The 55,951-nt window shown below is 59.3% G+C and carries 58 protein-coding genes and 1 pseudogene (1 of these 59 cut by a window edge); 28 read left to right on the forward strand and 31 right to left on the reverse strand.

Annotation, left to right across the window (positions count from 1 at the left end; translation table 11 throughout):
• Nucleotides 1-23 precede the first annotated feature (23 nt).
• A complete protein-coding gene (tuf, locus tag BSF79_RS13910; protein ID WP_090269075.1) occupies nucleotides 24-1,199 on the reverse strand; it encodes an elongation factor Tu in 1,176 nt (391 codons plus the stop codon).
• Nucleotides 1,200-1,301: 102 nt separating this feature from the next.
• The gene (locus BSF79_RS13915; RefSeq protein WP_175545331.1) at nucleotides 1,302-1,946 is read right to left on the reverse strand and encodes a hypothetical protein; all 645 of its coding nucleotides are present in this window, start codon (nucleotides 1,944-1,946) and stop codon (nucleotides 1,302-1,304) included.
• Nucleotides 1,947-2,073: 127 nt separating this feature from the next.
• Here BSF79_RS13915 and BSF79_RS13920 point away from each other — a divergent pair, with 127 nt between their 5' ends.
• Nucleotides 2,074-3,426, forward strand: a complete 1,353-nt coding sequence (locus tag BSF79_RS13920) for a cytochrome P450 (RefSeq protein ID WP_090270439.1) — start codon at nucleotides 2,074-2,076, stop codon at nucleotides 3,424-3,426.
• 2 nt (nucleotides 3,427-3,428) lie between these two features.
• On the opposite strand, the gene BSF79_RS13925 is transcribed toward BSF79_RS13920, so the two are convergent.
• Complete coding sequence (locus BSF79_RS13925; RefSeq protein WP_090270440.1) at nucleotides 3,429-5,738, reverse strand: DNA topoisomerase IV subunit A; 2,310 nt, start codon at nucleotides 5,736-5,738, stop codon at nucleotides 3,429-3,431.
• A 246-nt stretch (nucleotides 5,739-5,984) separates the two neighbouring features.
• Here BSF79_RS13925 and BSF79_RS13930 point away from each other — a divergent pair, with 246 nt between their 5' ends.
• From BSF79_RS13930 to BSF79_RS13955, 6 genes are all read left to right on the forward strand, one after another.
• Nucleotides 5,985-6,560: an SH3 domain-containing protein gene (locus tag BSF79_RS13930; protein ID WP_090270441.1), complete on the forward strand. Its 576-nt coding sequence runs from the start codon at nucleotides 5,985-5,987 to the stop codon at nucleotides 6,558-6,560.
• Between the two features lie 70 nt (nucleotides 6,561-6,630).
• Nucleotides 6,631-7,461 carry an SDR family NAD(P)-dependent oxidoreductase gene (locus tag BSF79_RS13935; protein WP_090270442.1) on the forward strand — a complete coding sequence of 277 codons (831 nt, stop codon included), beginning with the start codon at nucleotides 6,631-6,633 and terminating at the stop codon, nucleotides 7,459-7,461.
• A gap of 77 nt (nucleotides 7,462-7,538) precedes the next feature.
• Complete coding sequence (locus BSF79_RS13940; protein WP_090270443.1) at nucleotides 7,539-7,742, forward strand: twin transmembrane helix small protein; 204 nt, start codon at nucleotides 7,539-7,541, stop codon at nucleotides 7,740-7,742.
• 4 nt (nucleotides 7,743-7,746) lie between these two features.
• Nucleotides 7,747-8,319 (forward strand): cob(I)yrinic acid a,c-diamide adenosyltransferase, encoded by a 573-nt coding sequence (locus BSF79_RS13945; RefSeq protein WP_090270444.1) that lies wholly within the window; start codon nucleotides 7,747-7,749, stop codon nucleotides 8,317-8,319.
• Nucleotides 8,320-8,567: 248 nt separating this feature from the next.
• Nucleotides 8,568-9,326: an electron transfer flavoprotein subunit beta/FixA family protein gene (locus BSF79_RS13950; protein ID WP_090270445.1), complete on the forward strand. Its 759-nt coding sequence runs from the start codon at nucleotides 8,568-8,570 to the stop codon at nucleotides 9,324-9,326.
• The gene (locus BSF79_RS13955) at nucleotides 9,326-10,252 is read left to right on the forward strand and encodes an electron transfer flavoprotein subunit alpha/FixB family protein (RefSeq protein WP_090270446.1); all 927 of its coding nucleotides are present in this window, start codon (nucleotides 9,326-9,328) and stop codon (nucleotides 10,250-10,252) included. The genes BSF79_RS13950 and BSF79_RS13955 overlap by 1 nt, the downstream gene beginning before the upstream one ends.
• 107 nt (nucleotides 10,253-10,359) lie before the next feature.
• Here the strand turns inward: BSF79_RS13955 and BSF79_RS13960 are convergent, their stop codons facing one another.
• From BSF79_RS13960 to BSF79_RS13975, 4 genes are all read right to left on the reverse strand, one after another.
• Nucleotides 10,360-10,848, reverse strand: coding sequence for a GNAT family N-acetyltransferase (locus BSF79_RS13960; RefSeq protein ID WP_175545332.1), 489 nt, complete (start codon nucleotides 10,846-10,848; stop codon nucleotides 10,360-10,362).
• A 66-nt stretch (nucleotides 10,849-10,914) separates the two neighbouring features.
• A complete protein-coding gene (gene groL, locus BSF79_RS13965; protein WP_090270447.1) occupies nucleotides 10,915-12,564 on the reverse strand; it encodes a chaperonin GroEL in 1,650 nt (549 codons plus the stop codon).
• A 41-nt stretch (nucleotides 12,565-12,605) separates the two neighbouring features.
• The gene (locus BSF79_RS13970) at nucleotides 12,606-12,893 is read right to left on the reverse strand and encodes a co-chaperone GroES (RefSeq protein WP_090270448.1); all 288 of its coding nucleotides are present in this window, start codon (nucleotides 12,891-12,893) and stop codon (nucleotides 12,606-12,608) included.
• 146 nt (nucleotides 12,894-13,039) lie between these two features.
• Nucleotides 13,040-13,690, reverse strand: a complete 651-nt coding sequence (locus BSF79_RS13975; protein WP_090270449.1) for a DUF2161 domain-containing phosphodiesterase — start codon at nucleotides 13,688-13,690, stop codon at nucleotides 13,040-13,042.
• Nucleotides 13,691-13,835: 145 nt separating this feature from the next.
• Between BSF79_RS13975 and BSF79_RS13980 the strand changes: the two genes are divergently transcribed.
• A complete protein-coding gene (locus BSF79_RS13980; protein WP_090270450.1) occupies nucleotides 13,836-14,756 on the forward strand; it encodes a manganese-dependent inorganic pyrophosphatase in 921 nt (306 codons plus the stop codon).
• Between the two features lie 72 nt (nucleotides 14,757-14,828).
• Here BSF79_RS13980 and BSF79_RS13985 read toward each other — a convergent pair whose 3' ends face one another.
• Nucleotides 14,829-15,206 carry a hypothetical protein gene (locus tag BSF79_RS13985; protein ID WP_090270451.1) on the reverse strand — a complete coding sequence of 126 codons (378 nt, stop codon included), beginning with the start codon at nucleotides 15,204-15,206 and terminating at the stop codon, nucleotides 14,829-14,831.
• Between the two features lie 266 nt (nucleotides 15,207-15,472).
• Here BSF79_RS13985 and BSF79_RS13990 point away from each other — a divergent pair, with 266 nt between their 5' ends.
• The 5 genes from BSF79_RS13990 to BSF79_RS14010 all read left to right on the forward strand — a co-directional run bounded on the left by BSF79_RS13990 (nucleotide 15,473) and on the right by BSF79_RS14010 (nucleotide 19,400).
• Nucleotides 15,473-16,345: a TIGR01459 family HAD-type hydrolase gene (locus BSF79_RS13990; protein WP_090270452.1), complete on the forward strand. Its 873-nt coding sequence runs from the start codon at nucleotides 15,473-15,475 to the stop codon at nucleotides 16,343-16,345.
• A gap of 100 nt (nucleotides 16,346-16,445) precedes the next feature.
• A complete protein-coding gene (locus BSF79_RS13995) occupies nucleotides 16,446-16,889 on the forward strand; it encodes a MaoC family dehydratase (RefSeq protein ID WP_090270453.1) in 444 nt (147 codons plus the stop codon).
• Nucleotides 16,890-16,960: 71 nt separating this feature from the next.
• Nucleotides 16,961-17,899, forward strand: a complete 939-nt coding sequence (locus BSF79_RS14000; RefSeq protein WP_090270454.1) for a bifunctional riboflavin kinase/FAD synthetase — start codon at nucleotides 16,961-16,963, stop codon at nucleotides 17,897-17,899.
• Entirely contained in the window at nucleotides 17,896-18,354 is a 459-nt protein-coding gene (locus BSF79_RS14005; RefSeq protein WP_090270455.1) for a YcgN family cysteine cluster protein, read from the forward strand. The genes BSF79_RS14000 and BSF79_RS14005 overlap by 4 nt, the downstream gene beginning before the upstream one ends.
• Entirely contained in the window at nucleotides 18,354-19,400 is a 1,047-nt protein-coding gene (locus BSF79_RS14010) for a threonine aldolase family protein (RefSeq protein WP_090270456.1), read from the forward strand. The genes BSF79_RS14005 and BSF79_RS14010 overlap by 1 nt, the downstream gene beginning before the upstream one ends.
• Before the next feature lie 7 nt (nucleotides 19,401-19,407).
• Here BSF79_RS14010 and BSF79_RS14015 read toward each other — a convergent pair whose 3' ends face one another.
• Nucleotides 19,408-20,220 carry an alpha/beta fold hydrolase gene (locus tag BSF79_RS14015; RefSeq protein ID WP_090270457.1) on the reverse strand — a complete coding sequence of 271 codons (813 nt, stop codon included), beginning with the start codon at nucleotides 20,218-20,220 and terminating at the stop codon, nucleotides 19,408-19,410.
• 2 nt (nucleotides 20,221-20,222) lie between these two features.
• Complete coding sequence (locus BSF79_RS14020; RefSeq protein WP_090270458.1) at nucleotides 20,223-20,822, reverse strand: 2-hydroxychromene-2-carboxylate isomerase; 600 nt, start codon at nucleotides 20,820-20,822, stop codon at nucleotides 20,223-20,225.
• 105 nt (nucleotides 20,823-20,927) lie between these two features.
• Between BSF79_RS14020 and BSF79_RS14025 the strand changes: the two genes are divergently transcribed.
• A complete protein-coding gene (locus BSF79_RS14025; protein ID WP_090270459.1) occupies nucleotides 20,928-21,944 on the forward strand; it encodes a ribose-phosphate pyrophosphokinase in 1,017 nt (338 codons plus the stop codon).
• A gap of 33 nt (nucleotides 21,945-21,977) precedes the next feature.
• Here the strand turns inward: BSF79_RS14025 and BSF79_RS14030 are convergent, their stop codons facing one another.
• From BSF79_RS14030 to BSF79_RS14055, 6 genes are all read right to left on the reverse strand, one after another.
• Complete coding sequence (locus BSF79_RS14030) at nucleotides 21,978-22,328, reverse strand: H-type lectin domain-containing protein (RefSeq protein WP_090270460.1); 351 nt, start codon at nucleotides 22,326-22,328, stop codon at nucleotides 21,978-21,980.
• Between the two features lie 117 nt (nucleotides 22,329-22,445).
• The gene (locus BSF79_RS14035) at nucleotides 22,446-22,871 is read right to left on the reverse strand and encodes a F0F1 ATP synthase subunit epsilon (protein WP_090270461.1); all 426 of its coding nucleotides are present in this window, start codon (nucleotides 22,869-22,871) and stop codon (nucleotides 22,446-22,448) included.
• Nucleotides 22,872-22,883: 12 nt separating this feature from the next.
• The gene (gene atpD / locus BSF79_RS14040; RefSeq protein WP_090270462.1) at nucleotides 22,884-24,308 is read right to left on the reverse strand and encodes a F0F1 ATP synthase subunit beta; all 1,425 of its coding nucleotides are present in this window, start codon (nucleotides 24,306-24,308) and stop codon (nucleotides 22,884-22,886) included.
• A gap of 16 nt (nucleotides 24,309-24,324) precedes the next feature.
• On the reverse strand, nucleotides 24,325-25,203 hold the full coding sequence (locus tag BSF79_RS14045) for a F0F1 ATP synthase subunit gamma (RefSeq protein ID WP_090270463.1): 879 nt from the start codon (nucleotides 25,201-25,203) through the stop codon (nucleotides 24,325-24,327).
• A 12-nt stretch (nucleotides 25,204-25,215) separates the two neighbouring features.
• Complete coding sequence (gene atpA / locus BSF79_RS14050; protein WP_090270464.1) at nucleotides 25,216-26,754, reverse strand: F0F1 ATP synthase subunit alpha; 1,539 nt, start codon at nucleotides 26,752-26,754, stop codon at nucleotides 25,216-25,218.
• Nucleotides 26,755-27,315 (reverse strand): F0F1 ATP synthase subunit delta, encoded by a 561-nt coding sequence (locus BSF79_RS14055; RefSeq protein ID WP_090270543.1) that lies wholly within the window; start codon nucleotides 27,313-27,315, stop codon nucleotides 26,755-26,757.
• Nucleotides 27,316-27,464: 149 nt separating this feature from the next.
• Here BSF79_RS14055 and BSF79_RS19535 point away from each other — a divergent pair, with 149 nt between their 5' ends.
• On the forward strand, nucleotides 27,465-27,644 hold the full coding sequence (locus BSF79_RS19535; RefSeq protein ID WP_139246450.1) for a hypothetical protein: 180 nt from the start codon (nucleotides 27,465-27,467) through the stop codon (nucleotides 27,642-27,644).
• A 178-nt stretch (nucleotides 27,645-27,822) separates the two neighbouring features.
• Nucleotides 27,823-27,954: a hypothetical protein gene (locus BSF79_RS20245; RefSeq protein WP_281248646.1), complete on the forward strand. Its 132-nt coding sequence runs from the start codon at nucleotides 27,823-27,825 to the stop codon at nucleotides 27,952-27,954.
• Here BSF79_RS20245 and BSF79_RS14060 read toward each other — a convergent pair.
• A complete protein-coding gene (locus BSF79_RS14060) occupies nucleotides 27,951-28,697 on the reverse strand; it encodes a methyltransferase domain-containing protein (protein WP_090270465.1) in 747 nt (248 codons plus the stop codon). The two genes, BSF79_RS20245 and BSF79_RS14060, sit on opposite strands and share 4 nt — an antisense overlap.
• Nucleotides 28,698-28,758: 61 nt before the next feature.
• Here BSF79_RS14060 and gloB point away from each other — a divergent pair, with 61 nt between their 5' ends.
• The 3 genes from gloB (at nucleotide 28,759) to BSF79_RS14075 (ending at nucleotide 32,974) form a co-directional block, all read left to right on the forward strand.
• Nucleotides 28,759-29,526 (forward strand): hydroxyacylglutathione hydrolase, encoded by a 768-nt coding sequence (gene gloB, locus BSF79_RS14065; protein WP_090270466.1) that lies wholly within the window; start codon nucleotides 28,759-28,761, stop codon nucleotides 29,524-29,526.
• Between the two features lie 155 nt (nucleotides 29,527-29,681).
• Nucleotides 29,682-32,009: an ATP-dependent Clp protease ATP-binding subunit ClpA gene (clpA, locus tag BSF79_RS14070; protein ID WP_090270467.1), complete on the forward strand. Its 2,328-nt coding sequence runs from the start codon at nucleotides 29,682-29,684 to the stop codon at nucleotides 32,007-32,009.
• Nucleotides 32,009-32,974 (forward strand): M23 family metallopeptidase, encoded by a 966-nt coding sequence (locus BSF79_RS14075; RefSeq protein ID WP_175545333.1) that lies wholly within the window; start codon nucleotides 32,009-32,011, stop codon nucleotides 32,972-32,974. The genes clpA and BSF79_RS14075 overlap by 1 nt, the downstream gene beginning before the upstream one ends.
• A gap of 3 nt (nucleotides 32,975-32,977) precedes the next feature.
• Here BSF79_RS14075 and BSF79_RS14080 read toward each other — a convergent pair whose 3' ends face one another.
• From BSF79_RS14080 to BSF79_RS14090, 3 genes are all read right to left on the reverse strand, one after another.
• Complete coding sequence (locus BSF79_RS14080) at nucleotides 32,978-35,170, reverse strand: peptidoglycan -binding protein (protein ID WP_090270469.1); 2,193 nt, start codon at nucleotides 35,168-35,170, stop codon at nucleotides 32,978-32,980.
• Nucleotides 35,171-35,173: 3 nt separating this feature from the next.
• Entirely contained in the window at nucleotides 35,174-36,379 is a 1,206-nt protein-coding gene (locus tag BSF79_RS14085; RefSeq protein ID WP_090270470.1) for a biopolymer transporter ExbB, read from the reverse strand.
• Nucleotides 36,380-36,446: 67 nt separating this feature from the next.
• Complete coding sequence (locus tag BSF79_RS14090) at nucleotides 36,447-36,977, reverse strand: gamma-glutamylcyclotransferase (RefSeq protein WP_090270471.1); 531 nt, start codon at nucleotides 36,975-36,977, stop codon at nucleotides 36,447-36,449.
• A gap of 79 nt (nucleotides 36,978-37,056) precedes the next feature.
• Here BSF79_RS14090 and BSF79_RS14095 point away from each other — a divergent pair, with 79 nt between their 5' ends.
• Nucleotides 37,057-38,046 carry a DUF2125 domain-containing protein gene (locus BSF79_RS14095; RefSeq protein WP_245776414.1) on the forward strand — a complete coding sequence of 330 codons (990 nt, stop codon included), beginning with the start codon at nucleotides 37,057-37,059 and terminating at the stop codon, nucleotides 38,044-38,046.
• Between the two features lie 6 nt (nucleotides 38,047-38,052).
• Here BSF79_RS14095 and BSF79_RS14100 read toward each other — a convergent pair whose 3' ends face one another.
• The 6 genes from BSF79_RS14100 to BSF79_RS14125 form a co-directional block, all read right to left on the reverse strand.
• On the reverse strand, nucleotides 38,053-38,826 hold the full coding sequence (locus BSF79_RS14100) for an extensin-like domain-containing protein (protein ID WP_245776415.1): 774 nt from the start codon (nucleotides 38,824-38,826) through the stop codon (nucleotides 38,053-38,055).
• A gap of 5 nt (nucleotides 38,827-38,831) precedes the next feature.
• Nucleotides 38,832-39,752, reverse strand: a complete 921-nt coding sequence (locus tag BSF79_RS14105) for a prephenate/arogenate dehydrogenase family protein (protein WP_090270473.1) — start codon at nucleotides 39,750-39,752, stop codon at nucleotides 38,832-38,834.
• Nucleotides 39,749-40,837, reverse strand: a complete 1,089-nt coding sequence (gene hisC, locus BSF79_RS14110) for a histidinol-phosphate transaminase (protein ID WP_090270474.1) — start codon at nucleotides 40,835-40,837, stop codon at nucleotides 39,749-39,751. The genes BSF79_RS14105 and hisC overlap by 4 nt, the downstream gene beginning before the upstream one ends.
• Nucleotides 40,838-41,045: 208 nt before the next feature.
• Entirely contained in the window at nucleotides 41,046-41,666 is a 621-nt protein-coding gene (gene rpsD, locus BSF79_RS14115) for a 30S ribosomal protein S4 (RefSeq protein ID WP_090270475.1), read from the reverse strand.
• Nucleotides 41,667-41,816: 150 nt separating this feature from the next.
• A complete protein-coding gene (locus BSF79_RS14120) occupies nucleotides 41,817-42,881 on the reverse strand; it encodes a Hint domain-containing protein (RefSeq protein ID WP_090270476.1) in 1,065 nt (354 codons plus the stop codon).
• Nucleotides 42,882-43,033: 152 nt separating this feature from the next.
• Nucleotides 43,034-43,948, reverse strand: coding sequence for a lipid A-modifier LpxR family protein (locus BSF79_RS14125; RefSeq protein WP_090270477.1), 915 nt, complete (start codon nucleotides 43,946-43,948; stop codon nucleotides 43,034-43,036).
• Between the two features lie 269 nt (nucleotides 43,949-44,217).
• Here BSF79_RS14125 and BSF79_RS20285 point away from each other — a divergent pair.
• From BSF79_RS20285 to BSF79_RS14145, 5 genes and pseudogenes are all read left to right on the forward strand, one after another.
• Nucleotides 44,218-44,391, forward strand: a pseudogene (locus BSF79_RS20285) (ArsR/SmtB family transcription factor); the annotation flags it as partial.
• Nucleotides 44,392-44,550: 159 nt separating this feature from the next.
• Complete coding sequence (locus BSF79_RS20290; RefSeq protein WP_342741880.1) at nucleotides 44,551-45,057, forward strand: arsenate reductase ArsC; 507 nt, start codon at nucleotides 44,551-44,553, stop codon at nucleotides 45,055-45,057.
• Nucleotides 45,054-46,052 (forward strand): ArsJ-associated glyceraldehyde-3-phosphate dehydrogenase, encoded by a 999-nt coding sequence (locus BSF79_RS14135; RefSeq protein ID WP_090270479.1) that lies wholly within the window; start codon nucleotides 45,054-45,056, stop codon nucleotides 46,050-46,052. Before BSF79_RS20290 ends, BSF79_RS14135 begins: the two co-directional genes overlap by 4 nt.
• A 38-nt stretch (nucleotides 46,053-46,090) precedes the next feature.
• Nucleotides 46,091-47,317, forward strand: a complete 1,227-nt coding sequence (gene arsJ / locus BSF79_RS14140; RefSeq protein ID WP_090270545.1) for an organoarsenical effux MFS transporter ArsJ — start codon at nucleotides 46,091-46,093, stop codon at nucleotides 47,315-47,317.
• A 321-nt stretch (nucleotides 47,318-47,638) separates the two neighbouring features.
• Nucleotides 47,639-49,387, forward strand: coding sequence for a sugar phosphorylase (locus BSF79_RS14145; RefSeq protein WP_090270480.1), 1,749 nt, complete (start codon nucleotides 47,639-47,641; stop codon nucleotides 49,385-49,387).
• Nucleotides 49,388-49,390: 3 nt separating this feature from the next.
• On the opposite strand, the gene BSF79_RS14150 is transcribed toward BSF79_RS14145, so the two are convergent.
• The 3 genes from BSF79_RS14150 to BSF79_RS14160 form a co-directional block, all read right to left on the reverse strand.
• On the reverse strand, nucleotides 49,391-50,611 hold the full coding sequence (locus BSF79_RS14150; RefSeq protein WP_090270481.1) for a glycosyltransferase family protein: 1,221 nt from the start codon (nucleotides 50,609-50,611) through the stop codon (nucleotides 49,391-49,393).
• Entirely contained in the window at nucleotides 50,604-51,410 is an 807-nt protein-coding gene (locus BSF79_RS14155) for an HAD-IIB family hydrolase (protein ID WP_090270482.1), read from the reverse strand. The genes BSF79_RS14150 and BSF79_RS14155 overlap by 8 nt, the downstream gene beginning before the upstream one ends.
• A 150-nt stretch (nucleotides 51,411-51,560) precedes the next feature.
• Nucleotides 51,561-52,349, reverse strand: a complete 789-nt coding sequence (locus tag BSF79_RS14160; protein WP_090270483.1) for an SDR family NAD(P)-dependent oxidoreductase — start codon at nucleotides 52,347-52,349, stop codon at nucleotides 51,561-51,563.
• Nucleotides 52,350-52,493: 144 nt separating this feature from the next.
• Here BSF79_RS14160 and BSF79_RS14165 point away from each other — a divergent pair, with 144 nt between their 5' ends.
• The 3 genes from BSF79_RS14165 (at nucleotide 52,494) to BSF79_RS14175 (ending at nucleotide 54,800) form a co-directional block, all read left to right on the forward strand.
• A complete protein-coding gene (locus tag BSF79_RS14165; protein ID WP_090270484.1) occupies nucleotides 52,494-53,258 on the forward strand; it encodes an enoyl-CoA hydratase in 765 nt (254 codons plus the stop codon).
• Between the two features lie 160 nt (nucleotides 53,259-53,418).
• Entirely contained in the window at nucleotides 53,419-54,417 is a 999-nt protein-coding gene (locus BSF79_RS14170) for a response regulator (RefSeq protein ID WP_175545334.1), read from the forward strand.
• A 2-nt stretch (nucleotides 54,418-54,419) separates the two neighbouring features.
• Nucleotides 54,420-54,800 (forward strand): Hpt domain-containing protein, encoded by a 381-nt coding sequence (locus tag BSF79_RS14175; protein WP_090270486.1) that lies wholly within the window; start codon nucleotides 54,420-54,422, stop codon nucleotides 54,798-54,800.
• A gap of 29 nt (nucleotides 54,801-54,829) precedes the next feature.
• Here BSF79_RS14175 and BSF79_RS14180 read toward each other — a convergent pair whose 3' ends face one another.
• Nucleotides 54,830-55,213 carry a response regulator gene (locus BSF79_RS14180; protein ID WP_090270487.1) on the reverse strand — a complete coding sequence of 128 codons (384 nt, stop codon included), beginning with the start codon at nucleotides 55,211-55,213 and terminating at the stop codon, nucleotides 54,830-54,832.
• Between the two features lie 120 nt (nucleotides 55,214-55,333).
• On the reverse strand, nucleotides 55,334-55,951 hold the final stretch of the coding sequence (locus BSF79_RS14185; RefSeq protein WP_139246452.1) for a sensor histidine kinase. 756 nt of this gene lie beyond the right edge of the window; 618 of the gene's 1,374 nt are visible here — the last part of the coding sequence; its start codon lies beyond the right edge, outside the window — the gene reads right to left on this strand; it ends in the stop codon at nucleotides 55,334-55,336.

A 55,951-nucleotide genomic window follows, 5' to 3' on the forward strand; every position in this document is an offset into this window, starting at 1 on the left:
CCTCTTCGAACCCGAAGGTTTGATTACTTCAGAATTTTCGACACGACGCCGGCGCCGACGGTACGGCCGCCTTCGCGGATGGCGAAGCGCAGGCCGTCTTCCATGGCGATCGGCGCGATCAGTTCAACCGTGAACTTCAGGTTGTCACCGGGCATCACCATCTCGGTGCCCTCGGGCAGCGTAACGGTGCCGGTCACGTCCGTCGTACGGAAGTAGAACTGCGGGCGATAGTTGGCGAAGAACGGCGTGTGACGGCCACCCTCTTCCTTGGTCAGGATATACGCCTCGGCCTCGAACTGGGTGTGCGGGTTAACCGACTTCGGCTTACACAGCACCTGACCACGCTCAACGCCTTCGCGGTCGATGCCGCGCAGCAGGACGCCAACGTTGTCACCAGCTTCACCACGATCCAGCAGTTTGCGGAACATTTCCACACCGGTACAGGTGGTGGTTTTGGTGTCGCGGATGCCGACGATCTCGATGCTGTCGCCAACGTTGATCACGCCACGCTCAACACGACCGGTTACAACCGTACCACGACCCGAGATCGAGAAAACGTCTTCGATCGGCATCAGGAACGGCTGATCCACGGCACGCGCCGGGGTCGGGATGTATTCGTCAACAGCGGCCATCAGCTTCTTGATCGACTCTTCGCCGATTTCCGGATCACGGCCTTCCAGCGCGGCCAGAGCCGAGCCGGGAATGATCGGAATATCGTCGCCCGGGTAATCGTACGAGGACAGCAGTTCGCGGATTTCCATTTCCACGAGCTCCAGCAGCTCTTCGTCGTCAACCTGGTCAACCTTGTTCATGTAGACGACCATGTAGGGGATACCCACCTGGCGACCCAGCAGGATGTGCTCGCGCGTCTGCGGCATCGGGCCGTCAGCAGCGTTCACAACCAGAATCGCGCCGTCCATCTGCGCCGCACCGGTGATCATGTTCTTCACATAGTCAGCGTGGCCGGGGCAATCGACGTGCGCATAGTGACGTGCTTCGGTCTCATACTCGACGTGCGCCGTCGAGATCGTGATCCCGCGGGCTTTCTCTTCCGGCGCGCCATCAATCTGGTCGTAGGCCTTGAAGTCACCAAAGTACTTGGTGATCGCTGCGGTCAGCGTCGTCTTGCCGTGGTCAACGTGGCCAATCGTGCCAATGTTAACGTGCGGCTTATTACGCTCAAACTTTTCCTTTGCCATCCTAGAGGCGCCTCGCAGTTGGGGGGCCCACGGCCCGAGTTGTCGTCGCGGGCCATTTATGGGTTTCAGACAGGAAAATCAAGCGCCTGATGCAATTCCGGCTCAGCCAGAGACAGGACCTGCTGGGGTTTCCGGTGCGGTTGCCGTCCCCGCCGCGGTCGCGGCGGCAGGCTCGGATCCCAAGGACGTAGCCGCAGTTCCATCGCCCGCCGGACCAAACCACTGTTCCTGCGCCTGCATCTTGACCAGATAGTTTTGGATCATCTTGGCCGCATTCCGGCTAAGGTTCTGCATCTGTTGCTCTTTTGGCTGCGTCAGCCCTGACCCCACAATCGTATCCCCCGACAGCGACTCCATCACGGTGATCTGCTCGGGCTTGTCGTTCAGCTTCTTCCCCAGCGCGTCATCCCAGACGGTGATGTTGATGATCAGCACCGACTTGGGCGACAAAACCACCGGAATACCCGGCTGCGCCAGAACATAGCCCTCGACCGAGGTGCCAAAATGATACAGTTTTTCGCCCTCGTAGCGATCAAACCGCTCGGCGATGGCACCGGTCAGCGCGGCTTGCCACTCCTCGACGCTGGCCTCGCGCGATACCGGGCCTTTCACGACTTTCGGCGCCACAACCACATTGTGCCCCAGCGCAAAATTGCCCAACGCCACGGGCGCCTTGTTCAGGTCATTGGAATTGGTGCAGGCCGCGGCGAGAAACAGAACGGCGAAACAAGCAATACGGCGCAGCATGGTTGGCTCCTTGGTCAATCAGCCCACCTCCGATAGCCCACCAGCCCGCATCGCGCAATCAATTGCCGCATCGCCTCTTCCCCACAAGCGCCGCCACTATGCTATGTTGCAAGAAAGGAGGCCCCCGATGACCGACACTGAGTTCCCTGTCCATGTCCCGCTGGTGCGCGAGCCGTGGGGGATTCTCAAAAGCCTGAACGCCGCGCGCCAGAATGTCTTGTCGATCATCCCCGAAATCGCCACCCGCCAACCGATGGTCAGCGGCAAGACCGGCAAACGCTGGCATATGGTGATGGACCCGCAGGCGCTGCGCCATGTCCTGCTGGATGGGTTGGCCGACTATCCCAAGTCCGATGTCACCAAGAACCTGCTGCGCCCGGCGATCGGCGAATCGCTGTTTGTCGCCGAAGGCGCGCATTGGCGCTGGCAACGCCGCGCCGCCGCGCCAGTGTTCTCGCATCGCAACGTGATGAACCTCGCTCCGATCATGACTGCCGCCGCCGAACGCAGCGCCGCCCGCATCGCGGCCTCAGGCCCCGGTGCGATCGACATGGCCGATGAAATGGTCCGCGCCACCTTTGATGTCATCGGCGAGGTCACGTTTTCCGGTGGCGGTGGCTTTGACCGCGACGCCCTGCACCGCGCCATCGACCGCTATATCGCCGAGGCGGGCAAAGTCTCACTGCTGGATATTCTGGGGATGCCCGATTGGGTGCCCCGCCCCGGTCGGGTCTTCTCGGGGCAGGTGGTGAAGGAAATGAAATCAGTCGCCGACCGCGCCATTGATGACCGCCGCACAACCGGCGCCAAAGACATCCCCGACCTGCTCGACCTGCTGCTGGCGGGCGAAGACCCTGAAACCAAACGCCGGATGAACACGGCCGAGCTGCGCGACAACCTGCTGACCTTCATCGTCGCCGGGCATGAAACCACCGCGCTCACGCTGGGTTGGGCGCTTTACCTCTGTGCCTTTGATCCCGCCGTTCAGGCCCGCGCCCGCACCGAGGCCACCTCCGTGCTGGGCACCCGCGCCGCCACCGGCGCCGACGTCGCCAACCTGCCCTACATCCGCACGATCATCGACGAAGCACTGCGGCTTTATCCGCCCGCCGCGCTCGTCTCTCGCACCGCGCTCAAGCGCGACACGCTGGGCGGGCGCGAAATTCGCCCCGGCGATACCGTGATGATCCCGATCTATGCGCTGCACCGCAATCATCTGCTGTGGGACGCACCCGACAGCTTCAACCCCGCCCGCTTTGCCGATCGCAAGGCGATCGACCGCTATGCCTATCTGCCGTTCGGTGACGGCCCGCGCATCTGCATCGGCGCCAGCTTCGCGCTGCAAGAAGCGGTGATCATCCTCGCCACCCTGCTGGCCCGGTTCCGTTTCACCGCCATACCGGGGCGGGATCCGAAACCGGTGATGATCCTCACCCTGCGCCCCCAAGGCGGCGTCTGGCTGCAAGCCGACCCGCTTTAGGCTCAGTTGAACTTATTGTCCCTTGGGAAGCCACGCGGCGCCATCCGGCCCGATCCCGCACGCTTGCCCAGCCACTCCGACAGCTCGCTTTCGGTCCGGGTGCGCCCCGCCGGATCACGCCAGCTCAGCCCCTCGGCCAATACAAAGGTCGTGGCATCGCTCAGCCCGCCGTCCTTGTATTTCTGCAACCGAACACCCTTGCCGCGCCCCATCTCTGGCAATTCCTCCTGCGCGAAAACCAAAACCTTGCGGTTCTCGCCCACCACGGCCACGTGATCACCACTGACCGGCTTGCACACCAACGCGCGCGTGCCATCGCGCACGTTCAAAACCTGCTTGCCGCTGCGGGTCTGCGCCAGAACATCATCCTCGGGCACAATGAAGCCGTCACCCGCGTCCGAAGCCACCAACAACCGCCCACCGGGACGATGGATGAAGATCGCGATGATCTCGGCCTCGTTCGGCAGATCCACGATCAACCGCAAAGGCTCGCCCATCCCGCGCCCACCCGGCAGGGTCGAGGCCTGAATGGTGTAAAACCGCCCCGTCGAGGCAAAGACCAATATCCGGTCCGTTGTCTCGGCATGGAAAATGAAACGCGGCCCGTCGCCGTCCTTGAACTTCAACTCGCGGCCAAGATCGATATGCCCGGTCATCGCCCGGATCCACCCCATCTGCGAACACACAACCGTCAGCGGCTCGCGGTCGATCATCGCCTCCAGCGGCACCTCTTCAACCACGCCCGCTTCGGCAAACTGCGACCGCCGCGCGCCGCCGGGATAATCGCGGCCAAACGCCTTGCGCGTCTCTTTCAGCTCTTCGCCGACCCGCGCCCACTGCAGATCGCCACTGTCCAGCAGATCCTCCAGCGCCGCGCGCTCTTCCATCAACGCATCGCGTTCGCGCACCAGCTCGATTTCTTCCAGCCGCCGCAAACTGCGCAACCGCATGTTCAGAATCGCTTCGGCCTGAACCTCGCTCAGCTCGCCTTCACCCTTGGCAGGCAAGGGCGAGACATAGTCCGCCTCAGACATCGCCCGCACATGCGTACCGCCCCATTCTTCGCCCATCAGCGCCGCCTTGGGCTCGTCGTCGTAGCGGATAATGTCGATCACCCGGTCCAGATTCAGGAACGCAATGATAAAGCCTTCCAACACCTCCAGCCGATGGTCGATCTTCTCCAGCCGGAACTGCGACCGGCGCTGCAACACCTCGCGCCGGTGATCCAGAAATGCCCGCAGCACCTCTTTCAGGCTGCACACCTTCGGCGTCAGCCCGTCGATCAGCACGTTCATGTTCAGACTGAACCGCACTTCTAGATCCGAGTTGCGGAACATCATCCCCATCAAGACCGCAGGGTCGACATTCTTCGACCGCGGTTCAAGAATCAGCCGGATATCGTCGGCGCTCTCATCACGCACATCCGCCAGAATCGGCACCTTCTTGGTCTGGATCAGCTCGGCGATCTTCTCGATCAGCTTGGATTTCTGCACCTGATACGGGATTTCGGTGACCACGACCTGCCACTGACCGCGCCCCAAATCCTCAACCTCGTACCGACACCGCAGCCGGAACGACCCGCGCCCGGTCCGGTACGCCTCGGCGATATTCTCGCGCGGCTCGACGATCACGCCGCCGGTCGGAAAGTCCGGGCCGGGGATGTAATTCAACAGCGTTTCGTCGCGCGCATCCGGCACCTTGATCAGATGCAGACACGCCCCGATCAGCTCTTCGATATTATGCGGCGGAATATTCGTGGCCATGCCCACGGCAATCCCGCTCGACCCATTGGCCAAAAGGTTCGGAAAGGCCGCCGGCAGCACCACCGGCTCGGTCAGCGTGCCGTCGTAATTCTCGCGGAAATCAACAGCGTTCTCGTTCAACCCCTCCAGCAGCGCCTCGGCCGCCGCGGTCATCCGCGCCTCGGTATAGCGGCTGGCGGCGGGGTTATCGCCGTCGATATTGCCGAAATTCCCCTGCCCGTCGACCAGCGGATAGCGCACGTTGAAATCCTGCGCCAGACGCGCCATCGCGTCGTAAATCGCCATGTCGCCATGCGGGTGATAGTTCCCCATCACATCGCCGGAAATCTTCGCCGATTTTCGAAACCCCCCGTTCGAGGCCAGCCGCAATTCCCGCATCGCATACAGGATTCGCCGGTGTACCGGCTTCAACCCGTCGCGCGCATCCGGCAGCGCCCGGTGCATGATGGTCGACAAAGCATAGGTCAGATACCGCTCGCCAATGGCGCGGCGCAACGGCTCCGCAACCTCGGCGGGGTTCATGTTGGGGTCATCCAGTGTATCGGTCATAAATGCTGTGTATCCTCACCACAGCGCAGCGACAAGCCGCCCTATACACCGCTTGAGAAATTCCCCGATCAGACGGGATTTTCCGCACCAGATCGCCCCGCCTTTCAACACCCCGACTCGCCCGACCGGCCACGCTGACCCGTGACCGGGGGAAAAACATGTCGGTTTTTCCCCTAAGAAACAAAGGGGCTGCATGATACATTTTGGCCTCATCATCATGTGCCATTTACTAAAAGGGGGTGCGCAATGCGGCGCCTTATTCTTGTGACGTTCGGGTTTCTTGGCTTGGCGTTTTATATCCTCAGCGACGGGGCGAATTTCGTCCCGGCCTCCAGCCGTATCGAAGTCGCAGAACTCCCCGCTGCAACACCTGCGCGCGCCCCGGTTCAGGTGGCCAGCATTGAAGTGGCATCCGACGCCGTTGTCATCCCCGCCGGGTTCGATCCCGGCAGCGCCACCTTGCCGCTGCACCCTGCAAAGCCGACCACATCCGGCGACATCTCCACCCCCTCGGTCGGCGCCCCGCCCGTGATTATCGACGCCACCAAAATGTCGACCATTCAGGCCACCACGCAGCAATCCAATCCCACCCCCGAAGGGACGGCTGAAAAACCCGCCCCCGACCTGCGCAAAGTGACCGGCAACCGCGTCAACATGCGCATGGGACCGGGCACCAACTATAACGTGGTCACAAAGCTGTCCGCAGGCACGCAGGTTTTGGTACTGCAAATGCCGGGCGAAGGATGGGTAAAACTGCGCGTTGTCGAAACCGGGCGCGTTGGTTGGATGGCGGACTATCTTGTGAGCAAGGCCAGCGACTGACCCCCACGCCCGCATTGCATCGCCCTGCCGCTTCGCTTAGCCGTTGCACGGTATCTGCAAAGGGCGTGACATGACCGGCAAATCCATTCTAATCACCGGATGCTCCTCGGGCATCGGCTATGACGCGGCACACGGCCTGCGCGCACAGGGCTGGCGCGTCTTCGCCGCCTGCCGCCAATCGGCCGATGTCACCCGCCTGCAAACCGAAGGCTTCGAGGCCGTCCAGCTCGACTATGCCGACGAAGACAGCATCCGCACCGCGCTGGCCCAAATCCTGACCGCCACCGGCGGCACGCTCGACGCGCTGTTCAACAACGGCGCCTACGCCTGCCCCGGCGCCGCCGAAGACCTGCCCCGCGGCGCTCTGCGCGAGATATTCGAGGTTAACGTCTTTGGCTGGCACGACCTGACCCGACAGGTCATCCCGATCATGCGCGCGCAGGGACACGGCCGCATCATCAACTGCTCGTCCGTCCTGGGGCTTGTCGTCGCCCCTTGGCGCGCCGCCTACAGCGCCACCAAATACGCGGTCGAGGCCCTGACCGACACCCTGCGCGTCGAAATGCGCGACACCCCGATCCACGTCGTCCTGATCGAACCCGGACCGATCACCTCGGACATCCGCCGCAACTCGATTCCGCATTTCGAACGCTGGATCGACTGGGAAAACAGCCCCCGCGCGGAACAATACCGAACCTCCCTGCGCAAACGCCTGTACGAGGACCGCGGCCCCGACAAATTCGAACTTCCAGCCTCCGCCGTCACCACCAAACTGATCCGCGCGCTCGAATCCCCCAATCCCCGCCCGCGCTACTATGTGACGACGCCGACCTACCTGATGGGCACCCTGCGCCGCCTGCTGCCTACGCGCGCCTTGGACTGGCTGCTCGCCAAAGGCTGACCCGCGCTGAAAAAACGCATTCGCTTTTGCCGCGCGCACCTCTACATCTGGTGCACCATATAAAAGGACCTATCCCGATGAAGGACGACCCCCTGTTTTACGTTGTCGCTGCGGCCTGCCTCGCCGTGGTGACAATCCTTATGCTGGGCATCGGCGGCTTTGCCAAAGGCGGCGAGTTCAACAAAAAGAACGCCAACAAGATCATGCGCTGGCGCATCGGCGCGCAGTTCATCGCGATCCTGTTGATCCTGCTCTATGTCTGGCTGCGGCGCGGAGGCTGAAACCATGGTTGTCCTGAACAAAATCTACACCCGCACCGGCGACAAAGGCGATACCGCCCTTGGCAATGGCGCCCGTGTCGCCAAACATTCGCCCCGCGTCACGGCCTACGGCACCGTCGATGAAACCAACGCGACCCTCGGCCTCGCGCGCCTGCACGCCAGTGGCGACATGGATACCGCCCTGTCCCGGATCCAGAACGACCTGTTCGATCTGGGCGCCGACCTGTGCCGCCCCGATATGGCGCAGGACGCCACCGCCGAGTACCCGCCGCTGCGCATGACCGATGCACAGGTCACCCGACTGGAATCCGAAATCGACGCGATGAACACCGACCTCAGCCCCCTGCGCAGCTTCGTCCTACCCGGCGGCTCGGCGCTGGCCGCGCACCTGCACCTGTGCCGCACCGTCTCACGCCGGGCCGAACGGCTCGCGGTCGAGCTCTCTGAGACCGAACAGGTCAACCCCGCCGCCGTCAAATACCTCAACCGTCTGTCCGATTGGTTCTTCGTCGCCTCGCGCGTTGCCAACGACAACGGCGCGGCAGATGTTCTGTGGGTTCCGGGCGCAAACCGCTGAGGTCCGACCCCACCCGGTTTCTTTCTGATGCAAATACTCCTGCGCGACAGCGCATCAATTCGCCGACCCAAAGAATTTTACGCCTCCGGCGGGAGTATTTTAGTCAGAAAGAAACCAAACGCGGCGTCGGTTCGCGCTAACGTGGCTTTTTTGCTCTGTTTCCCCGGCGCGCAAGAATATATCAACATCCGGAGTGCATTTGGGGGGAGTCGTTTCATTTACCCCCGTTATTCAAGGGAGACCCACTAATGAAGGTGCTAGTGCCTGTCAAACGTGTGATCGACTATAACGTGAAAGTTCGTGTTAAATCGGACGGCAGCGGTGTTGATCTTGCTAACGTTAAGATGTCGATGAATCCGTTTGACGAGATTGCTGTTGAAGAGGCGATCCGCCTGAAAGAAGCGGGCAAGGCCGACGAAGTGATCGTCGTGTCGATCGGTGTCAAACAGGCGCAGGAAACCCTGCGCACGGCCTTGGCGATGGGCGCCGACCGCGCCATTCTGGTTATCGCCGCCGATGACGTCCATCAGGACATCGAACCGCTGGCCGTTGCCAAGATCCTCAAAGCTGTCGTCGAAGCCGAAGGTCCCGGCCTGGTCATCGCCGGCAAGCAGGCAATCGACAACGACATGAACGCCACCGGTCAGATGCTGTCGGCGCTCTTGGGTTGGTCGCAGGGCACCTTCGCCTCCGAGTTGGATGTGGACGGCGACACCGCAGTGATCACCCGCGAAGTCGATGGCGGCCTTCAGACCATCAAAATCAAGATGCCCGCGATCGTCACCGCGGATCTGCGTCTGAACGAACCGCGCTATGCCAGCCTTCCGAACATCATGAAGGCCAAGAAAAAGCCGCTGGACGAAAAGACCGCCGCCGATTTCGGCGTCGATGTCACGCCGCGCCTTGAGATCGTCAAAACCACCGAACCCGCCGCGCGCTCTGCCGGTATCAAGGTCGGCTCGGTGGACGAGCTTGTTGCGAAACTCAAAGAAGTGGGGGCTGTGTAATGGCTGTTCTTCTGATTGCCGAAGTGATCGGCGGCGTTCTGGCCGCAGATGCGACCGCAAAGGCGCTGACCGCAGCAAAGGCCATGGGCGATGTGACCGTTCTGGTTGCGTCCTCCTCGTGTTCCGGGGCGGCCGAAGCCGCAGCCAAGCTTGACGGCGTTGCGCGCGTTTTGTGCGCTGATGATGCCGCCTATGGCAACGGGCTGGCCGAACCGGTTGCCGACTTGATCGTCAGCCTTGCGGGCGATTATGAGCATATCGTTGCTCCGGCCACGGCCAGCGCGAAAAACATCCTGCCCCGCGTCGCGGCCCTGCTGGATGTGATGGTGCTGTCGGATGTGACCGGCGTGGTCGATGGCGCGACGTTCGAGCGCCCGATCTATGCGGGCAACGCGATCCAGACGGTGAAATCCTCGGACCCCAAAAAGGTCATGACGATCCGTACCGCCACCTTTGACGCCGCTGGCGAAGCAGGCGCGGCCCCGGTCGAAACCATCGCTGCCGCGGCCAACCCCGGCCTCAGCGACTGGGTCGAAGACAAGGTCGCCACCTCTGACCGCCCCGAGCTGACAAGCGCGGGCATTGTCGTGTCCGGTGGTCGTGGTGTTGGCTCCGAAGCTGACTTCGCGCTGATCGAAAAACTGGCCGACAAGCTGGGTGCCGCCGTTGGTGCCAGCCGCGCCGCCGTCGACTCGGGCTATGCTCCGAACGACTGGCAGGTGGGTCAGACCGGCAAGGTCGTCGCGCCGGATCTTTACATCGCCGTTGGCATCTCGGGCGCGATTCAGCACCTGGCCGGCATGAAGGACTCCAAGATCATCGTCGCGATCAACAAAGATGAAGAGGCTCCGATCTTCCAGGTCGCCGATTACGGCCTGGTTGCAGACCTGTTCACCGCGATCCCCGAGCTGATCGAAAAACTCTGATCCGGTGCGGCGGGGAAAACCCCGCCCTGCCAATCATACGAAAAGGCCCGCCAAATTGGTGGGCCTTTTTCATTTGCCCAACGCCGCGCCAAGTACAGCCAACCACATCAGGATGCCCCAAACGCCTTGGGATAAATCAGCTCAACCTCTGGCGCATCGGTCCCCGGTCCCGCCAGCAACAGATGCTCTACCGGATAGGGTGCCCGCAACCGCGCCGCCCGCGCTGCGCTGAACCCGGCGCGCTCGTAAAACCCAGGCTCACCCAGAACCACAACATAGGTCCCCGAAAGCCGCGCCCATTCGCTCAGCAGCCCCAGCATACGCAGCCCATGACGTTTGCCCTGCCAATCGGGATGCACGGCCACCGGCGCCAGACAAAGCCAGCGCTTCGGCGCAATCATCCGGGACAGCGCAAAATAGCCAACGATTTCGCCACTCCACGCCAGCACACTTTCGCCCGCAATCGCCTTTGATTTGCGCAACTGCCGGACCAGCTTCACCTCGTCCTGCCCGCCAAAGGCCAGCTGCAGCAGGCGATCCACCTGCGCCTCTTCGCCCCGTCGCAGTTCGCGCACAAAATCCGGCCCGTTCACCATTCGGCTCTCCAAAGAAAAGGGGCCACCCGAAGGCAGCCCCTGTCCCTAACATATCTGGCGAGCAGATTACATCATGCCGCCCATGCCGCCCATGCCGCCCATATCGGGCATGCCGCCAGCAGCCGCGCCTTCTTTGGCGGGCTTGTCAGCAACCATGGCTTCGGTGGTGATCAGCAGACCAGCGATCGAGGCCGCATCTTCCAGAGCAGTACGAACCACTTTGGCCGGGTCGATCACGCCGAATGCGAACATGTCACCATATTCTTCGGTCTGAGCGTTGAAGCCGAACTTGGGGTCGCTGCTTTCGCGGATTTTGCCCGCAACAACGGCACCGTCAACACCAGCGTTTTCAGCGATCTGGCGCAGCGGCGCTTCGATGGCTTTGCGCACGATGGCGATACCGGCGTTCTGGTCGCTGTTGATGCCTGTCAGACCCTCAAGGGTCTTGGCTGCCTGAACCAGAGCAACACCACCACCGACAACGATACCTTCTTGCACGGCCGCACGGGTCGCGTTCAGGGCATCGTCAACGCGGTCTTTGCGCTCTTTGACTTCAACTTCGGTCATGCCGCCAACGCGGATAACAGCAACACCACCGGCCAGTTTGGCCACGCGCTCTTGCAGCTTCTCACGGTCGTAATCCGACGTGGTTTCTTCAACCTGCGTACGGATCTGAGCAACACGTGCTTCGATCTCGGCTTTGTCGCCAGCGCCGTCAACGATGGTTGTCTCGTCTTTGGTGATGGTGATTTTCTTGGCCGAACCCAGCATGTCCATGGTCACGGACTCAAGCTTCATACCCAGATCTTCGCTGATCACCTGACCACCGGTCAGAATGGCGATGTCCTGCAGCATGGCCTTGCGGCGATCGCCGAAGCCCGGTGCTTTGACAGCAGCGATTTTCAGACCGCCACGCAGCTTGTTCACAACCAAGGTTGCCAGGGCTTCGCCCTCAACATCTTCGGCAATGATCAGCAGCGGCTTTTGCGACTGGATAACCGACTCGAGCAGCGGAACCATCGGCTGCAGCGACGAGAGTTTCTTCTCGTGCAGCAGGATCATGCAGTCTTCCAGATCTGCAATCATCTTGTCGGGGTTGGTCACGAAGTAAGGCGACAGGTAACCGCGATCGAACTGCATGCCTTCAACAACAGTGGTCTCTGTTTCCAGACCCTTGTTCTCTTCGACAGTGATCACACCCTCGTTGCCGACTTTCTGCATCGCGTCTGCGATCTGACGACCGATTTCGACTTCGCCGTTGGCCGAGATGGTGCCGACCTGAGCAACTTCGGCGCTGTCGTTGACAGGGCGCGAGGCGGCTTTGATCGCTTCAACGACTTTGGCAGTTGCCAGGTCGATGCCGCGCTTCAGGTCCATCGGGTTCATGCCAGCGGCAACCGATTTCATGCCTTCTTTGACGATGGCTTGGGCCAGAACAGTCGCGGTCGTGGTGCCGTCGCCTGCTTCGTCATTGGTCCGGGAAGCAACTTCCTTGACCATCTGTGCGCCCATGTTTTCGAACTTGTCTTCCAGTTCGATTTCCTTGGCAACCGATACACCGTCCTTGGTGATGCGCGGTGCGCCGAAGGATTTGTCCAGAACCACGTTGCGGCCTTTGGGGCCCAGGGTAACTTTCACGGCGTCGGCCAGAATGTTCACGCCTTTAAGCATGCGATTCCGTGCGTCTGTGCCGAATTTGACGTCTTTAGCAGCCATTGTGCTTGCTCCTAGATATCAGAATTTCAGGGGGGTGACGATCAGGCAATGATGCCCATGATGTCGGATTCTTTCATGATCAGCAGTTCTTCACCTTCAAGGGTGATTTCGGTGCCGGACCATTTGCCAAACAGGATCTTGTCGCCTGCTTTGACGTCCATTGCGATGCGATCGCCGTCATCGTCTTTTGCGCCTGCGCCAACGGACACAACGATGCCCTCGGCGGGCTTTTCTTTTGCGCTATCGGGGATGATAAGACCACCCTTGGTCTTTTCGTCGCCTTCGATGCGGCGGACCAGCACGCGGTCATGAAGCGGTGTAAATGCCATCTCTGAGGCTCCTTGGCTCAAAGTTTCTCCCTTAACCCCTCAAAAGGGGTCGTTATCACTCGCTCTGTTCGAGTGCTAACAGCGCATAGCTAAGCAGCGAGCAAAGCCGAGTCAACACGCGGTTTTTGAAATTTTTCTGAAACCCGTCAGTCCAGAACGGCGCGCCCGGCCTCGGTCAGATCATAAATCCCAACCTCAACCCGCTCGAACCAGCCATAATGATTGTCGCGCATGATCAGCGTTGCCTTCGCCACCGATGCCGCCTTGGCCACCACCGCGCCCTTGCTCGGCCCCGCCTCCGCCAGATAAGCCGCGCAACGCTCCGCCTCCTGACGATAGGCCGTCACCCGCTTGCCACGCAAGCCGCCCAGATTCGGATCGCCCTCGCGCCGCTCGAATTCGCCCAGCAACGCCGCCTTGCGCCGCGCCACCTTGCGCGGCTGAAACGGTGTCGGTTCGTGATGCAACTGCACCTCGCCCTGCGCGATCTGTACCGACAGCACTCCGATTCCCAACCGCTTGCACAGCCCCAGATTGCCCTTGAACGCACGCCACCCCGCCTTGCCTTTCCAACGCGGCACCGCCACAAAAACCACATCCGTGATCGCCTGCCGCGCCACCGCCTGCTGCAACAACGTCAATGAAAACCCGGTCTTCAGCTCGACAATCAGCGGCGCCTCGCCCACGCGCACGGCCACCACATCGGCTGCCCCCACCTCGCCCTTCACCTCATAGCCGCGCGCCTCAAGAAACGCCTTCACCGGCGCGTAAAGCTGAGTTTCAGGAGCACGTGTCATCGCCTCATCATACCTGCCCACCGCGCGGCTTCCAGACCCATTCCACCGCCCGCCCGACAGACCGTTCGCCGCAGCACAGACAGGTGACAAGCGCCAACGCTGGGACTATAACGCCCGCAAAACACACATCGCATAGGACCCCCACATGACCATTCAGGTTTTCGGCCATAAATCCCCCGACACAGACTCCACCGGCTCGCCCATCATCTGGGCCTGGTACCTGTCCGAGATCAAAGGCACGCCCGCCGCTCCCAAGCTGCTGGGCGAACCCAATACCGAAGCCGCCTTCGTGCTGACCCGCTGGAACCTCGACAAGCCCGAAATCATCTCGGGCGTCGACGTCGGCGCGCCTGTGGTCATCGTTGACACCAACAACCCCGCCGAGCTGCCCGACGGAATCAATGACGCCGACATCACCGCCATCATCGACCACCACAAACTGGTCGGCGGTCTGGAAACCAAAGGCCCGATCGACATCACGATCCGCCCGCTGGCCTGCACCGCGACCATTCTGATCGACCTGATGGGCGACGACGCCGCCAAAATGCCCGAGGCCATCAAAGGCGCCGCGCTGTCATGTATCCTGTCCGACACGCTGGAATTCCGCTCGCCCACCACCACCCCACATGACCGTGCCGTCGCTGAAAAACTGGCGGCCGATCTGGGCATCGACATCGCGACCTATGCCGCCGAGCTGTTCGAGGCCAAATCCGACGTCAGCGCATTCTCCGACGCTGAACTGCTGCGCATGGACTCGAAAGAATACACCATCGACGGCACCGAATTCCGCGTCTCGGTTCTGGAAACCACCGCGCCGAAAATCGTCCTCGACCGCAAGGACAGCCTGATGGCCTCGATGGTCGATGTCGCCAAAGAAGACGGCGCCGATCAGGTCCTGCTCTTCGTCATCGACATCCTGAACGAAGAAGCCACCCTGATGGTCCCGAACGATCTGGTCAAAACCGTGGCTGAAAAATCCTTCGGTGCGACCGTGACCGGCGATCTGGTTGTCCTGCCCGGCATCATGTCGCGCAAGAAACAGATCATTCCGAACCTCAAGATCTGATCTCTTCGGCGCCGAACAAAAAGAAACGCCCGCGAAGATTTTCGCGGGCGTTTTTGTGTCTGTCACACCGGATTACGAACGGTCGCCATGACCCCCATGATCATTGTCGTGGCCATGATCGTTGTCGTTGCCGTGACCTTCACCGTGACCATCATCATCCCCATCGTCGTCGCCGTGGTCATCGCCATGTCCATGCTCGCCGCCGACACTGCCGCCGCTGCCTTGCGACGCCTCTGCGGACTCGGCCCCCAGCTTGCCAACCGCATTGCGATTCATCACACCCAGCATTTCGTCCTCGCCGGGGGTATCCACGCTCTGCTCAAGGTTTGCCTCATGATACTGCTCCAGCAGATCATCTTCAGAGGTCGCCCATGGGTTAATGTGCCCGGCAAATACCGGCGATGTTACCAACACCGACGCCACCAAACCCGCGATTATCTTTGCATTCATTCTTAAAGCCTTTCGTCCACAGCACTGTTCATTGACGGGTCATATATACATCTCACTTTCTGAATACATCGGAGGCGGCGCAAAATTCCCGTTTCGCGGGCAAGAACCTGCCGGTTCGTCACCCGGCGCCGCGGACGCGACCTCGAAAACGCCGCGCACAAAAGCGCCTTTCTTGCTGCGCGGCAGCACCAACGTGATACATACGCAATACCGACGTAATACCGACGTGATACCGACACTGTCTGCAAGCACCTGAAGGCCTGACCATGACCCAGATCATCACCGCCCTGCCCCAGATCTCCAGCCGCTACGAGGCGCTGTTTGTCGACCTCTGGGGGTGCGTGCATGACGGCATCAAAGCCCTCCCCGAAGCGGTCGCCGCCCTGCAAGCCTACCGCGCCACCGGCGGGGTCGTGGTATTGGTCACCAACTCGCCCAAGCCCCGCAAAGGGGTCGAAAAACAGCTTGAACACTTCGGTGTCCCCCAAGATGCTTGGGACACGATCGCCACCTCCGGCGATTCCGCCCGCTCGGCCATGTTCCTTGGCGTTGTCGGCCAAAAGGTGTTCTTCATTGGCGAAGATCGCGATCAGCTATTTTTCGAGCCTATTCATGTGGTTGAACAGCCCGTCGATATCCAGCGCGTCGATCTTGACGCCGCCGAAGGTATCGTTTGCACCGGCCCGTTCGACCCGACGGCCGATCCCGCCGACCTGCGCCCGCAGCTGCTTTTTGCCAAGCAGAAGGGCCTGAAACTGCTCTGCGCCAACCCCGATATCGTCGTTGATCGCGGCGATCATCGTGAATGGTGCGCCGGGGCGATTGCCCGGCTCTATACTGAAATGGGCGGCGAAAGCCTGTATTTCGGCAAGCCGCATCCGCCGATCTATGACCTCGCCCGGCGGCGACTCGCGGCGTTAGGAAAAGATATACCCGATGCTGCGATTCTGGCCATCGGTGACGGGGCGCAAACCGACATCAAAGGCGCCATGGGCGAGGATATTGATTCCCTGTTCATTTCCGGCGGCCTGGCACGCGAAGAAACAAAAACCGCCCCTCAACCCGACCCAGAGGCGCTAACTGATTATCTTCAAAGGGAACTTTCTGCCCCGACCTATACGATAGGGCAACTGCGCTGATACAAATAGGGCTTGATTTTCTGCGCCTGCAAAGCAATAAAGTTCCAACATTTGGCGCCTAGGCGTCTGAAAATTACTCAGCGAACCAAACGGAGGTCGCATGTTGGACAACTTGCCGCGCGGAACGATCTGCATCGAAGACATCGAAATGGGGATGGTGCGCCATCTAAACAAAGTCGTCACAGACCGCGACATCGAGATGTTTGCCGAGGTTTCAACCGACCACAATCCGGTGCATCTGGATGACGACTACGCGCAGGACACCATCTTCGAAGGCCGGATCGCCCATGGCATGCTGACGGCCGGTCTGATCTCGGCCGTGATCGGCGAACAGCTCCCCGGCCACGGCACCGTGTACATGGGTCAAACGCTGAAATTCCTCGGCCCCGTCCGCCCCGGCGACATGGTGACAGCCGAGGTCGAAGTGATCGGTATCGACCACGGCAAGCGCCGGGTCCAACTGGATTGCCGCTGTCTGGTGAATGGGAAGAAAGTGCTGATTGGCGAGGCCACAGTGCTGGCACCCTCGCGTAAATTCGACTGATCCAAAGCCGCCACAGACCGGAATAAGCATCCCCGCTTGCACAAGGATCAAGACGGCGCTACGCCTGCGCTATGCGCATCATCCGGGACTACACTTATGTAACCGAGCAGGATCGCGGCGCCTCTGCCGCGATTGGCAATTTTGACGGGGTCCATCTGGGCCACCGCTCGGTCATCGACATCGCCCGCCGCGCCGGTGAAAAGATCGGCGCACCGCTTGGCGTGGTGACGTTCGAACCCCATCCCAGACAATATTTCGCCCCCAAAGCCCCGGCCTTTCGCCTGATGAGCCGCGAAGCACGCGCGCATCGGCTTGAAAAGCTGGGGGTTGAGCGGCTGTATGAACTCAACTTCAACGCTGCCTTGTCGGCGCTTACACCCGAAGCATTTGCGAAACGGGTGATCAGCGATGGGCTGGGGCTGAAGCATGTGGTGGTCGGCGCAGATTTCTGTTTTGGCAACGCGCGCGCAGGCACGGTTGAGCACCTGAAGGAATTTGGCGCGACGCTTGGCTTTGGCGTCACCGTGGCCGACCTTTTGGAGGGCGACGGCATTCAAGTTTCCTCGACCGCAATTCGCACCGCCCTCAGCGAAGGCCGCCCGCGCGACGCCGCTGCGATGCTGGGCCATTGGCACCGGATCGAAGGCAAAGTGATCGGCGGCGATCAGCGTGGCCGCGAACTGGGTTTCCCAACCGCGAATATGTCGATCGACGGGCTGCACCCGCCAAAACATGGCGTTTACGCGGTATTGGCGGATGTTCTGGAAGGGCCACACAAGGGCAGCTATCTGGGGGCCGCCTCGATCGGGGTGCGGCCAATGTTTGGCGAAAACCACCCCAATCTTGAAACCTACCTCTTTGATTTCAAGGGAGATCTCTATGGCACGCCTCTGTCCATCGGTCTGGTTGATTACCTGCGCCCCGAGCTGAAGTTCGACAGTCTTGGAGCGCTGATCACCCAGATGGATGCCGACTGCGCCCGCGCCCGCACCATTCTGACCGCGCCATGAGCAACGCCACCCTGCGCCCCCGGTTCTGGGAAACCGTGTCGATAACCCGCATGACCCGCGCTGAATGGGAAGCCCTGTGTGATGGCTGCGGCAAGTGCTGCCTGAACAAACTCGAAGACGAAGACACCGGCGAGGTCGCTTTGACCCGCGTTGCCTGCCGCCTGCTGGATGATGCCACCTGCCGCTGCGGCCAGTACGAAACCCGCCACCAGTTTGTGCCGGAATGCATCGTTCTGGATGCCAAGAACATGGATAAAAACCTGTACTGGATGCCCGAAACCTGCGCCTACAAACTGCTCTGGACCGGGCAGCAGCTGAAAGCTTGGCATCCGCTCATTTCGGGTGACCCGGACAGTGTGCACAAGGCTGGCGCGTCGGTTCAGGGTATCACTGTGCCAGAGTTCGAAATCTCGGAAGACGACTGGGAAGATTATATCATCGAGGAGCCTACCTGATGTTTTTTACCTCCGACAATGGCGGCCCCGTGCATCCGCAGATCATGCAGGCGCTCAGCGACGCGAATTCCGGCTTTGCTTCGGGCTATGGTGCCGATGCACAGATGGATGCGGTGCGCGCGCAACTGCGCGAGATATTCGAGGCGCCTGAGGCGGCGATCTATCTTGTGACCACGGGCACCGCGGCGAATTCACTGGCTTTGGCAACGCTGTGTCAGCCGTGGCAAACCGTGTTTTGCAGCCCTGTCGCCCATATCCACGAAGACGAATGCAACGCGCCCGAGTTCTACTCGGGCGGAGCCAAGCTGACGCTTGTCGGCGAAGGTGACAAGATGACGGCGGCGGCCTTGCGCGGCGCGATCCTTGACGAGGAAACCCGCGGCGTCCACGGACCACAACGCGGCCCGGTGTCGATCACGCAAGTGACGGAAAAGGGACGGATTTATACGCTGGCCGAGATCGAAGCCCTGACCACGGTTGCAAAGGAATTTGATCTGCCCGTGCATCTGGACGGTGCGCGCTTCGCCAACGCTTTGGTGGCGCTGAACTGCTCGCCTGCGGACATGACATGGAAGGCGGGCGTGGATGCTGTCAGCTTCGGCGGCACCAAGAACGGCTGCATGGGGGTCGAGGCGGTGATCTTCTTTGATCCCAAACATGCGTGGGAATTCGAACTGCGCCGCAAGCGCGGGGCGCATCTGCTGTCCAAGCACCGGTATCTGTCGGCGCAGATGCTGGGGTATTTGGACAACGACCTGTGGCTGACCACCGCGCGGCAGGCCAATGCCACCTGCGCCCGTCTGGCCGATGGTCTGCGGCAAGTGCCCGACGCCACGTTTTTGGTGGACCCGCAGGCCAATATCATTTTCGCCACCCTGCCCCGTGCCGTGCACCAGCGCCTGTTTGACGCCGGGGCCTATTACTATCTCATGTCCGGCACTCTGGAGGGTGATGACCCCCACGAACCGCTGACCGCGCGCTTTGTCTGTGATTGGTCAACCCAGGCAGAAACCGTGGATCAGTTCCTGAGCGTGGCGCGCGGATAAGCTCGGTTCAATCCGGCACGGTATCAAGGAACGTCAGAACCTCGGCACCCACCTGAACCGGGTGGGTGATCGGAACCATGTGCCCCGCCCCGGCAATCACTGCGCGGCGCGCATTGGGCAGACGCCGCGCCAGACCATCATTGACCAGACCGATATAGTCCGGGGATTCGCCACCCTCGATCAGAAGCGTCGGCACCTTGAGCCGCTCCAACGCGCCGCTGGCCAGGATCCCGGCGGAATCGTCGTTGATTTCCGGCGCCGCATCCCGAATGACACTGATCTTTTCGGCCATTGACCGCCGCAGATCCTCTGACAGGTCCTCCCACGGACGGCCATCCCCCCAGACCTTGGAAAAGGCCCGCGCCGCGCCGATATTGTCCCCGCGCTCAAGGGCATCGTCATGGTCCTTCAGCTCAAGATCATGCTGGGCCCGCAAACCGGGTCTGTCGGAAAAAGCCACCGCAAAGAACACCGGCTCGATCAGCACCAGCGAGCGTACTTTCTCGGGGTGCTCGACCGCCAGGCGCAACGCGACGGTGCCGCCGAAGGAATGGCCAATGACATCGACCGGCCCCTCGGGGAAGTCTGCGGCCATGCCTGTTGTGACCTGCTGAAGCGGGCCGCGATGGTCCCACTCCCCGCTGCGCCCGTGGCCCGGAATGTCAAAGGCCGTCATGTGCAACCGGCGGCCAAGACGAGCAGCAAGCCCTTTCCAAGCACCGGAATGCGCCAACGAGCAATGAATCATCAGCGCCTCGCGGGGGCCGGTGCCGAACTCAGTCCAATAGGTCGGAAAGCCACCGCGCATGTCCTGAGGCATACTCAGAGCTTTCCAGCCAAGTGCAGGTCCAGATCATCCAGTCGGTCCTGTCCCCAGAACTTCTGCCCACTGTCCACCACATAGAACGGCGAGCCGAAGACGCCTTGCGCAACAGCCTCTTCCAGATTGGCGGCATAGGTTTCCGCCCCAACCAGAAGCCCGCTATCCGCCAACGACGGGTCAAACCCCGCCTCAGTCAGGGAAGCGCGAATGACGCCTTCGTCCGAAATATCGCGCTCTTCGCCCCAGCTGGCGCGCAGCAGCCCATGCACCAGCGCCCCGACATCGCCACCGCCCGCATTCTGCGCGGCGATGATCGCATAAGACGATGGCGCGGCGTTTACCGGCCAATATTTTGGCTTCATGTTCAACGTCAGCCCGACCTTGCGCGCCTGACGCGGCAATTCCTGAGCACGGTATTCGACCCGCGAAGCGTGCCGCTGCGGAACAGGAGCCCCGCCAGTGCGCGGAAACAGCGACATGATATCAAATGGCTTGTAGGTGATTTTTGCACCATGACGCCGCGTCAATTCCTCCAACCGTTTGCCTGCGAGGTAGGCGTACGGCGAAAGTGTCGAAAAAAAGTAATCTATATGGGCCATTTGCGCGCCCTCCCCATGTGCATAGCTTTGCCAGACGGTACTTAGATGTTAAGCGAAGTCAACTTTCCGAATCTGCCACCACGACCACTCTGGGGAACAGCTGCAATGCCCAATCTGAATGAACCGAAGCTTATCTCCGGTAACGCCAACCTGCCACTCGCAAGCTCGATTGCCCGGCGGATGTCCATCCATCGCGGGATGAATATCGGCCTCGTCGAAGCGAGGATCGAACGGTTCAACGATCAGGAAATCTTCGTCGAAGTTTATGAGAACGTCCGTGGCGAAGATATGTTCATCATTCAGCCGACCTCGAACCCGGCCAATGACAATCTTATGGAGCTGTTGATCATGACCGACGCGCTGCGCCGGTCCTCGGCCTCGCGGATCACGGCGGTCATCCCATATTTCGGCTACGCTCGTCAGGACCGCCGCACCAAGGCGCGCACGCCGATCAGCGCCAAGCTGGTGGCGAACATGCTGGTCGAAGCAGGGATCGAGCGCATCCTGACGCTTGACCTGCACGCCGCACAGATTCAGGGGTTTTTCGACATTCCGGTTGATAACCTCTACGCCTCGCCGATTTTTGCCTTGGACATCCAAGCGCAATTCGAAGGCTCGCTGGACGACGTCATGGTCGTATCCCCCGACGTCGGTGGTGTGGCGCGTGCCCGCGAGTTGGCCAAGCGGATCAACGCGCCGCTGTCGATCGTGGATAAACGCCGCGAAAAACCCGGCGAGATCGCCGAGATGACTGTGATCGGGAACGTCGCAGGCAAGAAATGTATCATCGTCGACGATATGTGCGACACGGCCGGCACCCTGTGTAAGGCCGCAGAAGTGTTGATGGAAAACGGCGCGTCCGAGGTACATTCTTATATATCGCACGGCGTGCTTTCCGGCCCAGCGGTCGAACGGATTACCAATTCGGTGATGAAATCGCTCGTAATTACAGATTCGATTCAGCCGACGGCGGCGGTTAAAGCGACGCCGAATATCCGCATCCTGCCAACGGCACCGATGTTTGCGCAGGCGATTCTGAACATCTGGAACGGTACATCAGTGTCTTCGCTGTTCGAAACGGACACGCTTGAACCAATTTATGAAGGACAGTTCAAAGGGTAACTTTGACGTCGGCCAGCCCAGCAATGGGCTGGCTCAATACAGATCCCAGTCATCTTCGTCACACAATTCGCCGAGGGCTATCCAGGAAATTCTGGTCCGTGCCAGACGTGTATTGCCCCAAGTGCGAAAAACAATTTCAAAACCAGTCTCGGTAATCGCGTCCGTGGTCAGATCGCTGCGGATATTTGTCGCGTAGTCCACATCCCACAAAGAAACCGAGCACATCACCGTGGGCGGCGACCGGAAGGATTCGCTGAATTTGACCGCTCGACGCCGCTCGCGCGCGCCAGTCCCAGTCCACATTTCGCCGCCATCTTCAAAATCTGAAAACAGATGCTCTTCGCCCTGATCCACCCCGAGCAAATGGGATTTTAGTCGCTTCATATTTCAGTACCTTGCCAACCCCGCCAGAGTAGCCAAAAAAATGGGCAAAACTATGATACAAATGAAAAAGGCCCCGAATTTCGGGGCCTTGTCCAGAACTTTTGCTACGAAAACCGATTATCTAGCCGTCAGGCCGATATGATCACCCACTGCAACCATATCCGCCAGCAGCTTGGCCGCATCATCAACGGGGCCAGGCTCGTTCTTGAAGGTTGTTTTCGCATTTTCCAGCGCATCGGCGGCGGCTTTGACCATTCCGTCGATATGCGCCTGCGTGACGTCTGCGCGTGCGATTGCGCTTTCAGCCAAAACCGAAATGCTGGTGGCCGTGATCTCGGCAAAACCACCGGTAACCACATATTCCGCCAAACCGTCCGGCCCTTCGATCCGCAGCACGCCAGGGCGTAGGGTGGTGATCGTCGGCGCATGGCCAGCCATCGCCACCATGTCGCCATCCGCACCCGGGATCTGAACCTGCTCAACCAGAAGCGACGCGAGGCGACGCTCCGGGCTGACCAGATCGAATTGCACTGTCTCAGCCATAACAGGCCCTCCTTAGGCCGCGTCGGCAGCCATGCGTTCGGCTTTGGCGATCACTTCTTCGATGCCACCAACCATATAGAAGGCGCCTTCCGGAAGGTGATCGTACTCACCAGCGACAACTGCTTTGAACGATGCGATTGTATCTTCCAGCGGAACCTGCTTGCCGTCGGCACCGGTGAACACTTTTGCAACGTCGAAAGGCTGCGACAGGAAGCGCTCAATCTTACGTGCACGGGCCACAGCCAATTTGTCATCTTCAGACAATTCGTCCATCCCGAGGATCGCGATGATATCCTGCAGCGACTTGTAGCGCTGAAGGATTTGCTGAACGTCGGTCGCCACTTTGTAGTGCTCGGCACCAATGATCAGCGGATCCAGAAGACGCGAGGTCGAACCAAGCGGGTCCACAGCAGGGTAGATACCCTTTTCCGAAATCGAGCGATCCAGAACCGTTGTCGCATCAAGGTGCGCAAACGAGGTCGCAGGCGCCGGGTCGGTAAGGTCGTCTGCAGGTACGTAAACGGCCTGAACCGAGGTGATCGACCCGGTTTTGGTGGACGAAATCCGCTCCTGCATCGCACCCATGTCGGTGGCCAGCGTCGGCTGATAGCCCACAGCCGAAGGAATACGACCCAGCAGAGCCGAAACCTCGGAACCCGCCTGAGTGAAGCGGAAGATGTTGTCGACGAAGAACAGAACGTCCGAACCGGTGTCGTCGCGGAACTGCTCGGCGATCGACAGGCCGGACAGCGCGATCCGCATACGGGCACCCGGAGGCTCGTTCATCTGGCCATAAACCAGCGCAATTTTCGATTTAGTCAGATCGTCGGGAACGATAACGCCGGATTCGATCATCTCGTGGTAAAGGTCGTTACCTTCACGGGTCCGCTCCCCAACACCCGCGAACACGGACACACCCGAGTGCACTTTTGCGATGTTGTTGATCAGTTCCATGATAAGAACTGTTTTACCCACGCCGGCACCGCCGAACAGACCGATCTTACCACCCTTGGTGTAGGGGGCCAGCAGGTCGATAACCTTGATGCCGGTGGTCAGGATTTCGGTTTCAGTCGACTGTTCCGAAAATGCCGGAGCCTCGCCGTGAATGGCGCGCTTTTCGGTCGCCTCAACGGGGCCTTTTTCATCAACCGGGTCGCCGGTCACGTTCAGGATGCGGCCCAGCGTAGCAGTGCCAACCGGAACCATGATCGGGCCGTCAGTGTCGGTCACTTCCTGACCGCGCACCAGACCTTCGGTTGCGTCCATGGCGATGGTACGAACGGTACCCTCTCCAAGGTGCTGTGCAACTTCCAGAACCAGTTTCTTGCCGTTGTTGTCGGTGGTCAGCGCGTTGAGGATCTGAGGCAGATCACCACCAAACTGCACGTCCACAACGGCGCCGATCACCTGAGTGATTTTGCCTTTTGCGTTTGCCATGTTTCGTCTCCGGTCCTTAGAGCGCTTCCGCGCCCGAGATAATTTCAATAAGCTCGTTGGTGATGACAGCCTGACGCGAACGGTTATATTCGATTGTCAGTTTGTCGATCATCTCGCCCGCGTTGCGCGTCGCGTTATCCATGGCGGACATCCGCGCACCTTGCTCGGACGCAGCATTTTCCAACAAAGCCGCAAAGATCTGTGTTGCCACACCGCGCGGCAGAAGATCAGCCAAGATGGCTTCTTCATCAGGCTCGTAATCGTAAAGGGTGGTTGCACCCTCACCGCCCTCGGGGGCGTCGAACGAAGCAGGAATGATCTGCTGTGCGGTCGGGATCTGGCTGACCACGTTCACGAACTTCGCATAGAAAATCGTGGCGACGTCAAACTCACCCGCATCGAAACGCGCCAGAACGTCTTTGGCAATGCTTTGCGCATCAACATATCCGAGGCGCTTCACTTCGCTCAGGTCGACGTGCCCAACAAACAGCTGGCCCAGTTCGCGCTTCAGCGAATCGCGACCTTTCTTGCCAACGGTCAGGATCTTGACCGTCTTGCCTTTGGCTTGCAGCTCGGCCACGCGAGCCTTGGCCAGCTTGGAGATGTTGGCGTTGAAGCCACCACACAGGCCACGCTCGGCAGTCATCACCACCAGAAGGTGGGTCTGATCGCCGCCGGTGCCGCTCAGCAGTTTCGGAGCGCTGTCGCTGCCACCGACGCCAGCGGCAAGCCCACCCAGAACGGCGTTGAACCGTTCTGTGTAGGGCCGCGACGCTTCGGCAGCTTCTTGGGCCCGGCGGAGCTTGGCCGCCGAGACCATCTGCATGGCCTTGGTGATCTTGCGGGTGTTCTTGACACTCGCGATCCTGTTTTTCAGGTCCTTGAGATTTGGCATTGCCTTATCTCCTTAAGCGAAATCGGCGGCGAATTCGTCGAGTGCGGCCTTGATCTTGTCCTCGGCTTCCCCTTTGATTTTCGGGTCTTCCTTGGTGATGTAATCCAGCAGGTCAGCATGCTTGCCGCGCAGGTGCGCCAACAGACCGGCCTCGAAATGACCAACTTCACGAACGCCGATCTTGTCCAGATAGCCTTTGGTGCCTGCATAGATCACACAGACGATTTCGGCGTTGGTCAACGGCGAATACTGCGGCTGTTTCATCAGCTCGGTCAGACGGGCACCACGGTTCAGCAACTGCTGAGTGGCGGCGTCAAGATCGGACCCGAACTGAGCGAAGGCCGCCATTTCGCGATACTGAGCCAGTTCCAGCTTCACCGGGCCAGCAACCGATTTCATCGCATTGGTTTGCGCCGAAGAGCCAACCCGTGAGACCGACAAGCCTGTGTTCACAGCAGGACGGATACCCTGATAGAACAGTTCGGTTTCCAGGAAGATCTGGCCATCAGTGATCGAGATCACGTTGGTCGGAATAAACGCAGAAACGTCGCCGCCCTGAGTTTCGATGATCGGCAGAGCAGTCAGCGAACCCGAGCCGAAATCTTCGTTCAGCTTCGAAGAGCGCTCCAGCAGGCGGGAGTGCAGATAGAAAACGTCACCAGGATAGGCTTCACGGCCCGGCGGACGACGCAGAAGCAGCGACATCTGGCGATAAGACACGGCCTGCTTCGACAGATCGTCATAGATGATCAGCGCGTGGCGGCCGTTGTCGCGGAAGAATTCAGCCATGGCTGTCGCGGTATAGGGCGCCAGATACTGCATCGGAGCAGGATCGGATGCAGTCGCGGCGACGACGATCGAGTAGTCGATCGCCCCGGTTTCTTCCAGCTTTTTCACCAGCTGGGCAACGGTCGAGCGCTTTTGGCCGATCGCGACATACACACAATACAGCTTTTTGCCTTCGTCGTCGCCAGCGGCTTCGTTATAGGACTTCTGGTTCAGGATCGTGTCCAGCGCGATGGCTGTTTTACCTGTCTGACGGTCGCCAATGATCAGCTCGCGCTGGCCACGACCAACGGGGATCATCGCATCGACCGATTTCAGGCCAGTTGCCATCGGCTCGTGCACCGACTTACGCGGGATGATGCCCGGCGCTTTGACGTCGGCAATGCCGCGCGCGGCGGTTTTGATCGGACCTTTGCCATCCAGCGGGTTGCCCAGACCGTCAACGACGCGACCCAGCAGTTCGTTGCCAATTGGAACGTCCACGATCGAGTTGGTGCGCTTAACTATGTCACCTTCTTTGATGTCACGGTCCGTCCCGAAGATCACGACACCGACGTTGTCGGTTTCGAGGTTCAGGGCCATGCCCTGAATGCCACCGGGGAATTCGACCATCTCGCCGGCCTGAACATTGTCCAGACCGTAGACGCGGGCAATACCGTCACCGACGGAAAGCACACGACCAACCTCGGCAACTTCGGTTTCCTGACCGAAGTTTTTGATCTGGTCTTTCAGGATCGCAGAAATCTCTGCTGCTTGGATACCCATTTATCCGACCTCTTTCATTGCATTCTGGAGGGAGTTGAGCTTGGAGCGGATCGATGTGTCGATCATCTTCGAGCCCACTTTAACGACAAGACCACCGATGAGGCTATCATCGACGGTCGCATTTATTGTGACAGTTTTACCCACACGCTCGCCCAATGTTTTGGCCAGCTTTTCGGATTGAACCTTGGTGAGGGCCTTCGCACTGATCACTTCGGCGGTAACTTCGCCTTTTTCCTGCGCAATCAAACCAGACAGGCTGGTGACGAGTTGCGGCAAAACGAACAGACGACGCTTTTGCGCCATGACGGCCAAGCCCTTTTGCATCACGGGGATCAGGTTCATTTTTTTGGCGACCGCAGCGATAGCCTTGCCTTGCTCATCCCGCGAAATCAGCGGTGAGCTGATCAGCGTGCGCAGATCTGCGCTTTCGCTCAGGGCTGCGGTAAGATCGGTCAAATTTGCTTCGAGCTTCGCCAGAGTTTTGTTCTCTTTCGAAATTTCGAAGATCGCGGTGGCATAGCGCGCGGCAATGCCTGAGGAGATCGAAGCTGGTTCGGACACGTCCACCCTTCCGACTATTCTGGCCCCAAACGAAATCTTCGTGATTGCGCACTGGGGGCGTTTAGACCTTTGACTTGTATCAAAGCATAGAAATCGGCGTGGGTGTAGCAGAGCATTACGCACCTAGCAACCAGCTATGACATGCCAGCATGGAACTGAATAATATTTCATTTCAATTACTTAATGAAGGTGCGGCGGTTTGGACCAGTTTTTACAGCTCATTTTTTTCACCAAAATGGTTGATTTCGGTCGCAGGAATGCCCGAAGCGGCCAACTCGTTAACGCTATCACCCGTCGGCACGGCAGGTGACGCGACGGGATCCGACTGAAAACGCCCCTTTCAGATAAGGATTCGAACGATCTGACTGCCCCCGATGCGCCCCACAGGAATCGCCGGATTGTCGCCCGGTGGGCACGGGATCGTTTCGACCTTTCTGACTGAAAATGCCCGGCGCACGAATGCACTGACATGACGACGGGACCGTCCCGGGGAGTAAGAGGGCCGCCATGCCGGACTCCATTTGGCGTCAAAAGCTGCGGCGAACAATCGAGAGTGTCTATGTGCTCTGCTGGCAACTGCGGGACGTTCTGGATGCGATCAAGATCAGCCGCAACACGGCCTGCACTGCGGCGACCTAAACCGGCTTTGGCTCTTTGGTCGCTGCGGGAGCCAATACCGACAGCGGACGGCGCACGGCCTCTTTCAGACCCGGACCGCTGGGCGCGTGCACGCGCTTGGTTGCCTCGACGATGATCACCCCCCCAGCGACCACCATGGACAGGCTATGCCCCACCCGCTCCCATACATCGCCGGTCTTGCGCCAGAAACGCCGGTGCGATGGCGGTTGATACAGTGCCGTTTCGTTGCGCTCGGGCATGAAGTGGTGCCGCTTCAGCTGCGCCTCAAGCTGGCTGAGCGTATAGGGCCGCCCAAAGCCGAACGGCGTCTTGTCGCTGCGCGACCACAGGCCCGCGCGGTTCGGCACGATAAACAACGCTCGCCCGCCCGGCCCCAACACGCGCCAGCATTCGTCAAGCAGGGCACTGGGCTGTTCGCTGGTTTCCAAGCCGTGCATCACCAGTAATTTGTCCACATGTCCGGTTTCCACCGGCCACGCCGTTTCTTCGCACAAAACCGACAGATTCGGCATGCCAGCAGGCCACGGCATCACCCCTTGCGGGCCGGGCATCAACGCGGTGACCCGTCGTGCATCAGGTAAATATTGCCGCAAGAGCGGCACCGCAAAACCAAATCCCACGACCGTCTGGCCATGCGCCTCGGGCCACAGCGCCATGACCTGATTGCGCACCGCTTTTTGCGCCGCGCGCCCCAGCATGCTGCGATAATAAAAATTGCGCAGGTCCTGCACATCAAGATGCATTGCAGCCGGTCCCTCGATCCGCCACTCTGTCCCTACCATACCAAGCGAAGGACGAAACGCCATGCCTCTTGAGCTCGTGACCATCCCATGCCTGTCAGATAACTATGCCTATCTGGTCCATGATGCGGCCAGCGGCGAAACGGCCTTGATCGACGCACCCGAAGCCGGGCCAATCGCTGCGGCCCTGTCTGCACGGGGCTGGACGTTGAGCCATGTGTTGCTGACCCATCACCACTGGGACCACGTTGATGGCCTGACCGCCCTTCTGGCGGATCACCCGGCAAAGGTGATCGGCGCGGCCGCTGACGCTCATCGCCTGCCGCCCTTGAACACTGCCGTCAGCGAAGGGGACACGATCATGATAGGCCGCGAAACTGCGCGGGTGATTGACGTTTCCGGTCACACGCTGGGCCATATCGCCTTCCACTTTCCTGACAGCAAGCTGGCTTTTACCGCAGACAGTTTGATGGCGCTTGGCTGCGGACGCTTGTTTGAGGGCACGCCCGCGCAGATGTTTGACAGCCTCTCGAAACTGGCGGCCCTGCCAGCGGATACGCTAATTTGCTCTGGCCACGAATACACTTTGTCGAACGGGAAATTCGCGCTAACCATTGACCCGGACAATACAGCGCTTATCTCTCGCATGGACAGAGTGCAGAAAGCGCGCGATGCGGGTCAACCAACCGTGCCATCTGTTCTGGCAGACGAACTGTCGACCAACCCCTTCCTGCGCGGCCATGATCCGGCCATACAGGCCAGGGTTGGAATGACAGGGGCCGCCCCCGCTGCCGTCTTTGCAGAGATCAGAAAACGCAAAGACAGCTTCTGAAACCCGCCCAGACAGACGGCAGCAAACTGAAATGTGACAGCAATCCGACAGAAAACACTTGAAGCTGGCAAGATATCGACCAAACTTTAAGACTATGAGGCCAAGGTTGTACGAATACGAAGTTCGCCCGACCCAGATCAGAAGGAGCGCTCAAAGTGCCTTCATTCTCGAACACGCTTGAACAGGCAATCCACGCGGCGCTGGCGCTGGCCAACGCACGCAAACATGAATTCGCAACGCTGGAGCACCTGCTTCTTGCGCTGATTGATGAACCCGACGCGCTTCGCGTACTCAAGGCCTGCTCGGTCGACACGGACGACCTGCGCACCACGCTCGTCGAATTTGTTGATGACGACCTTTCCAACCTTGTGACCGATATCGATGGATCCGAAGCCGTACCAACCGCCGCGTTTCAACGCGTCATTCAACGCGCCGCGATCCACGTCCAAAGCTCCGGCCGGACCGAGGTGACGGGGGCCAATGTGTTGGTCGCCATTTTCGCCGAGCGCGAGTCCAACGCCGCTTATTTCCTGCAGGAACAGGAAATGACCCGCTATGATGCGGTGAACTTCATCGCCCACGGTGTGGCCAAGGATCCCTCTTTCGGCGAAGCGCGCCCGATCACCGGCGCGGCCGAATCCGAGGATGAAATTCCGCACAGCACCGGCGAGCATGTGGAGCAGAAAGAATCCGCACTTGGCAAATACTGTGTCGATCTGAATGCCAAATCGCGCAAGGGTGACGTTGACCCGTTAATCGGGCGCCATTCCGAAGTTGAGCGTTGCATTCAGGTCTTGTGCCGCCGCCGCAAGAATAACCCCCTTCTGGTGGGTGATCCCGGCGTGGGCAAGACTGCCATCGCCGAAGGGTTGGCGCGCAAGATCGTGCAGGGTGAAACACCCGAGGTTCTGTCAAAGACGACAATCTATTCGCTCGACATGGGCGCACTTCTGGCGGGTACCCGCTATCGTGGCGATTTCGAAGAGCGGCTGAAGGCCGTGATGACCGAGTTGGAAGATCATCCCGACGCGGTTCTATTTATCGACGAAATTCACACTGTGATCGGGGCCGGGGCCACGTCGGGCGGGGCGATGGATGCCTCGAACCTTCTGAAGCCAGCACTTCAGGGCGGCAAACTGCGCTGCATGGGGTCCACCACCTATAAAGAGTTCCGCCAACACTTCGAGAAGGACCGCGCGCTCAGCCGCCGGTTCCAGAAAATCGACGTGAACGAGCCGTCGGTCGAGGATACGATCAAGATCCTCAAAGGGTTGAAACCCTATTTCGAGGAACATCACGGGGTGAAATACACCGCCGATGCGATCAAATCATCGGTCGAGCTGTCGGCGCGGTATATCAACGACCGCAAACTTCCGGACAAGGCAATCGACGTGATCGACGAAGCCGGCGCGGCCCAACATCTTGTGGCCGAAAGCAAGCGCCGCAAAACCATCGGCACCAAAGAGATCGAAGCCGTGGTGGCCAAGATCGCCCGCATCCCGCCGAAAAACGTGAGCAAGGATGATGCCGAGGTTCTCAAAGACCTCGAAAAGTCCCTCAAACGCGTTGTTTTTGGTCAGGATCCGGCGATCGAAGCGCTGTCATCCGCGATCAAGCTGGCCCGCGCCGGCCTGCGCGAGCCTGAAAAACCCATCGGGAACTATCTGTTCGCTGGGCCCACTGGTGTTGGCAAAACTGAAGTGGCCAAACAATTGGCCGATACGCTGGGCGTGGAGTTGCTGCGTTTTGATATGTCGGAATACATGGAGAAGCACGCGGTGAGCCGTTTGATTGGCGCGCCTCCCGGCTATGTCGGTTTTGATCAGGGCGGTATGCTGACGGATGGCGTGGATCAGCACCCGCATTGCGTGCTGCTTCTGGATGAGATGGAAAAGGCGCATCCGGATGTCTACAACATCCTGTTGCAGGTGATGGACCACGGCAAGCTGACCGACCACAATGGCCGGACAGTGGATTTCCGCAATGTAATCCTGATCATGACATCGAACGCAGGTGCTATGGAGCAGGCCAAATCCGCGATCGGCTTTGGTCGTGATCGGCGCGAGGGTGAAGACACGGCGGCGATCGAGCGGACGTTTACACCCGAATTCCGCAACCGTCTGGATGCGGTGATCAGCTTTGCGCCGCTCCCGAAATCGGTCATCATGCAGGTAGTTGAAAAGTTCGTTCTGCAGCTTGAGGCCCAGTTGATGGACCGAAATGTGCATATCGAGCTCACGTCCCCTGCCGCTGCGTGGCTGGCCGACAAGGGATATGACGACAAGATGGGGGCCCGCCCGCTGGCCCGCGTCATTCAGGAATACATCAAGAAGCCTCTGGCTGAAGAGCTGCTGTTCGGCAAGTTGGCCAAAGGAGGCGTGGTGCGTGTCAGCGTCAAAAACGGCGCCATTGATCTTCAGATCGACGGGCCGGGGCGGCCACGTTTATCTGACAACAAACCGCCGCTGCTGACAGCAGATTGATGTTCCGGTCTGGCTTTGCCGTTGTTCTCTCCCTCGTAACGCCAGCCGTTGCGGGGGAGTTTCAGCTTTCATTGCCCATCGACTGCACCTTGGGCGAAAGCTGCTTCATACAACAATTCGTTGATCACGACCCAACCGCCGCTGCCCATGACTACACCTGTGGCCCGCTCAGCTATGAGGGGCATAAGGGCACCGACTTCGGTCTGCTCTCACTTGCTTCCATGGAGGCAGGCGTGAATGTCCTAGCCTCAGCGGATGGCATCGTTGTTGGGTTGCGCGACGGAATGCAGGATACTGGCCTAACCCCACAAACCGAAGCCGCGATCAGTGGCAAGGATTGCGGGAACGGCGTGGTATTAGGGCACGGGGACGGTTGGCAGACCCAATATTGCCATATGAAGCAGGGCTCCGTACAGGTCCACAAAGGCCAGCGCATTCGACGCGGCGAAGTTTTGGGGCAGGTCGGCCTGTCGGGCCGAACACAGTTCCCCCATGTACATCTGTCGGTTCGCAAAGATGGGGCGGTCGTCGATCCCTTTGCCCCAGACAGCGCCGCAACATGCCAGCCGCAGGTAGGTCCCGGTCTTTGGCAAAGCGCCCCGGAATACCATGCTGGTGGCGTCCTGAACATCGGGTTCAGCACCGACATCCCCTCTTATCAGGCGGTCAAAGCAGGTAGCGCGGAGCAAACCAACTTCAGCACGAATTCGCCTGCAATTGTCCTATGGGTTTATGCTTTTGGGTCTCAGGAGGGCGACGAGCTACACCTGTTGGTCACGGGCCCGTCGGGCCCGGTTATTGACAAAACGGCACTGTTGGACAAAGCGCAGGCACAATATTTTCGTGCAGCGGGGCGCCGAAAACCCACCGCTGGGTGGCCAACAGGCTCTTATCATGCGACCGCGACTCTGCTGCGCGACGGAGCAGAAATTGACCAGATGGAACGCAGCGTCGTTTTGAAATAGAGCCTATTTCTCGGTGAATTTTAGCTCGATACGGCGATTTTGTGCGCGGGCTTCGGAGGTGTCATCGGTGTTTACCGGTTGATACTGGCCAAAGCCATTCGCGCTGAGCCGCCCCGGCGGAATACCCAGAAAATTCACCATGAACCGAACCACTGAAAGCGCCCGCGCCTGCGACAACTCCCAGTTATCAAAAAACTCACCCTGACCAGACAACGGCACATTATCGGTATGACCATCCACCCGGATTACCCAGTCTATGCCCTCGGGGATATCATCGGCCACCGTGCGCAGAATTTCAGCCACCTTGGCGATTTCGCCCTGCCCGTCATCCGACAGGTCGGCACTGCCCGGTGCAAACAGAACCTCGGAGGAAAACACAAACCTGTCTCCGACCACCCGCACCCCGGCCTGATGCCCTAAAACATCACGCAAACGGCCAAAAAACTCGCTTCGGTATTTCTCCAAATCCTGCTTTTCCGCCTCAAGGCTTTTCTTTTCCTCTTCTAGGCGCTCGCGCTCTGCCTCTTCCAGCAGGCGGCGCTTTCGCTCTTCTGAGGCTGCGCGGGCAAGCGCCGCGTTCAGGTCGGACCCAAGGGTATCCAACTGCACCTTGGCGACCGCATCGCGTTCTTTATAGTCATCTAGAAGCGCCTGAAGCCCCCCCAACTGCGACCGAAGAGCCGCAACCTGTTGGTTCAAAAGCGCTTGTTGGCGTTGGGCTGCAGCAGATTTAGCTTCTTCCTCTGACAGCGCCTTGTTCGCAGCGGACAACAAGGCGGCCTTCTGATCAGCCTCGCTCAAACCTTCGCGCGCGGCTTGTTCGGCCGCCAGCTTGGCCGCCAACGCCATTGCCAGAGCGTTCTGTATCTCTGCCTCATCAGTCTGCATTGCGGCGCGGGCTTCAACCGCTTGTTTCTCTGCGGCCTCCTGTGCCAAACGAGCGGCCTCGACTTGTCGTTCCGCAGCCAGTTTGGCCGCTAGCGCCTCGGCCAAGGCCGTTTCCGCGTTCTTGACCTCTCCCTCGATCTGCAGCTTGGCTGCAAGCGCCTCGGCCAGACGCTCTTCCAGCGTACCGCGCTCTGCGCTCAACCGCATCTGCAAATCTTCGGCCTTACCTTCGGAGGCGGCAAGCGCTGCTTCTGCCTCACTCAGCCGGGTCCGCAGGGTCGCAATTTCGCTGGTACCGGCATCGGCATCGGCCAGCGCTGCCGCCAAAGCAGCCTCCAACGCGGTCAGCTGGCTAGTCGTCGCCACGCGTCCGCTCTCGGCGCTATCCAGATCGTCGCGTAACTGCGACACCTGCTGTTCGGTCTGCTCCTGCGCCAGCAACGCTGCCGCCAACTTCGCAGTCAGCCCTTCGCTGGCGGCATCGGCTGCAGCCAGCAAGGTCAGGGTGTTCTCGGCTTTCTGGCGCTGCGCTTCCAAGGCCAACGTCATGGCCGTCAGCTCAGCATCCGCATTTTTCAGCCGTGCACGCAGCGCTTCGGCGGCGGCAGCTTCTGCCAGGCGAGCCACCTCTTCGTCCCTCAGCGTGCCCTCCAAGTCGCCAACCCGAGCGGTCAGGGTTTTATTAGCCTCCTCCGCCTTGGCATTTGTTGAACGCAGGTTGGCGATCAGCACCTCCAAGGCTTCGCGACGCGCCGCAGCAAGTCGGGCGGCTTCGGTTCCGGCGTCGATCTCGGTGCGCGCCTGTGCCAAGGCGAGATTCAGCGCCTCACGCTCATCTACCAACTGCGCTTTGTTGGACTCAAGCTCAGCCACGGTACCAAGGGCGGTATCGCGCTCGGCCAGAAGCGCCGCGACGCGAGCTTCAAAATCTGTGATCGTGGTGCGGGCCTGATCCAGCGTCGCAGCCTGCGCATCCCGCTCGGATGTCAGGGCAACAATCAGAGCCTCACGGTTTGCAACGTCATCACGGGCCTGCTCAAGGGTCGCGTCCAGCTCGCCAACTTGCGTTTCAAGATCAGCACTTCTGCGGCGCTCAAGACCCAGAGCGTCAGCCAATGCGGCGACCTCCAATGACAACTCATCAAGCTGGCCTTCCTGCCCGGTGATCGTCTCGCGAAGTACAAATTGCACGACCATAAAAATGGTCAACACAAACATCAGCACCAGCAACAAGCCCGTCATCGCATCGACAAATCCGGGCCAGATTGATGCCTGGAATCGTTGTCCGGTGCGCCTGGACAGGGCCATGGATCAGCCCTCCTGGCCTTTGTTGCGCAAACCTTGGCTCGCCTCGGCCCGAGCGACGCGTGCTTGCCCAACAATCCGCGTTAGCGCGGCGATATCCATGCGCAGTTCGGCCATGGTTTCCTGACGGCCTGCACTAATTTCTTCAAGGATGCGCAACAGTTGCACGTCGATCGAACGCAGGCGCATCCGGCTTTCGGCGTCAATTCCCTCACCGCGCTCCTGCTCGGACAGCACTGTCACCAACCGCTCCTGCCCTTCGGCCACGCGCATCAGCGCATCGTTGACCGGCCTATTGCCAGCCAGCCGATCTGTCAGTCGCTCAATGGAATCCGCCAATGTTCCCAGCTTTTCGTCAACCATAGCGCGGCTGACGTCTGACTGGGTGAACATCTGACGCATGCTCTCCATCTGCTCAAGCATATGATCCAGTACCTGGGCTGCTGGGGAATATTCGCCGCCCGCATCACCGTCACCCGAGGAAAATCCGACGCGAGTGATGGAAGAAAGCCACTCTTCCAACTCGCGGTAAAACCTATTCTGGCCGTGGCCAGCAAACAGCTCAAGCAGACCCACCACAAGCGAACCCGCCAGCCCAAGAAGTGACGACCCAAAGGCCACGCCCATACCACCAAGCTGCGCGTCCAACCCCTTCATCAGTCGGTCGAAGACATTGACCCCGGCTTCGCCCTCCTGCGGGGACAAGCTGCGGATAGTATCGACCAGAGCAGGCACGGTGGTGGCCAAGCCATAGAACGTACCCAGAAGGCCAAGAAAAATCAGAAGGTTGGTGATGTACCGCGTGATTTCGCGGGCTTCGTCGATGCGGGTCGCAACGGAGTCGAGGATTGATCGGGTTGAAGAGGCGCTGATCTGCATGCGCGCGCCCCGCGTCCGCAGCAGCGTGGCCAAAGGCGCCAGAAGCCGTGGCACACGCACCTTTTCGGTTTCAGCACGCTCGCTTGCGAATGCTTCGATCCAGCGGACGGAGTTAAACAACTGCGCAACCTGCCAGAAACAAGCGACAACACCGACGGCGAAGACAAACAGGATGAACCCGTTCAGATACGGGTTTGCCTCGAACACCGGCAAGACGCGCGGCAACGACAGAAAAATGACAAAAGACGTCAGTCCCAGCACCATCAGCATAAGCATGATCTGGCGCACGGGAGGAGAGAATTGTGGCTCGGCCTCGCGGTCCGGCTGTTCCATTCGGACAGATCCCGACACTGTTCTAGTTGCCTTGGACATTAGGCGGGTTGATTGCGTAAGCCAAGAGCTATGCGCCCAGACCGCGCACCCTTTCGGCCAGCCAGTCCAAATCTGTGTCTTTGATGCCCAGTTCCGTCAAATGCGTGGCAGTGTTATATAAATAGTCTGAGTTCGCGCCCCGTCCTCCGACCGCGCTGGCAATGATTTGTGCCTGTTCCTCCATCGGCAGCCCACCGCAATACTGAACATGATCGGGGTCGATCACATACGTCACGGCCTCAACCAACCGCCCATCCGACAGGCCCACGCTCAGGCACTTTTCCAGATAGGCAGAGCTGACCAACTCGCGCTCGCGTAAATAGTCCAGCACCTCGGCCTCCTGCCCGACCCGCACCCGCAACGCCAGACCATGACAGGCGGCCTGATCCGCCTCGTCCAACGCCAGAACAAGCCCCGGCTCAGCCTCGGTTCCGCGATGATGGATCGAGCGCATGCAAAAACTGCGGTGATACCCCTGCAAACAGCCCAAGGCTGTCTCCGCTGGGGTAAACCCTGGATTCCACAGCAGCGATCCATATCCAAAAACCCACATTGTCATGCGACTGGTCCTTCCGTTCTTCCCCCTGTAAACACCAGCGCAATCGAACAGAAAAGAGGCTGCGGCATTGAAACGCCTGTTGTTTGTCATTCTTGCTGCGGCATTGGGCTGGAGCGGGTATTGGGTTGTCGGGGTGCAGGGCGTCAAATCCGGCTTTGCGAATTGGTTTGGCGCACGTCAGGCACAGGGATGGGCAGCGGAATATGCCGATCTTGCGGTGCGCGGCTTTCCCAACCGGTTCGATACGACATTTACGGACCTCAGCTTGGCTGACCCCGCCACCGGCTGGGCGTGGGAGGCACCGTTTTTTCAGATCCTCGCGCTCAGCTATAAGCCGAACCATGTGATTGCGATCTGGCCTGATCAACAGCTTCTGGCCACGCCCGGCGACAAGTACGACATCACCAGTGCCAAAATGCAGGCCAGCCTTGTGTTGGACGCGGGCATAGACCTGCCCCTGAACCGGTCCAATCTTGCGGCCGACACCGTGCAGGTGGCAGCACGTGAAGGCGGGACCACGACCATGACCGCCCTACGCGTGGCCGTTCAGCGGGTCGAGAGTACGAAACATACCTATCGTATGGCGGTGACGGCGGACGATTTGGCTCCGCCGCTGGATTTTCGCACGCGGATCGATGCACAGGGCGCTTTGCCGCGCACGTTGGCCGCGCTGCGCGCCGATCTGACCGTCAGTTTTGACCGCCAATGGGACCGCAGCGCCATCGAACAATCACGCCCACAGCCCACCGCGCTGACGCTGAAACTGGCAGAAGCGCGCTGGGGCGAGCTTGAGCTTCTGGCCGCCGGAGAGTTGGAAATTGACACGCAGGGTCGCCCCATGGGGCGGCTGACGGTCAAGGCCCGCAATTGGCGTGAAATGATACAGATGGCAGTTGCAGCCGGTGCATTGTCGCAGGGCATCGGAGACCAGATAGAAAACGCGCTGGGGATGCTGGCAGGCCTGTCCGGGAACCCCAAAACGCTAGATGTCCCTCTGGATTTCCGGCGGGGGCTGATCTTTCTGGGGCCACTGCCAGTGGGCACCGCCCCAATTGTTCGCCTACGCTAAGCCGGTCTAGCGGCAGTAAGGCCCGCTGCGGTATCGCGCCGTATCCAGATGAAAATGATCTTTGTGAAAACGGTCAGACGCAGGCCCAAGAACTGTTCCAAACGGCCCGCAGGCTGACTTGTGCATTTTGCGCAGGATCTTACCCTCTTTGCGCTTACCCCAGCTGTCCAAAACCGTAATCAAACTGCCGTCGCGCAGCACGATGCCTCCAATGTCGATCGCCCGCCCCTTGCCGTGCTCCGATATCCGCGCACCTTTGCGGCTGTTGCGGGTTCGACAGGAGTAGCTGGCAAAGACCCGCATCTCGCTGACGCCACCACCACGCCGCCCGACCGCAGGTTTCAGACCTTTTTCCACCCAAGCCTTCAGCGCCTTGGCCGTCGTGCAGTCAACGATTGCCGCCTGACTAAGCGTCACACCGGACACGGCACGCAGGCGAACCGCATTGTCCAGCCCGCACCCGGCCAATGCGCCCGGGACCAAACCAACCGGATCCCCCTTCAGGGCGGGGTCGCTGCACACCACACCCCGGCGGCGATCGCGCTCAAACTGCCGCGCGCGCTGCGCGACAGCTTCATTCCTCTGCCGGGGGCGTAGAAATCGCAACACGCTGCGCCGGTCTGGCGTTGCCACCTCTTTCTGCACGCCCAAAACTTCAGGATTGGCGGACAGGATTGTCGAGGCTGCAACCTCGCCTCTCGCCACCGGTCTAAGTGAAATCAGCGGCGCGTTTGCGCTGGCGACTTGCGCGACCATCAACGCGCAAAAAATCGCCAGCACCCGGGTCACCTGGCGACCTTGCCACGCCCGAAATCCGGCGCGTCGGTATCCTGACCCGCCTCAATAATCCCACGTCGGATCGCACGGGTACGGGTGAAATAGTCGAACAGATGCTCTCCGTCCCCCATGCGGATGGCGCGTTGCAGTGCAAACAATTCCTCGGTGAAGCGACCAAGAATTTCCAATGTTGCATCCTTATTGGTCAGGAATACGTCACGCCACATGGTCGGATCGCTGGCGGCGATTCTGGTGAAATCGCGAAATCCGGCGGCGGAGTATTTAATCACTTCGCTGTCGGTGACACGGCGCAGATCGTCGGCCACACCCACCATCGTATAAGCAATCAAGTGCGGCGCATGACTGGTAACAGCCAATACCAGATCGTGATGCTCTGCCTCCATCTCGTCAACGTGCGCGCCGCACCCCTCCCACAGCGCGCGCAGGTGCTCCATCGCGGCTGGGTCCGTTCCGGGCACCGGCACCAACAGGCACCAACGGTTGTCAAACAATGTGGCAAAGCCCGATTCCGGGCCCGAATGCTCGGTCCCGGCCAGCGGATGCGCCGGAATAAAATGCACCCCTTCAGGGATATGCGGCCCGACGGCCTGGATCACTGCGGCCTTCACTGACCCCACATCACTAACGGTCGCGCCAGGCTTCAGGTATGGAGCGATCTGTTCTGCCACCCCGCCCATCGCGCCAACAGGCACACATAGCACGACCAAATCGGCATCTTTCACCGCCTCTTCCGCGCTTTCGCAGATCCGATCACACAGCCCGATCTTGCGCGCAGTTTCACGCGTTTGAGCCGAGCGGGCATACCCGGTCACCTCGCCCGCCAATCCGCCACGTTTAATCGCCCAGAACATCGAGCTTGCGATAAGGCCAAGACCAATCAGGGCCACGCGGTCGTATATCTGTGTCAACGGGCGCCCCCTTTGAACTGACCAATCGCATGGGCGACACGGCGACAGCTGGCTTCATCGCCGATCGTGATGCGCAGACAGTTGGGCAACTTGTATCCTGCCACCCGACGCACGATCAGCCCCTGTTTTTTAAGGTAGTCATCACAGGCTTCCGCTTCGCTCTGGCTGGCGAACCGCGCCAGAATGAAGTTGGCGGTCGACGTGTCCGACGGCACGCCATGCTCAGCCAAAGCCTCAGCTAGCCACGCCCGAAGCCGAGAGTTTTCGGATCGGCACTTGCTGGCATACGCCTGATCACGCACAGCCGCCTCTGCCGTGGCCAAAGCAGCATTCGACAGGTTGAAAGGCCCGCGAATGCGATTGAGCACGTCAATAATTTCTTTCGGGCCATAGCCCCAGCCAACGCGCAGCCCGCCCAAACCGTAGAGCTTTGAAAACGTACGAGTCATCACAACGTTTTGGCGCATGTCCACCAAAGCCGCACCGCCATCATATCCTTCGACATATTCCGCATAAGCGCCATCCAACACCAGAATGGCCTGCTCGGGCAAGCCTGCGGCAAGGCGCGCCAGCTCGTTCCCGCCGATCATCGTGCCAGTCGGGTTGTTGGGATTGGCGATGAACACAAGCTTGGTGCGAGGTGTGCAAGCGGCCAGAATAGCGTCAACATCGGTCACGCGGTCGCGTTCCGATACCTCGACCGGCGCAGCCCCGGCAGCCAGCGCCGAGATGCGGTACATTGCAAACCCGTGCTCGGTATGGATCACCTCATCGCCCGGACCGGCGTAGCATTGGCACAGAAAATGGATAATTTCATCGCTGCCGACACCGCAGATAATGCGTTCGGGGTCCAATCCGTGCACCTCGCCAATGGCGCGGCGCAATGCGGCGTGATCTGTCGACGGGTAGCGGTGCAGCTCATACGAGGCTCGGCGAAATGCTTCAGTCGCGGCCTCGCTTGGCCCGAACGGATTCTCGTTTGAGCTAAGCTTGACCACCTCGGACACGCCTTCAACATGCGACGCGCCACCTTGATAAAGCGCGATTTCCATGATGCCTGGCTGGGGGGCGATAGTGGTGGACATGATTTTTCTCCTTGCGCTTTCCATAGCGTCCCGCCCCAAACAAGAAAAGGTTGAACGCCCGTATCAGGGGCGCAGCCTGTATCAGTTTTGCGTCGCGTTGCCGAAACACCATGCTTGTATCCCGGATGACCGACACTGAGCACGAAAAAGCCCGCCGCACAAAAACTGTGCAGCGGGCTTGAAACCTTGGGAATTCCTGAGAAGAGGCTTAGTTCTTCGCGTAGAATTCGACGACCAGGTTCGGCTCCATCAGAACCGGGTATGGAACATCGCTCAGGCCCGGTGCGCGCACAAATGTGGCTTTCATCTTGGAGTGGTCGGCGTCGATATAATCGGGCACATCACGCTCGGCCAGCTGCACAGCCTCGAGCAGAACGACCATCTGCCTGGACTTCTCGCGCACTTCGATCACGTCACCCTCTTTCACACGGTAGGAGGGGATGTTCACGCGCTTGCCGTTCACGGTCACATGACCGTGGTTCACGAACTGACGGGCCGCAAAAACGGTGGCCACGAATTTGGCACGGTACACAACCGCGTCCAAACGGCGCTCCAGCAGACCAATCAGGTTTTCACCAGTATCGCCTTTGACACGCTCGGCTTCGCCGTAGATACGACGGAATTGTTTCTCGGTCAGGTCGCCGTAGTAGCCCTTGAGCTTCTGCTTGGCGCGCAGCTGAGTACCGAAATCAGACAGTTTGCCCTTGCGGCGCTGACCGTGCTGACCGGGGCCATATTCACGGCGGTTCACCGGGGATTTCGGACGGCCCCAGATGTTTTCGCCCATGCGACGGTCAATTTTGTACTTGGCAGACGTGCGTTTTGTCACGGCTGATCTCCTTCATTTGAGTTCGAAGGGCGTTGTCCTTTGGGTCGAAACCCCGACAGGCATCCCCTTGCAGGGGCCACCAACACCAATGAAGTCGCGCTTATACGCGCCGCACTTGCAGAGTCAACACCCGATCAGGAAAGGGATCGTTCAGGCAGCCTCATGCGCCAGAATGGCAGCTTCAGATCGGCTCAAGTTGCGCCGGGCATAGCCGCCGTAGGCATGTGGATCGAAATCCAGATCCGGGTAGCGCGCCAGAAGCCGCACCCTGTCTGTCTCACCCAGCGTGCTCATCGCCGCATTGGCCGGATGGAAGCTTTCGGTTTCCACCCCATTGGCCCATACGATCTGATGGCTGGGCAGCAGAAGGTGGATATAGGTCACCTCACGCAGCTGGGTATCGACAGTGACCGTACTGCCATTCAACAAATCTCGCGCTGAAACAAGCACCTCGGGTGTGTTAAACAACGCCCGCGCAACGTTGCCTCGGACCAGCATCCGGTGTCCAGGTGAAACCAACAGTTCTTCATCCGGGCGCTCGACCCCAAGCGCACCAGCACGAACTCGGATCGGGCGAAGTTTGGGCATCGCGAAAAGACGCGCGCCTGTCATTCGGCGACTACCGATCCATTGTACTTCTTCAGCGCCATTGTCCTTGGTCTGGACCCGGTCGCCCTCGCGCAGATCTTCGACCAGCCGTGGCCCATCTGGCGTCTCAATGCGTGTGCCGGGCGTAAAACAGATTACCCCACCACTTCCGGGCCCCATTGGGTTGGCCCTCATCGGATCCAGCGTATGGTGCACGACCCACAAATCGCGATCTCGTGGCGGAAGCGCCCCCATGAACATAAGAAGCGGCGGCGCTCCAGTGCTCACCTCGATTAACGTCAAAGTATAGGTCTTGACTCCGTCTGTTACGACGACATTACTGTCATTGAGGGGTTCATCAATTTCAATCTGCGTCAAGTCGGTTGTATTACTGACAGCCGCACCAACAAGACGCCGCACCATGCGCGCGGCGCGCCGCCGAAGATTCACCTCTTCGTCGGCCATATCCAACCGCAATAGCTCTGTTGGTCCGTCTACCCTGACCGCCTCGCCACGCCAAGCCCACGCGGCCCCGACATTCAGCGATTGCACCGGAGCGGCGATTACGCCGTCCACTTCTGTTTGCGACCAAGAGATGACGAACGTGCCTTGAAAGCCCGTTCCCATGCCTTGTATACCTGCCTACTCATCTTTATAATTATTTGGTAATGTAGCAAGGTGCCTTCACCGTTCAAGGAGTCGGCCGCGTTTTTGCATACAATCCACGCGAATTTGTCGAATCTGTTGCCAAGTCGCACAGTGACGCAGGGTAACTCGGATCAGAAGTCTAGGTTCAGCCTGAGCGAGCCAACCACCTGCCCCTCGCCCTGACCAACAAACTCCTCGCCCAACCAAGTCAGACCGTAAAAGCCGCTGCTTTTCTGACCTTGCCAGTGCACACCGGCCCTGACCCGCTGTCGACTGTCCGTAAGATCGTAGCCGCCGGAGTCGGGCAGATAGATACTATCGGCCACTTTGGCGATATCCGCCCCCAACACAAACGAGTACCCTGTCGCGTTGTTCTGGATAGTCCGATATTGCTGCCCGCTGACCGGATCACGCACCAGAAGCTCGCCGCGCCCAACCTGGCCAAACGTCAGATCCGCCCCAGCACGCAGCAACGTTTCAGCCCCCACACGAGTTTCGACAAAGGGGCGGATACGAGCCATCGAACCCAACCCCCAAGTGCGCCCAACTTCCATCACAAAAGTCGGATGGACACCGTTGCCAATCTGATTTGCGCGGGTTGTGGCTGATGCCTTGTCCATTCCCAGCAGGTCATGCAGCGCGCCCTGAAAATGATCCAGTCCGGTCACCGGCCCCGTCACGACCATATCCGCGCCCATGGCGATTTCGGCCTGATTCATACGATAGTGAGTATGCAAGCCAAGAGACAAAGCCCCTGCAAACGGCCTGTCACCCGCGGCCGGGGTCACCAGATTGTCAGGCGCCATGATTTCGGCGCCAATGCGGAATTCCAGAATTTCGCCAAAACTTTCCGGCAACTGCCCATCCCAGCTACGCCCATATACACGACTGGACGCGACCGAGCCGCTATGCCAGCGGTCCTGAGTGTCACCGATGAAGTCATTATCAATCATGCGGCCATAGCCGAGCTTGATACGATCTTGTGCGCCCGCCGGGCCAACAAGACAAGCAACCGCGAGGGCGGCGGCGATACAATTGCGGATCATTCGATCCCCCTATTTTGCAACACCCCCCGGCGTTAATCGTTCCCTATCGCAGGGTGTGGACAAAAACTAGTGCAGACCCGCAACATTTTCGAATTCCCTTTGACCTGCGCCGTGTTTGCACAATCATGAAAAGAACCGCCTGACGAACACCGGACCTTCCCGACCGGGCGCTTGCAGCCGCAGGCTCAGACCCAAAACGTCACAAAAGTTTCACACACGCTAGAGGTTTTTTCGCTCGCGAATCTCATAATTTCGCATATTCATGAAATATGGAAAGTGAATTCGTAAATCAGCTGACAGTACTGGGCCACTCACAAAGGCTGGCGGTGTTCCGCATGCTAATGCGGCGCTATCCTGATGCCGTTCCGGCCGGCGAGATTGCCGAAGCAATGGCACTCAAACCCTCGACACTATCAGTATACTTGTCAGCGCTCAGGCAGGCCGGGCTGATCTTGCAGCACCGGCAAGGGACATCCCTGCGTTACACAGCCGACGTAGAATCCGCCAGCGCCCTTGTGACTTTCCTCTTTGCTGATTGCTGCCGCGGTCGGCCAGATTTGTGTGATCCCATCCATTCCCCTCAGGCCATCAGAGAGCCCGCCATGACCCAGAAGAAATACAATGTTTTGTTCATCTGCACCGGTAATTCCGCACGCTCGATCTTTGGCGAATGCCTACTGCGCGACATCGCCGGAGATCGGTTCAATGTATTCTCGGCGGGTACCAACGCCAAATCGGAACTGAACCCGTTTGCTTTGGAAGTCCTGAAAGCAAATGGCCATGACATCACTCCCCTGCGCGCCAAGTCATTGACGGAATTCCAACAGCCCAACGCCCCGATCATGGATTTCGTTTTTACAGTTTGTGATCAGGCGGCGAACGAGGATTGTCCTGCATGGCCCGGACAGCCGATCACGGCCCATTGGGGCCTGCCTGACCCTGTTAAAGCCACCGGGACCGAAGCCGAAAAGCGGCTGGCCTTCCGTCTGACATATGCCGCGCTGCGCAACCGCATAACTCCGTTTGCTGCGCTCGACCTTACGGCGCTTGGTCGGGTCGCGCTGCAGGCGCACCTTGATGAAATCTCCAAAACGAAGGACACAGCATGACCACCTATGCAATCAATGGCCTTGGCCGGATCGGCAAACTGGCGCTGCGTCCCTTGCTGGAAAGCGGCGCCGAGATCGCCTTTGTGAACGACGCGGTGGGCGATCCCGCAATGCACGCGCATCTGTTGGAGTTCGACACCGTGCATGGTCGCTGGCCTGCCAGCTTCTCGGCGGACGCGGACAGCATTACGATTGATGGCACCCGCATCCGGGCACTGAGCACCCGCAATCTGTCCGAACTGCCGCTGGACGGCATAGATGTGATGATCGACTGTACCGGGGCCTTCAAGACCGAGGCCAAGCTTGCCCCTTATTTCGAGGCAGGCGTGAAGAAGGTCGTGGTCTCGGCCCCTGTCAAGGACGGCGATGCCGCCAATATCGTCATGGGCGTCAATCACGAAATTTATGACCCTGCCCGCCACCGGATCGTGACGGCGGCATCCTGCACCACCAATTGCTTGGCGCCTGTGGTCAAGGTTATCCACGAGGGGTTGGGGATCAAACATGGCTCGATGACCACGATCCATGACGTGACCAACACCCAGACCATCGTGGACCGCCCCGCCAAAGACCTGCGCCGCGCGCGGTCAGCCCTGAATTCGCTGATCCCCACCACCACCGGCAGCGCCACGGCGATCACGCTGATCTACCCGGAACTGACCGGCAAGCTGAACGGTCATGCCGTGCGGGTGCCATTGCTGAATGCCTCGCTGACCGATTGCGTGTTCGAGGTCGAGCGCGCGACGACTGTCGAGGAAGTGAACGAGATGTTCCGTGCTGCCGCCGAAGGCCCGATGAAGGGCTTTCTGGGCTATGAGACCAGGCCCTTGGTCTCGACCGACTACACGAACGACCCGCGGTCAAGCATTGTGGACGCGCCTTCAACCATGGTGGTGAATGGCACGCAGGTGAAAATTTACGCGTGGTATGACAACGAATGGGGCTATGCCTGCCGCCTGATCGACGTGGCGCGCATGGTCGGCGCATCGCTGTGAGCACCGCAGCGGCACGGCCCGAAGGGTTGGCGGCCTATATGGCCGTCACCGCCGCGTATTGGGCGTTCATGCTGAGCGATGGCGCCCTCAGAATGCTGGTGCTGCTACACTTCCACACGCTGGGCTTTTCGCCGGTACAGTTGGCATATTTGTTTGTGCTCTATGAAATCGCAGGCGTTGTCACCAACCTGTCGGCAGGCTGGATCGCGGCACGGTTCGGGCTGACGTCGACACTGTATGCCGGGCTGGGACTGCAAATTGTGGCGTTACTTGCACTGGCGCAGCTCAACCCCGCGTGGTCCGTTGGTGCGTCGGTCATTTTCGTGATGGCCGTTCAGGGCATTTCGGGCGTCGCTAAGGATCTGGCGAAGATGAGCGCCAAATCCGCAGTCAAACTGCTGGCCCCCTCCGAACAAGGTGGGTTGTTCCGCTGGGTGGCGCTGCTGACCGGATCAAAGAACGCGGTAAAAGGGTTGGGGTTTCTGCTGGGCGCGGGATTACTGGCGCTTTGGGGGTTTGTCCCGTCAATTCTGGGTATGGCGGCGGTGCTGGCGTTGATCCTGCTGGCCGTGACCCTGCGGATGCCAACAGGCCTGCCACGCGGACGCAAAGATGCAAAGTTCCGCGAAGTTTTCTCGAAAAACCGCAACATCAACTGGCTGTCCTTTGCCCGCGTTTTTTTGTTCGGGGCCCGGGATGTGTGGTTTGTCGTGGGCATCCCAGTGTATTTCTATGCCGTGCTGTCAGATGGATCCGAGGCAGGTAACCGCGCGGCTTTCTTCACCATTGGCGCTTTCATGGCAGTATGGACGATCCTGTATGGCATGGTTCAGGCCTATGCTCCGCGCCTGCTTCATGCCGCGACACGGCCGGAAGCTGATATCATTGCCGCCGCGCGCCATTGGGCCGGAGCACTTGTGATAGTGCCAGTCGTTCTTGCTGCCACAGTCTGGGCCGCGGGTGACCCTACGCCATGGCTGACCGCAGTTGTGATCGCCGGGCTTTTGGCCTTTGGCGCGCTTTTCGCGGTCAATTCCTCACTGCATTCCTATCTCATCCTAGCCTTTAGCAGCGGCGCTCGGGTTACCATGGATGTCGGGTTTTACTATATGGCCAATGCGGCGGGGCGGCTGATCGGGACGCTGCTGTCAGGGCTGACCTATCAGCTTGGCGGCCTTCCGGCCTGCCTTGCGACAGCAGCAGCCATGGTTCTGCTCAGCCGGATCGGTGCCGGGCAACTTCGCGCTCCGTCCTCAGAAGCTTGAACCCAAAACAAAAATGGGTGGGTAATGCGCGTCCACGCAAAACAACCGGCGTGCGAGGGTTGCAATCATAGTCCGCGCCAGACAGTCGCGTTCATCGCAACACGCGGGCAAGGGCCGAAACTGCGGCCCGGAGGTCCATTTTTTTGGCGGTGAGCCCTTCAGCGCCCCACTCCACACACTGAAGCGGTCGTTTTAATGGACCGTCGGCAGTTGATGCTCTAACAACCTCACCGGGCAGGTCGATGCAAGTTGCCCGATCTATAGAGCAAATTGCCACTTCGCCCGCGCTTTTGGGCCAGATCCGCCAAAGATATATTATTGATGACCCAACCTCCCATGTCTTTCAGCCTGAAACTTTCCGAGCTTCTCGGAAGTATCTATCCCGAGCTGGACACCGATATCTTGGCCAGTCAGGTCATCAATGCCTTCTGGCCCGAAGGAACCCATCGCCGTAAACGGTCGCGGGTACCGGGCAACAAGCTGTGGTCAGAGCAGGACGCGGTGTTGATCACCTATGGCAACTCGCTTGTGGACGGCGCGCACAAGCCACTTGATTTGCTGCATGACTTTCTTCTCAGCCACATGAAGGGCGTGTTGAACGGCGTGCATATTCTTCCGTTTTTTCCGTTCACTTCAGACGATGGGTTTGCCGTCACCGATTACCGGGCGGTCAATCCGCAATTGGGGGATTGGGCCGATATTCGGAGGATTTCCGAGGACTTTCACCTCATGTCGGATCTGGTTCTGAACCATGTGTCCAGTCAAGGCAGCTGGTTCAACGCCTATCGCCAAGGCCAACCGCCCTATGACCGGTTCTTTTTCGAAGCCTCGCCCCAGGATGACCTAAGCGCCGTGGTCCGCCCGCGCACCACCCCCTTGTTGCAAGAGGTCGAAACGGTAAATGGCCCGCGCCACGTCTGGTGCACGTTCAGCCATGACCAGATTGATCTGGATTTCCGTAACCCCGAAGTTCTGCTGGAGTTCCTGCGTATCATCCGGCTGCATATCGACAACGGTGTGCGGACCCTCCGATTGGATGCGGTGGCGTTTTTGTGGAAAGAACCCGGCACGCCGTCGATCCACCTGCCGCAAACCCATGCGATTGTCCGGCTGATGCGGCTGCTGTGTGATTTCACCACAGAAACCATAGTTCTGCTGACTGAAACCAATGTGCCCAAGGCCGAGAATCTGAGTTATTTCGGCAACAGGAATGAATCGCATGCGGTTTATAATTTCCCTCTGCCACCGCTGGTTTTGCACGCGATGATGTCAGGATCGGCGAAATACCTGCACCGCTGGCAAAGCGGAATGCCGCCAGCTCAGTTGGGCTGTGCCTATCTGAATTTCACTGCCAGCCATGACGGGATCGGGATGCGACCGGCCGAAGGCGTCCTGCCAGAGGAAGAGAAGGCCAAGGTTATCGACACCGTGTACGAACTGGGTGGCTTGGTGTCGATGCGGACACTGCCAGACGGTGGCCACGCACCATATGAGCTGAACACGACTTTTTTTGAGGCAATGCGCCGGACCTTCAAGGGCGAGGATGCGCATCATTTTGCTCGCTTCATCTGTTCACAGACCATCGTGATGTCGATGGAAGGCATCCCAGCCTTTTATATCCACTCGCTTCTGGCCACGCCAAACGATCATGAACAGGTTGAACAGCGCGGGATGAACCGAGCAATCAACCGGCACCGCTGGGACTACCCGACACTGCTTGGGCTGCTTGAAGACCCTGCCTCGATGCAATCGCGGGTTCTGAGCGCCTTGTCCGCGCGATTGCGGGTTCGGGGCCATCAGCCGGCCTTTCATCCCAACGCGACGCAGTTCACCCTGTCGCTGGACGACCGGTTGTTTGGCCTGTGGCGACAAAGCTTGGACCGGGATCAGTCAATCTTTGCGCTGCACAATGTCAGCGATGAGATGGTTTTGGTGCCACCGTCCGCCATCAACCTGATTGATGACGATGACTGGGTCGATATTCTGTCTGGCGAACCGATCAGCGCCGTAGGACCCGAAATTCCTTTCGCGCCCTATCAATGTCGCTGGATCACCAACCGGATCTGCTGAGGGCTAACCGAACTCGGCCAGATCAGCGGCCGCCGCTGCTTTCATATCCGTCAGGAAATTCGAGTCCGCGGAATGGATTCGATTCCAAGTGGGTATGAACGGCGTTTCATGCGGGTTTTCCAGAAACATCTGTCCAGCGCGCATGATGTTCTCTGTAAACAGTTCGATCGACTGCTCTTCTTTGTGACGGTCAATCGACAGGCCGTTCATTTTGGCATCGTTATAATACGCCTCAAGCAGATCCAACGCAGAGCGGTAATATGTGGCTTTCAGCGTGCGAAATACATGCGACGTGAACACGGTGCCATCGGCGGCCAGCTTGCGAAAAATCGCTTTGCAAATGTCGGTGGACATCCGGCTGAGGCCGGTACTGGAATCTTCTTCACTCAGGTCCTGATGTTTGTGATCATACGCATCTGAAATTTCGACCTGGCAAACGGCCTTGGGGGCAAGGTTGCGCCATGCTTCGGACAGCACCCCGATTTCCAACCCCCAATCGGATGGAATTCGCAGATCCGGCAGGATGCCCGTGCGCATCGCAAATTCGCCGGACAGCGGATAACGGAAGCTGCGCAGATAATCGATGTAATCGCGGTCCCCGATCACCCGCTTCAGCGCAATCAACAGCGGACTGACCAGAAGCCTGGTCACACGACCGTTCAGTTTGCCCTCGCCGATGCGCGGGTAATACCCCTTTGCCACCTGATAAGGGAAATTCGGATTCGCCACCGGATAGACCAGGCGAGACAGCATTTCGCTGTCATAGGTCAGGATATCGCAATCATGGATTGCCATGACTGCACTGTCAGCACAGGCGATCAGATACCCCAGACAAGACCAGACATTCTTGCCTTTGCCCTGCTCATTTGGCGCCAACCCCAGCGCGCTAAGTCGCGCGCCGAGTTCCAGCATACGCGGGCTGTCATTCCAGATAACAATGTGGTTTTGCGGAAGCGCTGAAAAAAATTGCTGTGCGTGACGGAACTGTGCCTCGTTCGCGCGGTCCAGCCCGATGATGATTCGGTGCAGATAGGTTACATTGCTCAGTTCTTCCAGAATGTGCGGCATCGCCGGGCCTTCCAGCTCAGAATACAGGCACGGAAGAATAAGGGTTATCTTGCGAGAGTGGGCAAAGCTCTCCAGCTCGGCGTTAAGTTCCCCGACGGGCCGGGCGCGCAAGTTATGCAACGTGGAAATATTGCCGTTCTGATGGAAATCAGCCATTCCGGGGACGCTCCTGTTTCTGTTCCAATTCGGACAGTAGGTCGAGTATCGCCGAGTTCCAACCTTTTGGACCGGGTTTTTCAGTGCGACGGATACGCCCATTATGTTCACCCTGCAGCGTGGATAAAGGCGACCCGTTCGGATTTGCGATAATGAAGGCTCGATCAGCGGCCTCGAGCATTTCGACATCATTGGGCGCATCGCCAAGGGCCACTGTGAGAAGCGGCGCGTAATGCGCGATCATCTCGCCCATCCGGTCAGCTTTGGTCCGCCCGAACGAAAGTGTCAAAAACCGCCCGCCCATGCGCGCAGACACCCCCTCGCGGGCCAACGCGGCGATGAAGGTCAGCCGATCATCCTCGGTGCCCGACCAAGTGCCCGGCTCGGAAAAGTCGCGGCGTTTTGCCAGCGCCGCCGCAGCTGGCGACAGGCCTGTCGATTGCGCCACCTCATCGACTGTCATGTCACCAAATCCGCGAAACGCGCTTTTCAGCGATTGGGGCAAGCGCCCCAGTATCGCGCGAATTTTCAGATAGTCCGCATTGTGGCCGCCGACATCCGATGCTGGCTCGAGCCGCCCTGCCCCGTTTTCGACAATGGCGGGCCACGCCTCCAATCCCATTTCGCTGCGCAGGACGGAAATCTCGGACGCGGTTTTGCTGCTGGCCAACACGACGCCCGCACCGATGGCGCGCAACGCAGCAAGCGCAGGCAAAGCCGCATCATAGCTGTAGCTGTCGTGATCAATCAGCGTTCCATCAAGGTCACTAAACACCAGAAGCGGAATTTGCTTTTTCATACCTCAATCTAGCGCAAAGACTACCTGTTTCCAAGCCTTTAGGGGCCAGACCCCATGGTCGCCACAAATGTTTCTGCAAGGCAGACTGTTTGGCAGCACACGGAGCGAAATGCCCGGCGAGCGCCCAAAGACGCACGCGCGGGAAAACGGTCAATAGATCGAATACCCTCCGTCGATCACAAAGCTTTGGCCGGTATGATAGGAGGACAGATCGCTCATCAGATAACCGGCGATACCGGCGTAATCCGATGCCTGACCAAACCGGCGCATCGGGATTCGTGGCAGAACATTATTGACGAATTTGTCATTCGCCATCAGCCCTTCAGTCATTTCAGTCACCGCATAGCCTGGCAGAATCGCGTTCGCCGTAATCCCGTGTCGTGCCACCTCCACCGCAATCGCACGGACCAGCGCATTCACTGCCCCCTTCGAGGTGCCGTAGTGTTCATTGAAGGCAGCTCCATCGAGCGCCGCAACTGAAGACGTAGCCACCAACCGCCCGTAAGGGTCGCCCTGTTTTGCGCGCTCGACCATGTGACGCCCCGCCACCTGGAAGCAGCGCGTGACGCCGTCCAGGTTGACCGCCATCAGGTCGGCCCATTCCTTTGGCGTTCTGTCTAGAAATGATTTTACGCTACCGCTCAGTCCCGCATTGGCGAACATGCCATCAACCCGACCAAATTGCTCCATCGTCTGGGAGAATGCGGTCTCGATCTGATCGGCCTTGGCCACATCACATTCGATCGCGGCCACCGGGCTGCCGGTTTTTTCCAGACGCGACAAAGCCGCCCCGTTCTTGTCGGCGTTGCGTCCCCAGATCGCTACTGCGCAGCCGAGCCCCGCCATTGCCTCGGCCATGGCAAGCCCTAGCCCACCATTGCCCCCAGTCACGACGGCGACGCGCCCGCTCAGATCGAACGGGTTTCCTTTGAGTGTCATATTTGTCTCCTCCCTCTGATGGCCCGACGTTACTGTGAACGGGCCTATGGCGGGCAGAATACGTCACAGCTCCGCAGGGACAATGCTTGAAATGCATGCCCCGCTTGCGTAGCCCTGTCCACGTCAAGCAGTGAGGAGAGTGCCATGACGAGCCCGCCAGAACAGACAATCCTTTATGAGGTGCGCACGCATGTGGCCCACATCACGCTGAACCGACCCCAGGCGATGAATGCGCTTTCGGTGGCCTTGCAACGGGCGTTGCGGCAGGCGCTGCAACAGGCCGACGCAGACCCAGAGGTGCGTGTGATCGTGCTGACTGGCGCAGGGGACAGGGCGTTCACCGCAGGGCTGGACCTGAAAGAAATTTCCGCCAATCCGGCACTTCTCGACGGAATGATCGGACCGGGTGCCGAAGATGACCCCGTGCGGGCATTGGCGGCCTGTACATGCCCGATCATCGCAGCCGTGAACGGGTTTGCAATCACCGGCGGGCTGGAACTAATGCTGGGCTGCGACGTTATCCTTGCTGCGGACACCGCGAAATTTGCTGATACCCATGCTGCAGTGGGCGTGATCCCCGGCTGGGGATTGTCGCAGAAACTGTCACGACTGATTGGACAGGGCCGTGCCAAGGAAATGCACTTCGGCGGTCAAACCATTGATGCGCGCACGGCCTGCGACTGGGGGCTGATCAACCGCGTCGTCCCCGCCGCCGATCTGTTGTCCGAGGCTGAAAAGCTGGCGCTTAACATGGCCCGGCACGACCCCGCCATGCTACGCCGCTACAAGCAGTTGATCGATGACGGATACGAACTAAGTTTTCAGGCCGGAATGCAGCTTGAAACCGCAGCGTCGAAAGAGTGGAACAGCGCCGCGCGCCCGGTCAACGTGGCGGACAAGTCGCGCTGACCCAAGGGGCGCAAAATACCCGCATGACCTGTATTCCTTAATGTCGCCACATTTTCCTGCGACTGCTTGCAACCAAGAGTATAGCGAAACCAATGGCCGCCAATCGAATCCCCTTTGATTCATGGCCAGGGGCCCTGCCCCAATGTTCAGGACCAGGAAAATGCGCATTCTTGTCGTCGACGATGACCCGCTGATTTTAGAACTACTGCGCGATACGCTGCCCAGTGTTGGGTTTCCGGATGTGACGCTGGCAGCCTCGGCGATTGAGGCGATGCAGATCATCCAAAATTCGCGCGACCCGTTCGAGTGCTGCCTTCTGGATATTCAGATGCCGCAGATCACCGGGATCGAGCTGTGCGACTGGCTACGCCAGCGCCCTGGCTATTCCGATGTGCCCGTACTGATGATCACGGCAATGTCGGATCGGTCCTTCATCAATCAGGCATTTGCCGCGGGTGCCACAGATTATGTGACCAAGCCCTTCGACCCGCTGGAGCTGAGTACACGGATAAAGCTGGCCGAGAAGCTGAATCTCGAGCGCCGCCGCAAACCTGAGAGCAATGTCGCAGCCTATACGATGGTATCGGCCACCAGCCAAACCCAACGGTTTGATCTGCACACGCCCTTCCATGTGCAGGATGTGTCTGGAGTGATCGACATTCTGGCCTTGGAAAACTACCTGCTCCAACTTGGGCGCGGCGGTATGTTTGCCACGGGCATTTTTGCGTTTCAGATTGCCGGGGTCCAGCACCTGTACAACAGCTGCACCGCCGAGGAATATTACTACACCATCACTGATGTTGCAGAAGCGATTGCGGAAAACTTGGCCTATTTTGAAACTTTCGTGGCCCACGCAGGCAACGGAGCATTTGTCTGTGTCAGCCATGGGCGGAACCTGCCCGAAGAAGACGATATCGAGATCTCTGTACGTCAGACCATTGACGCAATGGAACTTTGCTACGACGATGGTCGTGATATGGACGTTCAAGTTTATTCCAGCCCGCGGCAACGCATGGGCCTAAGTTCAGGACGCGCCGCAATCGAGGCGCTGGCCACTGCGGTTCAAGCCGCCGAGAAGAAAGCAGCGGTTGGGTCATCCCGTGCTAAACCGCAACGTAAAACGCGCGGATTTCTGCGGATGTTTAAATTGGCGGTGTAACGATGATCAAGCCGGAGGCAAAACAAGGCAATTCCGCTGACACGCATCGCGCGCTGTTTGAAGCCAAGCTGGCCGAAATGCGTCCCCGCTTTGCGCAAACCGTTGCGGAACGCCTGACAGAGTTGACGCAATTGCGCGACGGCCCGTCCATGCAAACCGACCCGTATCGCGCGCTGGACAAGATCCGGCAAAGCGCGCACAAAACGGCAGGAATGGCCACCCCAATGGGCTTTGCCGAACTTGGGCGCCTGTGCATCGCCTCTGAAACATCCGTCACCGACTTGCTTACGGTCGGCCTGCCGACGCAAGAAAGCTTTGCAGCCACACTCGCTGCTATTGATGATATGCTGAATGAGATGGCCCGGATTTCGGCGAAAACCTAAGCTCACGCCCATACGCTATGGCGCAGATCTTAAAGTGTGCCGCGCCAAATCGAGATCAGCTCTTCCGCCAGTGTCATTGCATCAAAGGGCTTTGTGATCACCGCCACCGCGCCCAGTGCTCGCAGCTCTTCGACCTCTGAAAGCTGTGCGCGTGCTGTCATGAACACGGCTGGTGTGGTTTCCAGCCCCGGCAGCTTGCGCAGTTCTGCTAGGGTTTCAACACCGCTCATTCCCGGCATCATCACATCAAGCAACAGAACATCCGGAGTCGCGGCCTGCGCCTTGGAAAGGGCCTCGGGACCTGACGCACATTGCACAAGCGACAGTCCGCCAATAGCTTCCAGCGCTAAGCAGGCTATCTCCCGAATGTCAGAGTCATCCTCGACATGCAAAACTTTAGGGAGCTCAGTCATCTTATTTCCTTCCGGCGCATTTGCGACATTCCGTCGGCTGAAGCGTCACACGTACAATCGCAACACCTCACAATCTCACGAAAGTCGTATGCGATTTCAGACAAGAGTAACACTCCTTTGTCACGTGGACACACCGATCGTTTTCCACTCATCACGGAAAATCGGAAGGTCGAAATAGAATTCCGAACCACGCCCCAATTCGCTGTCTACGCCAATCTCACCATTGTGCGCCTGCACAATGGACTTCACGATACTTAACCCGAGCCCGGACCCGGCGATACCAGCCGCCGAAAGGCTTGAAGACCCAAACCTCTGAAAAAGCTGCGCGCGCGTTTCTGCGTCGATCCCCTGACCCTGATCTATCACGCTCACCCGCAAACGATCGGAGGTCGCGGTCAGAGCCACGTTAACCTGCTGACCTGGGTTCGAAAATTTAGCCGCATTGGACAGAAGATTTGACATCACCTGCATCAGCCGCCCACGATCTCCGAGAACCTGCACAGGCGGGCCCAAACCATCGGCATTCAGGGCGACACCGCACTGTCGGGCATAGTGGGCATTGACCTCAATCGCATCCTGCACCAACCCCACCATATCCATGGGCAGAACATTCAGCTTCATTTGCCCCGCTTCGAGCTTGGCCAGATCAAGAATCTCATTGGTCAAAGAGATCATTCTGTCAATGTTGCGTTGCGCGATTGACAGAACAGAAGCAGCACCTCCGCTGACGTCCCCCAA

Origin of the sequence: Thalassovita taeanensis (genome assembly GCF_900110775.1) — a bacterium.
Classification (GTDB): domain Bacteria; phylum Pseudomonadota; class Alphaproteobacteria; order Rhodobacterales; family Rhodobacteraceae; genus Litorimicrobium; species Litorimicrobium taeanense.

Coding starts and splice junctions, on each gene's coding strand:
- BSF79_RS14035 (WP_090270461.1), bottom strand. CDS start 22,871: ATGGCTGAGACAGTGCAATTCGATCTGGTCAGCCCGGAGCGTCGCCTC.
- BSF79_RS14120 (WP_090270476.1), bottom strand. CDS start 42,881: ATGGGAACGGGCTTTCAAGGCACGTTCGTCATCTCTTGGTCGCAAACA.
- BSF79_RS13990 (WP_090270452.1), top strand. CDS start 15,473: ATGACCCAGATCATCACCGCCCTGCCCCAGATCTCCAGCCGCTACGAG.
- BSF79_RS14000 (WP_090270454.1), top strand. CDS start 16,961: ATGCGCATCATCCGGGACTACACTTATGTAACCGAGCAGGATCGCGGC.
- atpD (WP_090270462.1), bottom strand. CDS start 24,308: ATGGCAAACGCAAAAGGCAAAATCACTCAGGTGATCGGCGCCGTTGTG.
- arsJ (WP_090270545.1), top strand. CDS start 46,091: ATGGCCGTCACCGCCGCGTATTGGGCGTTCATGCTGAGCGATGGCGCC.
- BSF79_RS14155 (WP_090270482.1), bottom strand. CDS start 51,410: ATGAAAAAGCAAATTCCGCTTCTGGTGTTTAGTGACCTTGATGGAACG.
- BSF79_RS13925 (WP_090270440.1), bottom strand. CDS start 5,738: ATGACCGATACACTGGATGACCCCAACATGAACCCCGCCGAGGTTGCG.
- atpA (WP_090270464.1), bottom strand. CDS start 26,754: ATGGGTATCCAAGCAGCAGAGATTTCTGCGATCCTGAAAGACCAGATC.
- BSF79_RS14125 (WP_090270477.1), bottom strand. CDS start 43,948: ATGATCCGCAATTGTATCGCCGCCGCCCTCGCGGTTGCTTGTCTTGTT.
- BSF79_RS14005 (WP_090270455.1), top strand. CDS start 17,896: ATGAGCAACGCCACCCTGCGCCCCCGGTTCTGGGAAACCGTGTCGATA.
- BSF79_RS14085 (WP_090270470.1), bottom strand. CDS start 36,379: ATGGAACAGCCGGACCGCGAGGCCGAGCCACAATTCTCTCCTCCCGTG.
- BSF79_RS13960 (WP_175545332.1), bottom strand. CDS start 10,848: ATGGTGAACGGGCCGGATTTTGTGCGCGAACTGCGACGGGGCGAAGAG.
- BSF79_RS14170 (WP_175545334.1), top strand. CDS start 53,419: ATGCGCATTCTTGTCGTCGACGATGACCCGCTGATTTTAGAACTACTG.
- tuf (WP_090269075.1), bottom strand. CDS start 1,199: ATGGCAAAGGAAAAGTTTGAGCGTAATAAGCCGCACGTTAACATTGGC.
- BSF79_RS14080 (WP_090270469.1), bottom strand. CDS start 35,170: ATGGCCCTGTCCAGGCGCACCGGACAACGATTCCAGGCATCAATCTGG.
- BSF79_RS13995 (WP_090270453.1), top strand. CDS start 16,446: ATGTTGGACAACTTGCCGCGCGGAACGATCTGCATCGAAGACATCGAA.
- BSF79_RS13980 (WP_090270450.1), top strand. CDS start 13,836: ATGACCATTCAGGTTTTCGGCCATAAATCCCCCGACACAGACTCCACC.
- BSF79_RS14150 (WP_090270481.1), bottom strand. CDS start 50,611: ATGGCTGATTTCCATCAGAACGGCAATATTTCCACGTTGCATAACTTG.
- BSF79_RS13915 (WP_175545331.1), bottom strand. CDS start 1,946: ATGCTGCGCCGTATTGCTTGTTTCGCCGTTCTGTTTCTCGCCGCGGCC.
- BSF79_RS14010 (WP_090270456.1), top strand. CDS start 18,354: ATGTTTTTTACCTCCGACAATGGCGGCCCCGTGCATCCGCAGATCATG.
- BSF79_RS14090 (WP_090270471.1), bottom strand. CDS start 36,977: ATGACAATGTGGGTTTTTGGATATGGATCGCTGCTGTGGAATCCAGGG.
- BSF79_RS13940 (WP_090270443.1), top strand. CDS start 7,539: ATGAAGGACGACCCCCTGTTTTACGTTGTCGCTGCGGCCTGCCTCGCC.
- BSF79_RS14075 (WP_175545333.1), top strand. CDS start 32,009: ATGTTCCGGTCTGGCTTTGCCGTTGTTCTCTCCCTCGTAACGCCAGCC.
- BSF79_RS13985 (WP_090270451.1), bottom strand. CDS start 15,206: ATGAATGCAAAGATAATCGCGGGTTTGGTGGCGTCGGTGTTGGTAACA.
- BSF79_RS14025 (WP_090270459.1), top strand. CDS start 20,928: ATGCCCAATCTGAATGAACCGAAGCTTATCTCCGGTAACGCCAACCTG.
- BSF79_RS14060 (WP_090270465.1), bottom strand. CDS start 28,697: ATGCATCTTGATGTGCAGGACCTGCGCAATTTTTATTATCGCAGCATG.
- gloB (WP_090270466.1), top strand. CDS start 28,759: ATGCCTCTTGAGCTCGTGACCATCCCATGCCTGTCAGATAACTATGCC.
- BSF79_RS14165 (WP_090270484.1), top strand. CDS start 52,494: ATGACGAGCCCGCCAGAACAGACAATCCTTTATGAGGTGCGCACGCAT.
- BSF79_RS13935 (WP_090270442.1), top strand. CDS start 6,631: ATGACCGGCAAATCCATTCTAATCACCGGATGCTCCTCGGGCATCGGC.
- BSF79_RS13975 (WP_090270449.1), bottom strand. CDS start 13,690: ATGACACGTGCTCCTGAAACTCAGCTTTACGCGCCGGTGAAGGCGTTT.
- BSF79_RS19535 (WP_139246450.1), top strand. CDS start 27,465: ATGGAACTGAATAATATTTCATTTCAATTACTTAATGAAGGTGCGGCG.
- BSF79_RS13930 (WP_090270441.1), top strand. CDS start 5,985: ATGCGGCGCCTTATTCTTGTGACGTTCGGGTTTCTTGGCTTGGCGTTT.
- BSF79_RS14020 (WP_090270458.1), bottom strand. CDS start 20,822: ATGGCCCATATAGATTACTTTTTTTCGACACTTTCGCCGTACGCCTAC.
- BSF79_RS14015 (WP_090270457.1), bottom strand. CDS start 20,220: ATGCCTCAGGACATGCGCGGTGGCTTTCCGACCTATTGGACTGAGTTC.
- BSF79_RS20245 (WP_281248646.1), top strand. CDS start 27,823: ATGCCGGACTCCATTTGGCGTCAAAAGCTGCGGCGAACAATCGAGAGT.
- BSF79_RS14160 (WP_090270483.1), bottom strand. CDS start 52,349: ATGACACTCAAAGGAAACCCGTTCGATCTGAGCGGGCGCGTCGCCGTC.
- BSF79_RS20290 (WP_342741880.1), top strand. CDS start 44,551: ATGACCCAGAAGAAATACAATGTTTTGTTCATCTGCACCGGTAATTCC.
- BSF79_RS13945 (WP_090270444.1), top strand. CDS start 7,747: ATGGTTGTCCTGAACAAAATCTACACCCGCACCGGCGACAAAGGCGAT.
- BSF79_RS14145 (WP_090270480.1), top strand. CDS start 47,639: ATGACCCAACCTCCCATGTCTTTCAGCCTGAAACTTTCCGAGCTTCTC.
- BSF79_RS14175 (WP_090270486.1), top strand. CDS start 54,420: ATGATCAAGCCGGAGGCAAAACAAGGCAATTCCGCTGACACGCATCGC.
- BSF79_RS14045 (WP_090270463.1), bottom strand. CDS start 25,203: ATGCCAAATCTCAAGGACCTGAAAAACAGGATCGCGAGTGTCAAGAAC.
- BSF79_RS13920 (WP_090270439.1), top strand. CDS start 2,074: ATGACCGACACTGAGTTCCCTGTCCATGTCCCGCTGGTGCGCGAGCCG.
- BSF79_RS13970 (WP_090270448.1), bottom strand. CDS start 12,893: ATGGCATTTACACCGCTTCATGACCGCGTGCTGGTCCGCCGCATCGAA.
- hisC (WP_090270474.1), bottom strand. CDS start 40,837: ATGTCCACCACTATCGCCCCCCAGCCAGGCATCATGGAAATCGCGCTT.
- BSF79_RS13950 (WP_090270445.1), top strand. CDS start 8,568: ATGAAGGTGCTAGTGCCTGTCAAACGTGTGATCGACTATAACGTGAAA.
- BSF79_RS14030 (WP_090270460.1), bottom strand. CDS start 22,328: ATGAAGCGACTAAAATCCCATTTGCTCGGGGTGGATCAGGGCGAAGAG.
- groL (WP_090270447.1), bottom strand. CDS start 12,564: ATGGCTGCTAAAGACGTCAAATTCGGCACAGACGCACGGAATCGCATG.
- BSF79_RS13955 (WP_090270446.1), top strand. CDS start 9,326: ATGGCTGTTCTTCTGATTGCCGAAGTGATCGGCGGCGTTCTGGCCGCA.
- BSF79_RS14180 (WP_090270487.1), bottom strand. CDS start 55,213: ATGACTGAGCTCCCTAAAGTTTTGCATGTCGAGGATGACTCTGACATT.
- BSF79_RS14135 (WP_090270479.1), top strand. CDS start 45,054: ATGACCACCTATGCAATCAATGGCCTTGGCCGGATCGGCAAACTGGCG.